This window comes from Marivirga aurantiaca (assembly GCF_016679925.1).
Lineage (GTDB): Bacteria > Bacteroidota > Bacteroidia > Cytophagales > Cyclobacteriaceae > Marivirga > Marivirga aurantiaca.
In genome coordinates this window covers 1-47263 of sequence record NZ_JAEQBW010000018.1, presented here as the reverse complement: position 1 = coordinate 47263, position 47263 = coordinate 1, and the positions used below count along the sequence as shown (strand labels likewise).

22 protein-coding genes and 1 tRNA gene are annotated in these 47263 nt (G+C 38.0%); 17 read left to right on the top strand and 6 right to left on the bottom strand.

Annotated elements, in window-relative coordinates; genetic code table 11:
* The 17 genes from JKA74_RS21025 to JKA74_RS20240 form a co-directional block, all read left to right on the top strand.
* Window positions 1-220: hypothetical protein (locus JKA74_RS21025; RefSeq protein ID WP_456085622.1), on the top strand; the 220-nt coding region annotated here is incomplete at its 5' end.
* A gap of 596 nt (window positions 221-816) precedes the next feature.
* Entirely contained in the window at window positions 817-2097 is a 1281-nt protein-coding gene (locus tag JKA74_RS20315; RefSeq protein ID WP_201433085.1) for a hypothetical protein, read from the top strand.
* A gap of 21 nt (window positions 2098-2118) precedes the next feature.
* A complete protein-coding gene (locus JKA74_RS20310) occupies window positions 2119-5490 on the top strand; it encodes an RHS repeat domain-containing protein (protein WP_201433084.1) in 3372 nt (1123 codons plus the stop codon).
* Between the two features lie 35 nt (window positions 5491-5525).
* The gene (locus tag JKA74_RS20305; protein ID WP_201433083.1) at window positions 5526-13760 is read left to right on the top strand and encodes a DUF6443 domain-containing protein; all 8235 of its coding nucleotides are present in this window, start codon (window positions 5526-5528) and stop codon (window positions 13758-13760) included.
* Window positions 13738-14508 (top strand): hypothetical protein, encoded by a 771-nt coding sequence (locus JKA74_RS20300; protein ID WP_201433082.1) that lies wholly within the window; start codon window positions 13738-13740, stop codon window positions 14506-14508. Before JKA74_RS20305 ends, JKA74_RS20300 begins: the two co-directional genes overlap by 23 nt.
* A 616-nt stretch (window positions 14509-15124) precedes the next feature.
* Window positions 15125-16186 carry a class II fructose-bisphosphate aldolase gene (fbaA, locus tag JKA74_RS20295; protein WP_201433081.1) on the top strand — a complete coding sequence of 354 codons (1062 nt, stop codon included), beginning with the start codon at window positions 15125-15127 and terminating at the stop codon, window positions 16184-16186.
* A gap of 619 nt (window positions 16187-16805) precedes the next feature.
* Entirely contained in the window at window positions 16806-18332 is a 1527-nt protein-coding gene (locus JKA74_RS20290) for an alpha-amylase family glycosyl hydrolase (protein ID WP_236587983.1), read from the top strand.
* 320 nt (window positions 18333-18652) lie between these two features.
* Window positions 18653-21028, top strand: coding sequence for an ABC transporter permease (locus JKA74_RS20285; protein ID WP_201433079.1), 2376 nt, complete (start codon window positions 18653-18655; stop codon window positions 21026-21028).
* Window positions 21029-21328: 300 nt separating this feature from the next.
* Window positions 21329-22468: a fatty acid desaturase family protein gene (locus JKA74_RS20280; protein ID WP_201433078.1), complete on the top strand. Its 1140-nt coding sequence runs from the start codon at window positions 21329-21331 to the stop codon at window positions 22466-22468.
* A gap of 806 nt (window positions 22469-23274) precedes the next feature.
* On the top strand, window positions 23275-23964 hold the full coding sequence (locus tag JKA74_RS20275) for an ABC transporter ATP-binding protein (RefSeq protein ID WP_201433077.1): 690 nt from the start codon (window positions 23275-23277) through the stop codon (window positions 23962-23964).
* Window positions 23957-25297, top strand: a complete 1341-nt coding sequence (locus tag JKA74_RS20270) for a TolC family protein (RefSeq protein WP_201433076.1) — start codon at window positions 23957-23959, stop codon at window positions 25295-25297. Before JKA74_RS20275 ends, JKA74_RS20270 begins: the two co-directional genes overlap by 8 nt.
* Before the next feature lie 225 nt (window positions 25298-25522).
* Window positions 25523-27523: a 30S ribosomal protein S1 gene (gene rpsA / locus JKA74_RS20265; protein WP_201433075.1), complete on the top strand. Its 2001-nt coding sequence runs from the start codon at window positions 25523-25525 to the stop codon at window positions 27521-27523.
* A gap of 249 nt (window positions 27524-27772) precedes the next feature.
* Window positions 27773-27843: transfer RNA gene (locus JKA74_RS20260), tRNA-Cys, on the top strand.
* A gap of 882 nt (window positions 27844-28725) precedes the next feature.
* A complete protein-coding gene (locus tag JKA74_RS20255; RefSeq protein WP_201433074.1) occupies window positions 28726-29130 on the top strand; it encodes a hypothetical protein in 405 nt (134 codons plus the stop codon).
* 42 nt (window positions 29131-29172) lie between these two features.
* The gene (locus JKA74_RS20250; protein ID WP_201433073.1) at window positions 29173-33492 is read left to right on the top strand and encodes a CusA/CzcA family heavy metal efflux RND transporter; all 4320 of its coding nucleotides are present in this window, start codon (window positions 29173-29175) and stop codon (window positions 33490-33492) included.
* A gap of 1 nt (window position 33493) precedes the next feature.
* Entirely contained in the window at window positions 33494-34603 is a 1110-nt protein-coding gene (locus tag JKA74_RS20245) for an efflux RND transporter periplasmic adaptor subunit (protein WP_201433072.1), read from the top strand.
* 169 nt (window positions 34604-34772) lie between these two features.
* A complete protein-coding gene (locus JKA74_RS20240) occupies window positions 34773-35990 on the top strand; it encodes a cation:proton antiporter domain-containing protein (RefSeq protein WP_201433071.1) in 1218 nt (405 codons plus the stop codon).
* 27 nt (window positions 35991-36017) lie between these two features.
* Here JKA74_RS20240 and JKA74_RS20235 read toward each other — a convergent pair whose 3' ends face one another.
* The 6 genes from JKA74_RS20235 to JKA74_RS20210 all read right to left on the bottom strand — a co-directional run.
* On the bottom strand, window positions 36018-36599 hold the full coding sequence (locus JKA74_RS20235; RefSeq protein WP_201433070.1) for a TlpA family protein disulfide reductase: 582 nt from the start codon (window positions 36597-36599) through the stop codon (window positions 36018-36020).
* Window positions 36596-37273, bottom strand: a complete 678-nt coding sequence (locus tag JKA74_RS20230) for a hypothetical protein (RefSeq protein WP_201433069.1) — start codon at window positions 37271-37273, stop codon at window positions 36596-36598. Before JKA74_RS20230 ends, JKA74_RS20235 begins: the two co-directional genes overlap by 4 nt.
* Window positions 37270-38469: an aspartate aminotransferase family protein gene (locus JKA74_RS20225; RefSeq protein WP_201433068.1), complete on the bottom strand. Its 1200-nt coding sequence runs from the start codon at window positions 38467-38469 to the stop codon at window positions 37270-37272. The genes JKA74_RS20230 and JKA74_RS20225 overlap by 4 nt, the downstream gene beginning before the upstream one ends.
* 16 nt (window positions 38470-38485) lie before the next feature.
* On the bottom strand, window positions 38486-38746 hold the full coding sequence (locus JKA74_RS20220; protein ID WP_201433067.1) for an acyl-CoA-binding protein: 261 nt from the start codon (window positions 38744-38746) through the stop codon (window positions 38486-38488).
* A 101-nt stretch (window positions 38747-38847) separates the two neighbouring features.
* Window positions 38848-40134 carry a citrate synthase gene (locus tag JKA74_RS20215; RefSeq protein ID WP_201433066.1) on the bottom strand — a complete coding sequence of 429 codons (1287 nt, stop codon included), beginning with the start codon at window positions 40132-40134 and terminating at the stop codon, window positions 38848-38850.
* Between the two features lie 285 nt (window positions 40135-40419).
* The coding region (locus JKA74_RS20210) for a PKD-like domain-containing protein (protein WP_201433065.1) at window positions 40420-47263 on the bottom strand (6844 nt) is incomplete at its 5' end.

The window sequence follows — 47263 nt, the reverse complement described above, 5'->3', positions numbered from 1 at the left end:
GCAGCCGAATCATTTAATGCAAAGATCAAAGCATTCCGCTCTCAGTTTAGGGGTGTTAAAAATGTATCCTTCTTCCTTTACAGACTATCTAAAATCTATGCATAAAAACAATACTCCCCAGATTTTCAGATTGATCCATAATATAACCCTTAGCCATCATATTTCCCCTGTTGCTGATGAGCCCAAGCAAAGTCCGGTGCCGACCTGCGGTCTGACCTAAGGCTTAGTAGCTGACAAAAGAAAAACACACTCAAATAGAATGGTTATTGCGAATCCGCTTTCAATAAATCCTATAACCAGTATAAACAATAAAGCGGTGAAGCAATCTTTTGAAAGGTAATGAGGATTTAGTTGACAATTGACAAAAACGAACAATTGACAAAGGCTTAGCTTCCAATATTTGTAATTACAAAGTAGGCTTGAGTTGTAATTGATGTTCAATACCTAAACCAAATTATTTTTCTTGAACGTAGCCCCTTCAACAGCCGTGGAGTGTGTCTCACGCGCCACTACCATATTTAAAGAAGCTAACACGCTAAATTTCAGTCAATTAAAATTAGAAGCAATCTGTTGCTTCTCATGAATTCCATGAATTCAATTGTCACGGAATAGCATGCTCGCAATAACTAGTGGGGGCAAAGCCGGTGCTGACCTATGGTCTGACCTAAGAATTAGAAGCTGATTTCTTTTTCATAAAACCCCTATAATTTGCATATTATCGCCTTTTTTATAAATAATTGAGTAAAATATTGTATTTATGTTTTGATATTTTGGATTAAGCCCTAAATTTGAACCTTTATTTTAAAGTAAAATCTCTTGCAGGTCAAATCCTCTTTCAAATCTCCCCAATTTTCTATAATATTATTGCTGGGCTTTCTCTTGCATTCCGGTTTGTATGCACAGGATTCTATAAAGTTCGAAAAAGCCCCTACCTATGAAATCAGTGCTTTAGCGGACACTTTAAACAGCTTCTCAGATTCAGTCAATCAATTCCCGGACTTTTCGCTAACAAAATTAAATCCAATATCAGATTCTCTCCCCACTTTAAATAATTTTCCTGAATTACCATCAAACCTGAATGATTCCCTTCATACAATGACTGGAGTGAACGACATATATCCCGTTCAAAAACTTCAGAAGTTAAACAATTCAGACTTAGGAATAAATGCAGGGAAAAGAGAGATTCCCGCTGTATCAGTTCCCGCTTTACCGGAGATGCCTCAGCTTAAAACCAAAGCAGAGGAAGAAGCCGGGAAAGAAATGAGCCATCAGCTCAAAAAAAACAAAATTGATGTCCCTCAATTGGAAGAAGCCAAACAAATCAAACAGGATTTGGATTCAGGCAATTGGGGAAATCTGGACCGAAAAGCAGAAGAGGCCTTAGCCAACCAATTTGAAGACCTAGGGGAGTTACAAAGCCTGGAAGGTACGTCTTCTCTTGAGGAATTGACTTCCATTCAGGAAATAAGCTGGGATGAATCCAAGGTGGCAGCCTCGCAACAGGTAGCCCAAAAGCTAGGGAAACATTCCGAGAAAATACAAACAGCTTTGAAAGAAATGGAGGGGCTAAAGAAGAAATACAGCAAAGTCAATTTAATGAACCCCAACGGTCCGGTGCTACAGGAAATGGATAAAACACCTGTTGACCGCTGGAGTTTTGGCCTGGGTATGGAAGCCAAATGGCTTAACGGTCTTATGCTAAAAACCGCTCCCTTAGTAGCTTTTAAACTTTATAATAAATGGAGTATTGGCTTAAGTGGAAGCGCTGACATGCTCATCTACCATAAAGACAACTTAACGGCAAAATTCCAGCAGCAAGTTTCTTACAGGGTATTCAGTCAGTATAAATTTTACAGGAATATTTTTGCCCATGCGGAATTTGAGCAGCCCTATACTCCCAAAAGTCCTGAGATCAGGGAAAACTGGTATGATCTAAAAAGAAACAAACAAAAAGGCTGGCTGGGTTTGGGAGTAGAATACAAGATCTACAGAAAGCTGAAAGGGCAAACACAGGTACTGTACAATATTGTCCCCCCGGATTATAGTGCCAAGGAATTTGATAACAGGTGGGGGATAAGGGTAAGTATAAATATATAGGAATCAAATAATTATAAGTTAATGAAGCATTTTTATCAAACAGTTTTGCTATTATTTTTTGCTACAAGTTTATTTGCGCAGGAAGAGGTGAACTTTTCAGAAGTAATTCCACCATCGCCCAATGTAATGGCCATTAACAAATTTGTGGATGTCCCCGTAAGTTTATACACGGGATCTGCCAATGTCAATGTTCCTCTTCATACACTAAAGTTGAACAACTTTACACTCCCCGTTTCCCTTTCTTATCATTCCGCAGGTTTAAAAGTGGATGAGATAGCCTCTTTTGTAGGGGCAGGTTGGACATTAAATGCTACTGGTGTAATAAGTAGGACTGTCAATGGCCTGCCGGATGAATATTCAGGTGCTTTAGGGCAAGGCTACTTCAGTGAAATCTCCAAAAGAGCCTATCAAAACGATCGCGTCAATTTTACTGAAATAGAGGATTGCACCATTTCCAATCCTTCCATCAACCCTATTGTCACCACTGGGGACCCTGTAAATTTTCTTGATTCCCTTTCATCAGGGATAATTGATGTACAATCAGATTTGTATCATTTTAGCATGCCCGGAAGGTCGGGTAAATTCATATTTGACCATGATAGAAATATTAAGAAATTAAGTATAGACGACATGGAAGTTGTCCAACAACCTTTCCAGGATGGAATTCCCTCCATTTCATCTGATTATGAATGGGAAATAATGGACGATAAAGGGGTAAAGTATTATTATCATAAACCAGAGGTTACAGAAGCCTATTCAGTTTGTGGTTCAGGAAGCTCTTCAATAGATGTAGGAGATGTTAAAACTTATCAAAGTTCATGGTATTTAACCAAAATAATTGCCTTTTCCGACACTATACACTTTCAATATGAGAATGAACTCATCACCTATGAGCAAACACTTAGCGAATCGGCCAGAGTCAAAGGGAGGTTACTAATTTCAGGACTAGGCCACACAGGTCCTTCAATCACCAATTCCCATTGCAAAAATAATAGCACAACCCAGGCTAAGAGGCTAAGTGGAATAACCACTTCCAGTGGAGATTCCATAGCATTCATAAGCAATACAGCCCGTCAGGATTTGTCAGGTGCTTACCAATTGGATAGAATGGAGGTATACAAATACAACCATTTTATTTTGGCACATCAATTTTATTATGGTCATTTCAGTAATAATAAGCTCAAGTTAACTAAAGTAATCCAGGTTGATGAAAATCAAGAAGAACTAAACCCCTACTCATTTGACTATTTTGAGGGGAGCTTGCCTGCACTCAATTCAAAATCGCAGGATTACTGGGGGTATTATAATGGGGCAGGCAATGTCTCCCTGTTGGGCCAATATAAAGATGAAGTTTATAATGTGAATAAAAACAACACCAATCGGGAACCAGTACTGGAATTCTGCCGGAGAGGTACATTAAGGAGAATCAACTATCCAACAGGAGGCCATAGCGAGTTTGATTATGAATTACATGACTTTTATGACCATGAAAACCTTGAAACTTATTTTGAAACACTGTCTTTGTCCGGGGGGACAATTGACGCACCCATAGATGAATTCAAACAAATCACTGTAGCGCAGGACTGCTACGTTAGCATTGATAAAAGTAGCTCGGACAATATTGAAAACTATGCTGAAATAAGAAGTCCGGCAACCACAAAAATCAATTTAACGCTTAATGGCCAACGATATTTTTTGCCTGCCGGAACTTATTGGTTGTATGTTAAAAGTGGTGACGCAACGGAGAAGTTTATTACAATTGAGTATGAACAACTTGAACCGAAAAATGTGAAGGTTGGAGGGTTAAGGCTCAAAAAAGTAACCTTCACCGATCCCGTTAAAAATACAAGCCCCCTGATTAAAGAATATACCTATGTGGAAAGCAATGGAAATTCGAGTGGTCTAACTTTTCGTAAACCAGTATTGGCCTACACCTCCACCCATCAATTTGGCGAATTGGTTTACAATAATGTGGATGTATTGGTGGGTTGTCATGATCGTTCGCTGGTAGAATATGTAAACCTTTCATCCCAAAGCCAATTGCCTTTGGCGTATGTGCAGGGAAGCCATATCGGCTATAGTAAAGTAAGGGTCAACAAAATCAATCAAATGGGTGCAAGGAGTGGGTATACAGAATACAAATATGTAAATGAAAACAGGGTATATGATGCCTATCCTTTTTCCCCTGAACTAAAGTTGAATTATACCAATGGGAACATACTGGAGGAGCATGTTTTTGCCGAGGCTAAAACCAACCCCATACAATCTGTTGTTTATTCATATGATGATATCGAATCATCTGATTATATCGAAAATTTAAATTTTAAGATGGTAAATTCTACCTTTTGTTACTCCTGTGACCAGGAGAAGTTTGCCTACACTGTGTATAGGTACCAACCGGTTTGGAGCAGGCTCTCAAGTGTAGAAAAAAGGATTCCCAATAATGATGGGACATCAGTTAAAAGAGAAATTACAGAATACTCCTACCAAGATAGCGTACACCATAATATAGTTTCAAAAACAGCATATAACCTTTCCGATAATGACAAAAAGGAAAATACTTTTTACACCTACGATAACACCAACACAGGCTTGAATACAGGTATATCTACCTATGCCGGAGATCAGCAGAAAGAAGGTGTCAGTATCGAATTCCTTGATACCCGTCCTATGGCTGTGGAAAGGTGGAACAACATAAAGCACACCTATTATTTGTCAGATCAGTTCTTGTTTAATAATAGAGGAGAAATCACCTCGCAAATAAAATATGGTGATGAGGGCTTAATGAAACATCAACAAGTTTTTTTAAGAGACAAGAGAGAAAATGTAATAGCACATATAGAAAATGCCAAAGCAGGGGAGGTAGTATTTACCTCTTTTGAAGACAATTCCCAGACGAATATAAGCTTTGAAGAGAGTGCTGTTATTCCGTTGAGCCCTTTTGTCAGAACAGGTAAGTCGGTATACCAATTATCCCAGGGCGACATTTCAATAACTATTGATCCGGGCCACTATCATTTGAGTTTTTTTGGCAGGAACAAAAGTAGTTTAGTTGTCACCAAGGATGGAGGAACTCAAATAAGTTTGAATGAATCCGGAATAGCTAATTCTGATTGGGCTATTTATACAGCCACTTTTGAATTAGAGGAAAACCAAACCATCAATATATCTGGTGATATGATGATGGATGAATTAAGAATGATTCCCTCTCACAGCCAGATAACTACTTTTTCCTATAACAGGGAAAATAAAGTAAGTGATATAACGGATCATAATAATCAGACGCTTTATTACAATTACGATAGTTTCAACAGGTTAATTTCAATAGTAGATCCGGATAAAAATGTACTAAAGAAATTCACTTATAGTCAATATAAAAAAGAGAGTAATTAAATATTAGCAATATCAATCTATAAAAAGTGCTTGGTTTGAAAAGATATATACACTTCCTGGTTTTACTAGCCATAAGCCTATATGGCAAGAACAGTTTTTCCCAATGTAAATCATTTGTCCTGCAAAACGATAATTTTGAGATTTGTAACAATACACAATTAACGTTCAAGGTATTAGAAAGTGGTGGAAATGCACCAATTGGCCCTATTTCCTTTCAGTGGAGTGAAGGGGTAGATCAAAATGGCAAAGTACTATATACGCCAATATTGGGAGCAACTTCCTCTACCTTAACCATCAATGTAAGCCAATCTACCTCTTTCAGGGTAAATGTTACTGAATCCAATTGCCCCACCCAATATTTAGTGGTAAATGTTGAGTTTGAAAACCCACCTGCAAGCCCCCCTGCAATATCCAATAGTTATAGATGCGAAGCAGATAACAATGCAACGTTCACTGTGGGTAATAACGATAGCAATGTGAATTATGAATGGTGGTATAAAGTAAACGGTACTTATTCCCTCATCTCGAATAGTGGACAAATACCTGTGAATGGGGAATTGGGTTTTACATTGTCAGGAGGAAACAATTCGCAGCTGTCAGTATGGAATGTTACTCAAAGTTTAATGGAGTTCAGGGTTCGCTCTGTTAATAATTGCACGGCTTCCTCATTTTCATATGCCCAATTAATAGAAGTACCTCCTGTATCGATTAATATCTATACTAGCATCAACAGCCTATGCTATAACTCAGGCAACTACAATTTGGATAATTATGTAGAGCCTTCCGGGGGTACATGGAAAATAAATGGGACTTCAAATAGTGTCCTTAGTTCAACAACAGCCGGAAATCATACCTTGCTTTATACCTATACGGATCCTGCTTCAGGTTGTGTGAGTTATTCTTCCAGGGTAGTGAATGTCAAACCGCCATTGAACCCAGGCAGCATCAACGGCACAAAAACCATTTGTTATAATGCTTCAGCAGGCACTTTGGGCAATGTTTCATCTGCCTCAGGAGGAAATAGTAGCTACAGTTACCAATGGCAGGTCAGGAGCCCTGGAGGAACCTGGGGCAATATCAGCGGTGCCACATCAGAGGATTACACACTCTCAACTACTCCATCTTCAGAAAAGGAGTTTCAAAGAAGGGTAATATCCTGTGGCCAGACAGCATATTCAAATATTGTGAAAGTAACAGTAATAGAACCAGCTTTACCTGTTGCTCCAAGTGTAAGCCAGCAATGTAATCAAACCGTTTTAACAAAAGGATCAGCACCTTCCGGCTATACCTATTACTGGCAGGGAACCAATTCCAATGGCACAAGCACCGCTACTGTAAACGCCTCCAGCACTTATACAGTCACCAGTAATGGCACCTACTATATCAGGGCAAAGAGCAATACTGTAGCCAATTGTTGGGGTCCATCCCGCTCGGTATCCGTAACAGTGGTGAAACCTTCGTTACCTGTTGCTCCAAGTGTAAGCCAGCAATGTAATCAAACCGTTTTAACAAAAGGATCAGCACCTTCAGGGTACACTTATTATTGGCAGGGAACCAATTCCAATGGGACAAGTACTGCTACTGTAAATGCTGCCAGTACCTATACGGCAACAAACAGCGGCACCTACTATATCAGAGCCAAGAGCAATACTGTAGCGAATTGCTGGGGTCCATCCCGGTCCATAAGCGTGACCGTGGCAAAACCATTAATGCCTACTGTTCCCACAGAAAACAAACAATGTGACCAAAGTATTTTAACAAAAGCATCAGCCCCTTTTGGATACACTTATTACTGGCAGGGCACCAACTCTAATGGCACCAGCACCGCTACTGTAAACGCTTCCAGCACTTATACAGTAACGAGCAATGGCACTTACTATATCAGGGCAAAGAGCAATACTGTAGCCAATTGCTGGGGGCCCGCCCGTTCCATTTCAGTTACTTTGAACACTTCTCCGGAAGTTGCCTCAGGTTCAACCATATCACTATTTTCTTTTGAAGGAAATAGGCTATTAAGCGGAACAGGCGAATCCCCTGCGGGAGGCACTTTTTCCGGCCTCTATGTCAGCAACAATACTTTCAATGCCTCACAAAGCGGAGCAGGAAACCATACGGTTACCTATACCTACACCAATGCCCATGGATGTTCGGCATCCTCAACCAAAACCATCACTGTGCAAGCAAACCCTGTTATGGCAATGGATGGAAGTGAGGATATTGTTTGGGGAGAGGAGCGGGAGCTTACAGTACCAACAGGCTTTGCGGCTTACCAATGGTACAAGGATGGGGCAGCGATTAACGGGGCAACCAATAATGCCTATACCGTAAAGTCAGTAGGTGAATATTATGTGAAAATTACTGCTGCCTCAGGGGCATCATTGAGCCTTTCCCCGGCCAGCTTTATTAACCTGTCCTCACAGCAAAATGAGAATTTTGTGCAGACTATCAGTTATAAGACAGCCCGGAAAGAAGGAGAAACTGTGCAGGCAATAGGGGAAGTCATGGAGCAATTCACCTACTATGATGGCTTGGGCAGGCCCATGCAAACGGTGCAAACACAGGCTTCACCTACTCACAAGGATATGATTAAACCCGTAGCCTACGATGAATTTGGTCGGGTAAGCAAGGACTATTTGCCCTATGCCGCCAATAAAAAAGACGGTGTACTGGATCCGCTGGCTTTAAAAGATGCAACAGGGAGTTATGAAGCATCCAACCAATATACTTTTTATGCAAATGGCAGTGGGCACAACAGGGCATCAACTAATTACCCTTATGCTGAAATAGACTATGAGCCTTCCCCGCTTAACCGAGCTGTAGCCCAATATGCTCCGGGAGAAGAATGGAGCAAAGAAGGCGTCAATGGGGGCAAAGCTGTTACTACAGATTACCTGATTAATTCCGAGGAAGATGCCGTAAAGGAATTCAAAATAATCAATGGTCAGCTTCAAATAGATGGCAATTTTGCAGCAGCTGTTTTTGAAAAAATATTGACCACCGATGAAAATGGCAACCAGTCGGCTACTTTTACCAATGCCTTTGGTAAAACGCTTCTAAAGAGGAATTATGGTGGTAATGGAGAGCAATTTGATACCTATTATGTGTATGATGTTTATGATAACCTGAGGTTTGTTATTCCTCCTGAGGCTGTTAATCAGTTGACCATAACCACAGGGGCATTTCCAACAACCTTGCTCAATCAATTTGTTTTCCAATACAAATATGATGGCCGTAACCGGATGATTGAGAAAAAAGTACCGGGTGCCGAGCCTGTCATGATGGTTTATGATGACAGGGATCGATTGGTACTAACGCAGGATGGCGAGCAAAGGAAAAGTGATCAATGGTTGTTCACCAAATACGATGCACTGAACAGGCCAATAGCTACGGGTTTTTATTCAAATGCTGATAACAGGGCAACTACCCAAAGCTATTTGAATGATTTTTATAAATGTGATCTGGAATGGATAGGATCAGCAGGCATTACAAACGAAAACAATATAATTACCAAAAACATCTCTAACGGCTGGAATGCAGGTATTCATTCGGGAACATATATTGGAGCAGGAAAAGATGGGATCTTCCGGTTCAAATCATTAGATAATACCAAATCCATAAGAATTGGTTTTTCTGAAAGCCATATAGACTTCAATGCAAGTAATATTGATTATTCAATTTATCTCCAAAGTAATAAGCATGTGACAGCGTATAAAAATGGATCCCAGGTAAGTGGTGGAAGTTTAGGGACCTACAATGGGTCAGATATTTTTTCTATTGAGCGTATTGCTGATACTGTGTTTATAAAGAAAAATGATCACATAATCTTTAAATTTGAAGAGCTAAGCTCATCTAAATTAATAATGGATATTTCATTGTACACTACAGGTGGGGCAATTGAAATTTTGCCCATTAGTTTTTATGAGACGAAAGGAAATGAGTTCTTTGGCTATTCCAATAACTCTTTTCCATTGAGTATAGAATCCAAGGATTTTTTAAGCCTGACTTATTATGATGATTATAACTTTTTTCATGCACAGCAAGCCGGATTTGAGTATGAACCCAATCAATGGAATACAGATTATAATCAACAAGTAAAAGGTTTGGTAACCGGCAATATGGTCAGGGTACTGGGGAGTTCCCAATTTTTAAGATCTATTAATTATTATGATGATAAATACCGTTTGATCCAGTCGAAAACAGATAACCATAAAGGAGGAGTCGATGAGGTAAGCAACGAGTACGACTTTATTGGTAAAACCTTACAAACCTCTACTAAGCAAGTAAAGCCTGCTTCAATTTTATTTAGGAACCAGAGCAATGTTATCCCCTATAATGGCGGATTTAAATCTACAAAGGCCGGATGGGCAGGACAATTCTCTTCTGTTAACAGGCTAAAAGAAAATGAAGATGGCTGGATTGAAACCAGGGTAGATGAAGTAGGCAGCTTTAGGTTTTTTGGCTTTAGCGAAAAAGATATATCCCCCCATGCAGACATGTTATATAAGATATACTTATATGGCAGGAGTTTAAGAGCCTATCATTCCGGTGGCAATACAGTTATTGCATCTCTAACAGAAGGGGATATTATCAGGCTGGATAGAACTTCAGGTATTGTCTCGGTATTATTAAATGGAGAAAAAATTTATGAGTTTTCTAATCCGAGTACTCAATCCATGGTGATGGATGCTTCCTTGCATACCAATGGTACATTGACCGGCTTGAAATGTTCCTTTGAAGTGCCCATAGAGGAAGAATCGCCTTACAATATTCATTGGACTAATCTCAGGTATATTAATGAGGTAGATGGCACTTTAACTAAAACAGTAAATGGCTGGAATGGCAATGGTGCTTCCATCAATAAACTCCAGGCCGGGAAAAGCGGTTGGGTAGAATTTGAAGCCATCACCAATGACAAAGCATTGATGGTAGGTTTATCAGATAAAGACGAAAGTACAGGCTACAACACCCTGGATTATGCTCTTTATTTAAGGACTGATGGTGTTCTATATATTATGGAAAATGGTAGTTCAAGGGGTGCTTTTGGGAATTATATTTCGGGTGATAAATTCAGGGTTGGCAGGTCTGGACAAACTATTTATTATGAAAAGAATGGTGTTGTGCTCTATACCTCCGAAACTGAATCAAAAACTGACCTGATTCTGGACCTTGCTTTCAATACAGTTGATGCTGCTGTAAAGAATTTCAGCAGCTCGTTTTATTTTGCTAGTTCGGAGGCCACGGAAATAAATATCAATGAAAGCTTTACTTACGACCATGCCGACCGCTTAATGAAGGTTCATCATGAAGTGGCTGAACCTTTAGTTTGGGAAAGCCTGACAGGCCTGGAAGTAGACGAAAATAATGACCTGACTCATACAGGAGCAGAAGGCTATAGTAATTCAAATGCTTATAGTAAGCAGAAGATTACTTTGGAAAGCAATGGGTATTTTAGTATTCAGGCAGAGGATATCGATCGTTTGCTCTTTGGATTAAATGATGACCCGACTAATACTAGCTATACCGATATGGATTATGCTATTTATATGGCAGGAAATAGTAAGTTGCATATTTATGAAAATGGAGGGAAAGTAGTTGCAGCTGATAATTTAGCTGACTATGCCGTTGGAGATATTATGCGGGTGGTCAAAATTCAGGATCAAATCCATTATCAAAAAAATGGTGAAACATTCTTTACTTCTACCAAAGCTGTAGTTACAGATTTATACCCTGATGTAACTACTTTTTACGTGGGAGATAGGATCACCAATGCCATGGTTTCCACCACAGGCCGACAGCTGATGGTCTCCAATGAGTACAATGAATTGGGAGAACTGGTGACCAAAAACCTGCATGAGGACGGGGACCAATTTGCCCAGTCGGTAGATTACCGCTACAACACCCGTGGCTGGTTGGAGCGCATTAACCATGCCGACTTAAGTGCAGACAATGCCAATGAAGCAGCAGATCTTTTCGGAATGGAATTGGGCTATACGGATAACTTCGATATGGGGTCGACTCCACAATTTAACGGCAATATTGCAGCCATAAAGTGGGGAGGCAAGCGGAATGATATTAGCCAGACAGAGGCCATTCAGCAAAATGCTTATGGTTATGCCTACGATCCACTCAACAGAATTAAGGAAGCCAATTATTTTGAAGGAGTAGCTCAATCAACGAGCCAAAAGTACCAGCTACGTATCAATGAGTATGATAGGAATGGAAATATCATGCTGCTGCAAAGAAGAGATGCCACAGGAGCTTTGATGGATGACTTAACTTATAACTATGCCAATAATGGCAACAGGTTGAATCATGTAACTGATGCCGGAAATGTAGAAGAAGGCTTTAAAGATGGTAATACGACTGGTAATGATTACACTTATGATGACAACGGTAATTTGAAGACCGATGCGAATAAAGAAATTACTTCCATTACTTATAATTATTTGAACTTACCAGAGGAAGTAAATTTTGTAAATGGCAACCAGATCAGGTATATTTATGACGCTTCCGGCATTAAACAAAGACAGGAAGTTTATGAAGATAATAACTTGATAAAAGCTACGGATTATATCGGTTCTCTCATTTTAGAAAATGATACTTTGCAGTTTATCCAAACTGCGGAAGGAAGAATTGTGCCTCAAACGGTAGACGGAACAGACAAAAATGAATACCAGTACCATTTAAAAGACCATTTGGGCAATGTGCGGACTACCTTTGCCGTAAGGGACGAGGATTACAGCACTGATTTTGAGACAGCTGACAACCCATACTTTGATAATTACGACCAGATTACCAGGCTCCCTAATCTCATGAAAAAGAGTGGTAGCTACAGCCACAAATTGGCAGGCGGCAGCAATGAAACAGTCGGCTTGATGAAATCACTTGCAGTAAGCAAGGGCGATAAAGTAAGTGCAGAAGTGTATGGCAAATACCTTGCAGTGGCTAACCAGGACGATGCCATCAACACAGGCGCATTGATCACAGCTTTGGTGAATATGCTTTCAGGCGGGGCGGTTACAGGCGAAGGTAATTTAGTGTCCGATAATTTAACTTCCGGCTTTACCTCGGCAGCCATAGCTGATGACTCCAACGAACAAAGCCCCCGTGCCTACCTCAACTACATCATGCTGGATGCCAACTTCAACTATGTAAACAGCGGTTTTGACAGGCTAAGCGCAAGTGCAGCGGATCCCGGGGATGGAAGCGGTACGCATCAAAAACTTTCTTTTGAAGAAATATTGATTGACCAGGATGGATATTTACTAGTGTTTCTCTCAAATGAGAGCCAGCAAACGGTTGAGGTTTTCTGGGATGATTTTAGGGTAGACCATCATTATAATGCGGTATTGCAGGCGGATGATTACTATCCCTTCGGTCTGACCTTTAACTCCTATCAGAGAAGCTATTCAAAGGCTAATAACTTTAAGTATAATGGAAAGGAACTACAGGAAGATCTAAATACATATGGCTATGAATTTAGAATGTTTGATCCAATAATCGGAAGATGGTGGCAGCAAGACCCTGTTATGAAAGATCATGAGTCTCCATACGCTTCAGTAACTAACAATCCGATCAGATTCTTTGATGCTGTAGGATTGGATACTGTTGACATTAATAAAAATAATGATGGAGTATGGGAAATAACAAATACACAAATAGTTGAGGGAGATGATATTTTTAGAGTTACAAGTGATGGGGAAACATCGTCTTACACATTTTCTGAGGGAGAGTATGGTGAAAGGATTAATATGTTAAATTTAGAGACTAATGATGATTACACTTTAGGAGTATTTCACATTTCAGGGGAAAAAATGGAATTAGGTAGAGCTGGTTACTATGTTACACCTGGTGGTGACGCTAGTACAGAAGTGGGCTCTAATTCAAGATTACCAGCCGATACATATAATTTACAATCTTCACCAAGCACAGCTAGTTGGAGACAGATTTGGGTTACAAAAGGAAGATGTGTTGGAGATGTTAGTCCACGTGGTATTAAATTTCACTTTGGTGGTTCGAACCCTGCAGATTGGACACAAGGATGTTTTATTCTATCTAGTAGTTACACGAAAAACGGAAGTGCTGTCCGATATAACTTCGATGAATCTCGCACATCAACAATGTTGATGGATTTTCATATGGGAGCGACAAGTATTTTTATTTATGATAAGAAGAGATACAATGGACGTGGAAGAATTGGAGCTAGTTTTAGAAATACAAATTTAAATTATAAACTTATTTTAAAAGATGGATTTCAGGAAAGTAATTAAATGTATATTCTTTTTAGTTGTAATATTTAGTTTTACAGCCTGTTCTGGAAAATCAACTAAAACTTCAATAATTAACCAACAGGATAGTATAATAGACAATGATACTATCGTGTTTAAGAATAGTAATAAGAAATACAAATACATATCGACTTTAGTTTATCAATTTGATAAAAAAAATGGTGGAGATAGCATTAATAAAGAGTTGATATCTTTAGAAAAAGCTGGTGATTCAATTTTTGCATTTATGGATGGTCCATCATTGTATAATCAGAATAACCAAAATCTACCTTATTATAATGATACAATTATTAACACTTATGCAAAAAACTTTGATATTGAGATAGATGATGATATTCCTTACATAGTATATTTAAGGAATGATCAAGATTTTATTCAATTTATAAGGAAGAATAGTGGGGTTTATTATCTTGAAACAGCTACTATCAGAAGTTCATACATAGAGATTTTTAAAGGCATCAAAAATGGAATGTCGAAAACCGAGGTTTTTAATTTACTTAAATTCCCAAATCAGTCCGTTGATATGGAGAACTTTAATTTGATTTTATGTCATGTATCAGTTCCAAGCAAAACTGCATTCAAAAATGAAAGTTTTTCTTCAGTAGATACTAAGCCTGCTTATCCAACAATTCAATTAAACCTACATTTTATGAATAATAAGCTAAAATATATTTACATGGATTCTTGGATTGGCTATGGTGATATGGGGGATGATTCTTTTGTAGAATAGTGAAGCTTATGAAATGATTCTTAGCTGGTGTCTATCTATTCACGTTTCAACCCCAATCTTTAAGAGAGGCCTGCACCTGCACAAAAATGGTGCTTTGGCGTTCCAATATTGAGATTGGTAGTGTGAATAATTGATTTATTGTGACAGTTTAGATTGGGGTGAAAAATACCCTCGTTCTCGCCATGTTTTACATGGTGTAATTAATAAATACATTAAGAAATAACCAGACCCCCAAGCTTTTATATAGGCTTGGGGATGTTGCATCAGCTGCAAGCTGTGCAGGCTTGTTAGTTTGCGGTCTTTTTCATCTGTTAATATTTATTTTTATATGTCAGATGGAACCTTTGGCGATCATATACGGAATGCCCAATCACTTTAAGGGCTTGGGATAAGATATAGAAGAGTTTGAGGGTTTTGCTCCGTGTTTTTTTGTTATGGAGTTACCTGATTATTGCAAATTAGAAAATATAATAAATTCAGTTCTAATACCGGATTACCTTATCCTGACAATAATTTAACCCGCTATACCAATTACTTGACTTCTTACTTTTTTATTTCTGCCTTTATTGGCATTTTTGGGTCACAAATCAAAACTCAATAAACTAAACTTAAAAATATGGCCAATCCCGGAATACTTTCAGGAAAAGAAATGATGGATTTGTTGCATCATGCTAAGGATAATAAATATGCTTTACCGGCTGTCAATGTAATTGGCAGCAATACAATTAATGCTGTATTGGAAACTGCAAGAGATGTGAATTCTCCTGTGATCATTCAATTCTCTAACGGAGGAGCAGCGTTCAATGCGGGTAAAGGTTTATCTAATGACGGACAAAAAGCTGCTATTGCCGGTGGCATAGCCGGTGCACATCATGTACGTTTAATGGCCGAGCAATATGGCGTTCCGGTTATTTTGCATACCGACCATGCTGCAAAGAAATTGCTTCCCTGGATTGACGGATTGTTGGAAGCCGGTAAGGAATATTATAAAAAACATGGCAAGCCATTGTATAGCTCTCATATGTTGGATTTATCCGAAGAGCCTTTGGAAGAAAATATTGCCATTTGCAAAGAGTACCTTAAACCAATGAGTGATATGGGTATGTTGCTTGAAATAGAACTGGGTATTACTGGTGGGGAAGAAGACGGAGTGGATAATACAGGTGTTGACAGTAGCAGGCTATATACGCAACCAGAAGAAGTAGCTTATGCCTATGAGCAACTGAAAGAAGTGAGTGATAACTTTACGGTGGCAGCTTCTTTTGGAAATGTACATGGTGTGTATAAACCGGGCAATGTGGAATTACGTCCCGATATCTTAAGTAAATCACAGGATTTCATACAGAAAAAACATAATACAGGAGATAAGCCCGTATTGTTTGTATTCCATGGTGGTTCAGGTTCTGAGCCGGAAAAAATCACTGAAGCCATTGGTTATGGTGCCATCAAAATGAATATTGATACTGATATGCAGTGGGCTTTTTGGGATGGAGTGAGGAATTATGCTAAAACCAACGAAGACAGATTACAAATGCAGATTGGTACTTCAACTGATCCTGATGCACCTAACAAAAAATATTATGACCCTCGTGTTTGGCTAAGAAAAGGAGAAGAGAGCATGGTGACAAGATTAAAACAAGCTTTTAAAGATCTGAATTGCCATAACAAATTGGCTTAATGTAGATGTTAAATGCCAGACAGCAGATTTTAAAGAATTAATTTGCTTAAACATACTATTAACCTGAGTTGTTATTGAATACCGTCATGCCGGAAAATTAAGACTTACCTTTTCAAAAAGTCTTAATTTATCCGGTATCTCATGCTAAATATTAATGAGATCACGGATAATTTTCTTTTTTTTGAAAAATGTAATCCCGATCCATCGGGACCGAGATAGCCAGTCCCGCAACAGCGGGAACGTCCTAATATAGTTTTACGTCAATTTTAAAATCGAACTCAGGTTATTATATAGTTAATTATTCTTAACCGGAATTAACTTCTTAAGAAGAAAGCCTGCTATAAAGCGGGCTTTTTTGTATATTTAAATAGAGCCTATTAGGCAATTACACGAGAATCATTTGTAACTACCTGAAAATAAGAATCAAATGGCGAATATTTGTGTAATTTATTTTTAGAATCCATATAATAGCTGAAATTTTGAGCCAAGTTTCGAGTCTTACAAACCTTCCAGCCGAGCCGGGGTTTGCATCTCACCATCTTCATTTATCATTAACATGAGTTTTAAAACAATTTTATTCATTCTTGCTTGTATAATTTTCACCTCATGCCAGTCAAACATGAAAAAACAGACTGAATCACCAATAGAATTTCCCAATGCAGTCGCTTATGAAATTTTCATTCAATCCTTTGCCGATAGCAATGGAGATGGAATTGGAGATATTGCCGGAGCTACTCAAAAGTTGGATTACCTGCAGGATTTGGGGATTAATGCAATTTGGCTGATGCCTGTTATGCCTTCGCCAAGTTATCATAAATATGATGTGACAGATTATAAAGCCATTCACCCCGATTATGGTACTATAGATGATTTTAAACAATTTGTTGAAGAGGCTCATAAAAGGAATATCAAAGTCATTATTGATATGATCATCAATCATACATCTTCAGAACATCCATGGTTTCAACAAGCTGCTGCTGACACTAACAGTCCTTATCGAGAATATTACGTTTGGGCTGATAAAGACAGCATTGCAGATGAAATTGCCAAAAAAGAGATTACCCAGGATTCAGATAATATAAGGCAATGGCATGCAGTTGACGAAGATGAAGACGCAGAACATTATTATGGTTTTTTTTATGGCGGAATGCCTGATCTTAATTTCGATTCTGAAAAAGTAAGAAATGAGATAGTAGAAATTGGCCGGTTTTGGCTGGACGAACTTAAGGTGGATGGGTTCAGATTAGATGCAGCCAAACATATTTTCCCGGATGAACGTATTAAGGACTCCTACGAATGGTGGCAGTATTATCGTGATGAAATGCGAAAAATTAAACCGGATGTTTACCTCGTAGGAGAGGTGTGGGCTCCTGCATCCGTAGTAAAAGAATTTGCCAAAGGATTTCCTGCTTTATTCAATTTCGATCTGGCAGGGAGTATCCAACAGTCAGTGATGCAAGGAAAGCATGTTGCTGCAACTATTGATGGGCCTACATGGGTCAATTTGGAAAACGAAAATTTAGTCGATCGACTGATCGAGCAAAGAAAGATGTTATTGACTGTTTCTCCGGATTATCATGATGCTATTTTTCTGAGCAATCATGATCAGAACAGAGTATTGAGCAATTTTAAAGGGAATAGTGACAAAGCCAAACTGGCTGCCTCTATCTTGCTGACTTTACCGGGTTCACCTTATATTTATTATGGTGAGGAAATCGGTATGTTGGGTAAAAAGCCGGATGAGCATATTAGAGAACCTTTTTTATGGGAAAGCAATAAGCAGGATAGCTTAAGGACTGAATGGATCAAAGCTAAATTTTCAACTCATGCTAAAGTAAAGCCATTGAGTATTCAAAAAAGTGATAATCATTCCATTTACCATCATTATAAAAGAATGATTGCTTTAAGAAACTCACAACCCGCGCTTGTTAAAGGAGAGATAGACAGGCTTGAAATAGAGAATGCCTATCTTCTGGCATTCACCAGGAGTTTTGAAGGAGATACTTTAAAGGTAATTCATAATTTATCAACAGGAAAGCAAAAAGTGACTCTTGATTATGTTGAAGTGGTTTTTGGAGAACAAAACCTGAAAGCTGATGGGAAGTCTGTGGAAATAATGGCAGGAAAGACTATAGTTCTAAGATAAACCTATCCTATTTCATAAAGACAGGGTAATTTCATGCCTTTTTCCTTTCCTCATCATCTGAAGTCGGTAGAATACTCTATAACAACTGCCCGCAATCGGACAAAGTACTCGCATTTATGAACAATGCTATAAAGTAAAAGTGTGATTAAAGTCCGTGTGTATATTTTTCACCGTATGGCACTCCAATTGAATAGATGATTCTAACTCGATCTTGTATAGCCAGGCTTCTATCTCATTTCAGCTGAATTGTGAATATCATAAGAAGGCTTGCCTACACAAGTTGGGTTATATATAAAATTTGTCATTCAACTATTGATAGCATGTTTAAGCACAACCTTTTAATTATCTACCGGAATTTCAAGAGATTCAAAAGCACTTTCTTTATTAATTTACTGGGCCTTTCAACAGGCATGGCTTGTGCACTGTTGATTTATTTATGGATTACTGACGAACTCTCCATGGATAAATTTCATGATAAGGATGAGCAACTGTATCAGGTATACCTGCATCATGAGGAGAATGGAGAAATTCGTTCGGCACCTCCTGTGCCGGCTTTAATAGCGGATGCTCTGGAGCAGGAAGTCCCTGAAGTACTCATGGCTGTGGAAGATACAGATACCAATGAATTTGGAGAAGGGTTTTCTTTATCAACAGGAGCTGACAAAATGAAAGCCAAAGGGAAATTCTCAGGGAAAGAATATTTTGAATTATTTTCTTTTGATTTTCTCTATGGAAACTCCACTTCAGCATTACCGGATAAGAATTCTATTGTTTTAACGGCTTCCTTAGCCAAAAGTCTCTTTGGCACCACGGATGTGATTGGGAAAACGCTTGAATGGCAAATCCTCAAATTTAAAGGACAAGTACAGGTTTCCGGAGTCATTGCAGATTTGCCCCAACATACCTCAGAAGTGTTTGATTTTGTACTGCCTTTCTCAATCTATATTGAAGATTTGATGGGAGAAGAACGTAATCATTGGGGAAATTATATAGCTCTTACTTATGTAGAACTGGCTGAAGGGACAAATGTTGATCAATTAAATGAAAAAATAGCCTCTTTTGTAAAGGATAAAGCAGAATGGAGTAATGTAACTCCATTTTTCAAGCAATACTCAAGCAATTATTTGTATGGATCATTTGAGAATGGGAAACAGAGCGGTGGTAGAATTACCTATGTAAAATTGTTTGCTTTAATAGCTGTTTTTGTATTGGCTATTGCCTGCATCAACTTCATGAATTTAAGTACAGCAAGGGCATCCAGGCGCTTTAAGGAAATAGGTGTAAAGAAAACTTTAGGAGCCAACAGAAAGCAACTGATATTTCAGCATCTGGGAGAATCAATTACAATGACCATTTTATCATTGATATTAGCCTATTTGTTGGTTTTGCTACTGCTACCGGAATTTAACAATATTACTGGAAAACAATTATCGCTGAGCTTACGCCCTGAATTATTAATTGCTATAAGCGGGATTACTCTCTTTACCGGATTTTTGGCTGGTAGCTACCCGGCCTTGTATCTGTCCGGCTTTAAACCTGTGAGTATACTCAAAGGCAAGCTGGCAACTTCTTCCGGTGAAATATGGACAAGAAAAGGCCTGGTTGTTTTTCAGTTTGTATTGTCTATTATTCTTTTGGTGTCAGTGTGGGTGGTGTATAAACAGATTGAATTTGTACAAAACAAAAATCTGGGGTACGACAGGCAACACATTATTAAAATTCCAATTGAAGGTGCTGTGGTAGAGAAAATGGGGCCTTTTCTGGCTGAACTCAAAAAATCACCCAATGTAATCAATGCCTCAGCTACCACTCATTCCATCGTTGAAAGTGGTGCTTCCACCACAGGAGTACGCTGGGAAGGCAAGGATCCTGATTCCAATATTTTATTTGAACAGGCAAGGGCTTATTACGGATTAATTGAAACCCTGGGCATCGAAATGAAAGAGGGTAGGAGCTTTTCTGAAAAATATAGCTCTGAGAATGATAAGATCATCTTCAATGAGGCTGCTATCAAAGTAATGGGACTGAAAGATCCTGTTGGGAAAATTGTCAATATGTGGGGAAATGATAAGGAGATCATAGGGGTGGTCAAGGACTTTCATTTTTCATCCCTGCATAATAAAGTGGAGCCTATGTTATTTCATTTTGATGAAAGCTTTATGCTAAATATTTTAATAAAAATAAAGCCCGATAATCCTAAAGAAGCCATTCAGGATATTGAATTAGTTTATAAAGATTTCAACCCAGGCTTTGTTTTAGATTACCAGTTCCTGGATCAGAATTACCAGGCACAATATGTAGCTGAACAGCGGGTGTCCATCCTTTCTCGTTATTTTGCAGGTATTGCTATTATTATATCCTGTCTCGGTTTATTTGGTTTGGCTGCCTTTACTGCCGAACGCAGGCAAAAGGAGATCGGCATCAGGAAAATATTAGGAGCGGGAAGCTTTCATATCATGGCTTTGCTCTCAGGAGATTTTACCAAAATGGTATTGATAGCGATTTGCATCGCTTTGCCATTGAGCTTTTTTGCAGTTAAAAGCTGGCTGGCTGGATTTGCCTATAGCATTGAGCCACAATGGTGGTACTTTGCCGGTGCCGGTGCAATTGCTTTACTGATTGCATGGATGACTATCAGCGTTCAAACGATAAAATCAATTCATGTTAATCCGGCAGACACTCTAAAGGATGAGTAGTGAATTTTTTCACACAAATTTATAGGTTTACAATTAAGCCACTCCTCATAAATCTCTAATTTACTAATATTGCATAATTCCTATCAGAATAAAGAGAGCGTACATCAGCGCTCTCTTTTTATTTATTCAAAAATGATTTTGAGTCTCCAATAGTATAAATTATATTTTAATATACCATTAATGAACTTTATCATGGAAATATAACTTTTTAAATAAAATAAACTGTCATCTATCTAAAAACATAGCGTGCTCCTTTAATTCTTTGTTAATAACGAGTACCTTGCATTATAACTTTTTTTTATGCCTGCAAAAACCATTAAATTTAACGCTAACGATAATCCAGAATTTGTATCAGAATTAAGGGAAAACGTTAATCAATATTTTAAAACCAATAAAATATCAAAGCATGCCAATTTGAGCATGAAAATAAAAACTATTGTAATGATTTCGCTCTATTTCATTCCTCTGGGAATATTGTTGAGTGGAGTTGTCAGCACTCTCTTACCAACTATTGTGCTTTTTATTTTTATGGGTTTCGGAATGGCAGGTATTGGCCTTTGCATCATGCACGATGCCAACCATAGTTCTTACTCTAAAAACAAGCTAGTAAATAAATCATTGGGCTTTTTAGCCAATTTTTTAGGGGCTTATCATATTAACTGGAAAATCCAGCATAATGTACTGCACCATTCCTTTACCAATATTGAAGATTTTGATGAAGATATTGATAAAAAAGGTATTATTCGCTTTTCCCCTCTTCAGAAAAGAAAGAAAATTTTCGCGGCTCAGGCTTATTATGCACCCTTATTATATGGATTCATGACTTTTTATTGGTTGGTGGCAAAAGATATAGACCAACTAATAAGATATAACAAAAAGGACTTATTGTCTGCCCAGGGAATTACTTTTAAGAGTGGTATTTTATCTGTCTTATTTAACAAATTCTGGTATATAGGACTTACATTAGTGTTGCCTATTTTAGCTACAGGTATTATATGGTGGCAGGTTTTATTGGGGTTTTTGTTAATGCAATTTATCTCAGGTTTAATTTTGGCCTTAGTCTTTCAGCCGGCACATGTAATAGAGGCTACCAATTTTTACAAAGCAGATGAAAATGGAAGTATGGAAAATAACTGGGCAATTCACCAGTTTCAAACTACCTCAAATTTCGCCAACAGCTCTGCATGGTTTTCATGGATAGTAGGGGGGCTTAATCATCAAATAGAACACCATGTGTTTCCTAATATTTGCCATATCCATTATAGGGATATTGCCCCCATAGTGAAAAAAACAGCGGAGAAGTATAATGTACCATATCATCATCATAAATCATTTGGCAGCGCACTTAAGAGCCATTTCACGCTGCTCAATAAACTGGGGACAGGTACATTTGACAAGGAATTGGTTGAATTTGAGAGAAGACAAGCTGTCATGGCTTAATAGAATTTGGAGAAATATAAAAGTTGATTTTCTTAACCTTGCTATTGTTGGTGTTTTTCCACCCATAATATTCCTTTATTTTTCAAACCTTTTTAATGGACAATGTGGAACTGTGCTGATCGGTGATTGCAACGAGCGGTTAGCTCAGACCAGAGGTCGGTACCGGGCTTTGCTTCCATTAGTTATTGCGAGCATGCTATTCCGTATCAACGGAATTCATTTAAAGCAATCTGTTGGCTTTCGTTTCCGGGTTTTGCTTGGGAGCCAATCTGACGGTTTGGAATCGTCCTGACCACGGATAGCCAACACCCTCTGATTGCCCTAGTATTGTCCCATAAACGAGCGAGATACAGCTTGTATATTATACACCTACTTTTTAAGAGATTATTCCAAAGCATTTGTTGTGAGATACGAACGCAGGGGTGGAATTCTTTATTAAAGCATTTGTGAGGACACAAATGGGGGCGAACAGGGAGCAATCAAGTCTGCAGCTCGAACATCGCCTCTCCAGAATGTTATTAAGGCGATTATCAAGCGAATTGAAATAGTGAGAATTTTGAATTCACTAAATAGTATTAAAACTGATCCTCCCAATTTCCTTTTGACATTATTAATAAGGTTTGTTAAATTCTTTCTGATGCTTTAAAATTGCAAGGGTAATACGACCGATATCGGACACTTTCTTTCGATTTTGGACAACAATCTATCTTTTACAGGCTGTTTCTGGCTTTATGGAAGGGTTTAGGTTAATGGCACATTAATTGGCAATTAAAATCCATATATAATCAAACTCAAACCCAGATTTCATGATAACCATTACAGATCTTGATAAATTTATTTCAAGTAAATTCCGAAGACAGTTTATTTTAAAGGGAATTAACCTTACGATTGAGGCAGGTGAATTTGTAACTATTATGGGCCCTAGTGGGGCAGGCAAATCTACTTTACTGAACATCATCGGATTGTTGGATGAATTGTCAGCCGGTTTTTACCACTTGAATGAAGAGAAAATTCAATCTCTTAGTGAAAAAAAGAAAGCAGCTATTCATAAAGAGTCTTTTGGTTTTGTATTCCAGGCTTATCATTTGATTGATGAATTGACGGTGTATGAAAATATTGAAACACCTTTATTGTACAGGGGAATCAAGTCTTCCGAACGGAAGAGCCTTGTAGCCGAAGTTCTGGATCGCTTTAATATGGTTGCTAAAAAGGATTTATTCCCTGCGCAGCTATCAGGAGGACAGCAACAGCTTGTTGGGGTGGCCAGGGCCATTATTGGAAAGCCAAGTATTTTATTAGCAGATGAACCAACAGGTAATTTGCATTCCACACAATCAAAGGAAATAATGGAATTGTTTCAAGAGCTTAACCGACAAGGAACTACTATCATACAAGTAACACACTCAGAAGAAAATGCGCAATATGGTTCAAGGATTATTGAACTGGAAGATGGTGCTATTGTAAAGGATTATAAAACTACAGCTAGTTATGTTTAAATTTTTATGGGTTGCCATAAGCCTCTTATTGGCGGTATCTGGTTTAAAGGCACAGGAAGTAAGAAAAATCAGTTTCCGGGAAGCTGTAAAAATTGCTTCTGAAAGTAATATTCAACTCAAGCGGGAAAGGAATCAACTTGTATCCCTTGAGGCCGAAAAACTACAATCCAAAATGGCTTTTTTGCCTTCTGCTTCACTGAATATGAGAACTGCCAGGCAGGACGGGCAGCAATTTCAATTGGTTGAAGATGGGTTCGAAATCAAAAATGTGCAATCCACCCGGCTTTCCGGAGGATTAAATGCCAGCTTAAACCTTTTTGATGGCTTTAGCAGGGTTCATAACAGGAAAGTAATTGAACACAATTATGCTGCCCAGGTAAAGGGTGTGGAGAGAACAAAGCAAGAAATAATTTTTCAAACAGCTCAACAATATTTGCAGATACTATTGGACCAGGAATTGTTGAAAATTAATGAAAGAGCAATAGAGAATCAGGAACAACTATTGCAACAAATTGAAGGATTTGTGAAAGAAGGGATCAGGGCAAAGGCTGATTTGTTTACCCAGCAAGCAGAACTGAGAAGGTTTGAGTTAGCAGCCATTGAAAGTGAAAACCAACTGGAAATTGATAAAGCCACTTTTGCTCAAATCCTGCAATTGGATCCTTTTGAAAAATTCGAAGTAATAGCTGTCGAGAATATTTCTTCTATCCAATTTAATAAAAATGATGGACTGGCTTCCCTTTTTGAAATTGCGGTTGCCAACAGGTCTGATCTTCAGCAGATGGAACTTCGTTTGTCCTCATCAAGAAGAAATATTGCAAGTTCTAAATCAAGTTATTATCCTTCGCTTTCGGCCTTTTATGAATATGGAACTCAATACAGCACTTTAAACTCGTTAAGCTTTCAGGAGCAGTTTTTTGAATTATACCCCAGCAATACCATTGGCCTTAATTTGTCAATTCCACTTTTTAATAATTACACCAATAAAACAAGGGTAGAGGTTGCTAAAGTCCAATTGTCTAACAGTGCTTTAGATTTGGAAGATATAAAAAGAAATATCTTTCTGGAGATTCAGAATGCCTATTTAAATTATGAAGCATCCTTGAAAAGAATAGAAGTAACCAAGGCTGGTTTGCATGCCTCACAAGAAGCCTATGAAGTGCAAAATCAGCGATATCAAATGGGGGCTTCCAGTTTAATTGAACTTTCGCAGGCCAACCAAATACTTGTTCAAGCTGAATCTGACTATGCACAGGCACGTTTTACCCTGGCCTTTCAAAAGCTAATAGTAGAGTATAATATAGGCACTTTGAAGTTGGATGATATAAATTAAACAAGTTGTCATCCTATATATTAAACAGAGTCCTACTTTTCTGGTTTTGAGTAGCATAATTTTCTAGCCGAACTCTTATTTTTCCTATTGCACTGTATAAAATAAATTGTACCTTTGCGTTCCGTTCGAGTGAGCGGCTTATCTTTTCAGATAAGTATTTGTAAACCAAAACGATGGCAAATTAGGTCCGGTTTGACTATCGAAAAATAAAGGGCCCTGACAATTATGGCAGAAAATCAAGAAAGCGTAAAGAACGAAGAGTTCGATTGGGAAGCATTTGAAACCAAAGGTTTTGGTGAAGGTTACTCACAAGCTAAAAAGGAAGAATTAGCTAGCATGTACGACAATGTATCGACTGATCTTGCTGAGCAGGAAGTTGTGAAAGCGATAGTGGTTGCTATCAATGAGCGTGATGTTGTGTTAAATGTTGGATACAAATCTGATGGTTTAGTACCCACCAACGAATTCCGCGATGTGCCTGATCTTAAAGTAGGAGATGAGGTAGAAGTTTATGTGGAAGAAAAGGAAGATAGAAACGGGGAACTCGTTTTATCAAGAAGAAAAGCCAAAATAGTTGGTGCCTGGGATAAAATTCAAAATGCTTTAGATGGTGATGAAATCATTGAAGGTATTGTTAAAAGAAGAACTAAAGGTGGATTGATCGTTGATGTCCACGGAGTAGAAGCTTTCTTACCGGGTTCTCAGATTGACGTGAAACCTATTCGTGACTTCGATGTATTCGTTGGCAAGAAAATGGAAGTGAAAGTTGTGAAAATTAACTACAGCAATGATAACGTAGTAGTTTCTCACAAAGTATTGATAGAGAAAGATCTCGAAAAACAAAAAGCTGAAATCCTTAACAACCTTGAAAAAGGTCAGGTATTAGAAGGTGTGATCAAAAACATGACTAACTTCGGTGTATTCATCGATTTAGGTGGTGTTGATGGTTTATTGCACATTACTGATATTTCATGGGGTAGAATTAATCATCCTGAAGAAGTGCTTAAACTTGACGAAAAAGTTAAGATTGTAGTATTAGACTTTGATGAGAACAAGAAAAGAATTTCGTTAGGTATGAAGCAATTGACTTCTCACCCTTGGGATTCTTTGGCCGCTGATTTGGAAATCGGATCTAAAGTGAAAGGTAAAATAGTGAACGTAGCTGATTATGGTGCATTCTTAGAAATTGCTCCTGGTGTTGAAGGCTTAATTCACGTTTCTGAAATGAGCTGGTCACAGCACTTAAGAAATCCTCAGGATTTCATCAATGTTGGTGATGAGTTAGAGGCAGTAGTACTTACTTTGGATAAGGACGAAAGAAAAATGTCATTAGGCATCAAGCAATTGACAGAAGATCCTTGGAACAAGAAAGAAGTATTGACCAAATATGCAGTAGGAACACAGCATAAAGGTGTGGTTCGCAACATGACTAATTTCGGTTTATTCATTGAATTGGAAGAAGGCATTGACGGATTGGTTCACGTTTCTGATTTAAGCTGGACTAAGAAAATCAAGCATCCATCTGAGTTTGTGAAAGTAAACGAAGAATTAGATGTTGTTGTATTAGAACTTGATGTTGAAAACAGAAGATTAGCATTAGGACATAAGCAATTGGAAGAAAATCCTTGGGATACTTTTGAAACTGTATTTACTGTTGGATCAAACCACAAGTGTACTGTTTTAAATAAGAGTGAAAAAGGTGCGGTAATTGAATTGCCATACGGAATTGAAGGTTTCGTTGCTACTAAACACTTGAAAAAGGCTGATGAGTCAATGGCTGAAGTAGGTGAATCTTTGGAATTCAAAGTATTGGAATTCTCTAAAGATGATAAGCGTATTGTTTTATCTCACCTGCACACTCATTCTGACGTGGAAGAAGCTCCAAAGAAGAAAGTTGCTCCTGCAGCTGCAAAAGGCAAGAAGAAATCTTCTGCGCCTAAGCAACAACAGCAAGGTTCTTCATCTACTTTAGGTGATTTGGATGCTTTATCAGCATTGAAAGAGCAAATGGAAGGTGATGCTAAGAAATCAGCTCCTAAAAAAGCTCCTGCTAAAAAAGCAGAAGAGCCTAAGGCTGAGAAATCTGAAGCAGAAGTAGAAACTCCTGCTCCTGATGTAGCTAAAGCAGAAGCCAAGAAAGAAGAAGCTAAGGCTAAGAAAGAAGAGCCAAAAGCTGAAAAGGAAGAGCCTAAGGCTGAAGATGATAAAAAAGAAGATAAAGAGTAATATTATTCTTTATCAAACTACTCATCAACTCGTTTGCATTGGCAGGTCGATTTGATGGAATAAATTTGAAGCCATTCTGTGATATCAGGATGGCTTTTTTATTTATGGCTAGCTTAGTCTGATTTAATTTCATGCGAGGGATAAGCGGGATGAAGCTCTATCTGTCACTCAAATTTTTCCTATATTATTTTGGTATAACCTTTGTATAGCGGCAGAATATCTCTATTTTTGCAATCGCAAATACAACAAGGTCACGTGGCCGAGTGGCTAGGCAGTGGTCTGCAAAACCATTTACAGCGGTTCGAATCCGCTCGTGACCTCACATTTTTTTTAACCTCCTATAGTGTAAAAACCTTAGGGGGTTTTTTTATGCACCAAAGTCTGAGAGTGGATGAGAACCGCTCGGTTCGACACCAATCTTTATATTCGATTTGTCTTTTGCATCAAAAGTTGGCTTGATTGGTTCGCGAGGGCTTTGTGCGGCATGCCTAGCGGGTATGAGCAATCCGCTCGTGACCTCACATTTTTTTTAACCTCCTATAGTGTAAAAACCTTAGGGGGTTTTTTTATGCACCAAAGTCTGAGAGCGGATGAGAACCGCTCGGTTCGACACCAATCTTATATTCGATTTGTCTTTTGCATCAAAAGTTGGCTTGATTGGTTCGCGAGGGCTTTGTGCGGCATGCCTAGCGGGTATGAGCAATCCGCTCGTGACCTCACATTTTTTTTAACCTCCTATAGTGTAAAAACCTTAGGGGTTTTTTTTATGCACCAAAGTCTGAGAGCAGATGAGAATGAAGCGACAAATGAAAAACCTGACACAAATAGAATGGTTATTGCGAATCCGCTTTCATTAAATTCTATAGCCAAGTATAAACGATAAGGAGGTGAAGCAATCTTATGAAAGGTAATCATATTATGTTTAGAAAGAGATTAACTTCCAATCAAGGAGATCTCGACCGGCTACTAAATTTTACAATTCCAACTGACCGAAGCTAAGAGCGTGGTTTATAGCTAACGGATTGCTTTACATGAATTCCGTTGACACGAAATAGCAGGCTTGCAATAACCAGTGGAATCAAAGCTTTTTAAAACCCTCTATTAGCTTTGAACGTATCATTATTTGTTTGGAAAGAATTCAAATTAAGTATTTTGTTTCTACGAGTTTGATTTCTCTAAAAAATAAAGATTAATTTTGTTTTGTGAAAAGGGTACTCACCATATTTCTATTAAGTCTATCTATCAGCATTCTGCTGTTACATAGCTTTGTGCCTCATCATCACGATCAACATGCAGGGAATTATTTTGATTTACAAGCTACCCTGCAAGAAGAACCTGTCAACTCGCCAATAGATCTTTTAAAAGTAGGTTTCCATATTAATTTGGGTGCAGGTCATTTGGAAAATTACAAACAATCAAAAAGTCAATTTCCCATTGGTTATAATGATACTATAGTAGTAGATAAAGTGTTGAGTGCTCAAGCATTTTTCTTTGATTTACTACCATTAAATATTATTGTTGAATTTCCCTCTACACAAACACCTTCTTTCAATAACCTTTTCCTGTTACGGGCTTTTAGTTATAGAGGCCCGCCTATGTTTATTTAAGAAACCATTTTCTCAGTTTTTCTTAAATAATTATAAATCTACATGTTTCAAAAAATCATTTCGTTCTCCATCAAGAACAAATTAATCGTGTTTTTTGGTGTGTTGGCATTAATAGGTGGGGGAATTTACTCCATGAGCCAACTGTCCATCAATGCGGTGCCCGACATCACCAATAACCAGGTACAGGTCGTTACCGTTAGTCCTTCACTTTCTGCTCAGGAAGTAGAGCAATTCATTACTTATCCTGTGGAAGTAGCCATGGCTAATATCCCCATGGTAGATGAAATCAGGTCTATTTCCAAATATGGATTGTCCGTTGTAACCATCGTTTTTGAAGATCATGTACCGGTTCTTGATACCCGGCAATATGTGCAGGAACAAATTAATACAGTGAACGATGAAATTCCCAAGCAGTTGGGAATACCGGAGTTGATGCCCATTACCACAGGTTTAGGAGAAATCTACCAGTATACATTAGGAATTGATGATGCTTTTAAAGATCATTATTCTGCCATGGAGCTGAGAACTATTCAGGATTGGATAGTGAAGCGACAATTGTCTGGCATTAAGGGCATTGTTGAAGTCAGTTCCTTTGGTGGTTTTTTAAAGCAATATGAGGTGGCTATCAATCCTATTTTGATGGCACAACACCAGCTAAGTTTTGATGATGTACTTCAGGCTTTGGAGAATAATAATCAGAACTCCGGTGGAAGCTATATAGAAAAAAATCAGACTGCCTACTATGTTCGAACAGAAGGTATGATGGTCAATTTAAATGATATCCGTAATACTTTAGTCAGCTCCAATGGCCATTCTCCTGTTTTAATTAAAGATATTGGGACGGTGCAATTTGGTAGTGCCAAGCGTTTTGGCGCCATGACAAAGGATGGGGAAGGTGAAGCGGTAGGAGGGATCACCCTCATGTTGAAAGGGGCCAATTCATCCGAGACCTTACAATTAGTGAACGACCGGGTAGCTGAGATTCAAAAATCATTGCCTGAAGGTGTTTATATTGAACCGTATCTTGATCGATCTGATTTAGTGGGCAGAGCTATAAATACAGTTAAAACCAACCTTTTAGAAGGAGGTGTCATTGTGATCCTGGTTTTAATCTTACTGTTGGGCAACTTTAGAGCAGGTTTAATTGTAGCTTCAATTATTCCACTCTCCATGATGTTCGCTTTCATCATGATGAATATTTTTGATGTTTCTGCCAACTTAATGTCATTAGGCGCTATTGATTTTGGTATTGTAGTAGATGGCGCGGTCATCATTGTTGAGAGCATATTACACGTTCTTTTTGTTGGCTATGTGGGTAAAAAGCTAAGTCAGCAAGAAATGGATGATGTGGTGTTGGAATCCTCTAAAAAGATTTACAAGTCTGCCGCCTTCGGGGTTTTGATCATACTTGTGGTGTTTTTGCCTATTTTATCTTTAACTGGAATTGAGGGGAAAACCTTTAGGCCTATGGCTCAAACAGTCAGCTTTGCTATTTTAGGTGCCATGATTTTGTCTATGACCTATGTGCCTATGATGGCAGCTTTATTTCTTAATAAAAACATTAAAGACAGAGTTACTTTTGCAGATAAGATTATGAACTTTCTGAAAAGGTTATATCTACCTCTTTTAAACAGTTCACTTAACAGGCCTAAATTTACCATTGGCATTGCAGTAGCATTTTTAGCCATATCATTGTTTATTTTTAGTCGGATGGGTTCCGAATTTATTCCACAGTTGGAAGAAGGTGATTTGGCTATGCAGATGACCTTGCCTCCTGGAACTTCACTGGATCAAAGTATCCAAACAAGTACAAAAGCAGAACGTATTCTATTGGATAATTTCCCGGAAGTGAAATCCGTAGTTTCCAAAATAGGAACAGCGGAAGTTCCTACCGACCCCATGTCCATAGAACTGGCTGATATTATGATCATTCTCAAGCCTAAAGAGGAGTGGGTTACTGCAAGTGATAGGTTTGGCCTGATCGAAAGAATGGAGGAAAAATTATCCGTCATTCCAGCAGCCGATTTTGAATTCACTCAACCTATTCAATTACGTTTTAATGAATTGATAACAGGGGCAAAATCTGATATAGCAGTTAAAATTTATGGTGAAGATTTAGAAAAATTAGCTGATTATGGACATCAGGCTGCGGGTTTTATGCAGCAAATTTCCGGAGCGGCTGATGTTAAGGTAGAACAAACGGAGGGGCTTGCGCAATGGGTTATACAGTATAATCGTAGTAAAATGGCCCAATATGGTGTTTCTGTAGATGAATTAAATCGTATCATCAGAGCGGCTTATGCCGGGGAAAATGCCGGGGTGATTTTTGAGGGAGAGAGAAAGTTTGAATTGGTGATCAGGCTACAGGAGGCATTTCGGAATAATATTATATTAGACCAATTGACAATTCCTACCAACAAAGGCGAATTGATTCCTATGAGCGAAGTAGCCAAATGGGATTATCGTGAAGGGCCACTACAAATTTCAAGAGACGATACTCGCAGACGTGTAGTAATAGGTGCAAATGTAAGAGACAGGGATATTGCCGGATTAGTTGAGGATATCCAGACAAGTTTGAATCAGAACCTTAAACTTGATCCTGGTTATTCCATTAGCTATGGTGGTCAGTTTGAAACATTACAAAAAGCGCGGGATAGACTATCTATAGCGGTGCCAATTGCCCTACTATTAATTTTTATTCTTTTATATTTTGCCTTCGGAAAGGTGAAATATGCTTTGTTGATTTATTCAGCAGTACCGCTTTCAGCCATAGGTGGTGTACTGGCACTTTGGCTGAGGGATATGCCTTTTAGTATTTCTGCGGGTGTGGGTTTCATTGCCTTATTTGGTGTGGCCGTATTAAATGGGATTGTACTGATCAGCCATTTAAACGATCTAAAGGCAGAAGGTGAATTTTCTTTAAGGGAAGTGATTACTAAAGGAAGTATGGATAGGCTAAGACCTGTAATTATGACTGCCATGGTTGCTTCATTGGGTTTTTTACCAATGGCCTTATCCACTTCCAGTGGGGCAGAGGTGCAAAAGCCATTGGCCACAGTGGTGATTGGAGGTTTGGTAACTGCCACATTCCTTACTTTGGTGGTTCTACCTGCATTATTCTTATTAATCAATTCCCGTAAAGCTCCAAAAGCTGGTAAGTTAATGCTTATCACAGTGTTGTTTTTGGCTGGAGTTTTTGGAACTCAAAATCGCGCATCAGCACAAAATGTTCTAAATGAGCCGAAAGAACTTACTGAGCTATTTGATTTGGTTCTCAAAAATCATCCTGAAGTACTAACAGCACAAATGGAGATTGAAAAGGCCAGAGCAATAAAGACTCAGGCATTTGTTATTCCGTCCACAGGTATAGCTTATCAACGAGGGCAACTTGATGGTCCTGAAATTGATTATAGTTGGAATATTCAGCAACCTTTGGGTAATATACCTGCCAACTTCAGGAGAGCAAATGCTGCGGAAGAAGCTGTAAAACTGGCTGAAAAAGATTTCTTAATTATAAAGAAAAAAGTAAAGGCGGATGTTAGAAAAGCCTGGAATAACTGGGTGTATAATCAGAAACAAGTTGAATTTTTAACACAGCAGGAAGAGTTATTGCAGGATAACAGGCAGAGAGCCGATGAAATGGTTGAAGCTGGAGAAGCTGGGAAACTGGAGACTTTAAGTCTGTCAGCTCAGCTTTTAGCTGTTGAAAATGAATTGCTTCAAAATAGGAAGAGCTTGAATGAAGCCAGTAAAGTAATAGAACAGCTATGCTTTTGTGGTGGCAATATGCCTGAACAGGCGGAAGATTATAGTGTTTTTAGTATCACAGGTTCTTTGGATTCACTGTTCCTGGATCAAGTATTTCAAATTCGAAATCAACAACAACTGCGGATGGCCGCTGGTAAGGTGGCAGTAAGCAAAGCACAATATTTTCCGGATGCCTATGTAGCTTATGTTAATCAAAGTTTACAAAATGTGCAGGGTTTCCAAAGCTTTCAAATAGGAATAAGCATCCCGATTTTTTACAATGGAGTAAAAGGAAAAGTCAATGAACTGAAAATAGAACAACAAATTCAGCAAACGGAATTGGATTGGCAAAATCTGCGCTTGCAACAACAATTGATGGTAGCCAAAAAGGATTATTCAAACTATAGACAACAACTGGAAAAGAGTAAAAATATGTTTTCAGAACTGGAAGAATTAAAAGAAGCTATTCAGCAAGCCTTAAGTATAGGTGAGTTAAGCTTTTATGAGTATGTCCAGAACCTAAATGGTTTATATAATATCGAAAAAACAGCCCTTGAGCTCAAGAAGGAATTGGCTAACCTGTCTATTAACATTCATTATTTAACACAAGAATAAAATGAGAAATTTAAATATATTATCTGCCTTATTGCTCATCTTTTTGGTGCTTAGTACAAGTTGTAATGAACAAAAAGTGGAAGAAACTGAGGCAACTACTCAAGGAGGAACTGATTCCCTGATTGAGTTGAACCAGGCAGAATTGGAGAATACTACTATCGAAATCGGCACACTTGTCAAACGACCTTTGAGCAAGACGCTGAATGTTTTTGGAGAATTGGCTGTAGCACCAAAAGATATTGCTGAAATTCATTTGGCACACCAGGCATTTATAGAATATAGCCAGATTTTACCAGGGGAGAGCGTGGTTAAAGGCCAGGTTTTGGCCTATTTTTCACATCCTGAAATTAGTGCCTTGCAGAGTGAATTTTTGGCAGCAATAAATACAGAAAAACAATTACAAGAAGATTATGAGCGTAAAAAAGAGTTGGGGAAAAATCAATCTATTTCAAAAAGAAGCATCCAGGAGTCTGAGGCCAACTACTTTAGCCAAAAGGTAAAGAGGGAAAGTACACAACAAATGCTTCAACAATTAGGAGTGAATATTTCAGCTTTACAAAAGGGTGATTTACAAGAAAGGCTGGCTGTTAGAGCTCCATTTGATGGGGTGGTTACAGAAGTTAATATCAACAGAGGAATGTTAGTTACTCCCGATAAAAGTCTGTTCGAACTCATTAATTTGGATGAGATGCACCTGGAATTTGAAGTGTTTCCCAAAGATGCAGCACTATTAAAAGAAGGGCAATTAGTTACTTTTAAGTTGCCTGAAGGTCAACATATTTACCAGAGTGAGTTACATTTTATCAATAAGAAAGTGCAGGGCAATAGCATCATAGCCCATGCTGATCTGGCAGAACCTGTTGATATTCCATTAGGAGCTAATTTAAATGTAAGCATACAGCTTACATCAGATAGCTTGTTGCTGATCCCTAAAACCGCAACAGTTCAGTCGGGAAAGCGGTATTTTGCCTTTGAAAAGCTATCAAAAGGTAAATTTCAAAAAATAGAAATAAAGAAACTAGATGAGGATGAAACCCATTTAGCCATTGAAGAATTGAAAGATTGGGAAAGCAGAAAGTTTGTTGTAGATGGGGCTTACTATTTAAGGTAGTGAAGAATATTTTATCTGTGACACTTTAAAAGGAACATTGCTTGTAGATATAAGTGAACAGAAGATATAGCCTTCCTTTTTTTAAATGGATAAGCTTCTACAGAATAAAAATCTACTTTCGTAACCAATCTACTCCTGCTGCGTCCTTATAGTAAACGGAAAGAAGGAAATGGATTTAATGCTAGTTCTCTTTTTTATTAGTTTATTCACTGTTACGGCAGGAGCTATTGTTAAACCCATCCAAAATATTTTTCTTACCCAGCCACTTTTAGCTATGGTGGCTGGTATTCTTTTGGGGCCTGAGGTGCTGGATATAATACATGCTACTTCAGGTAAAGAAAGAGATCATATATTAGAATTAGCTTGCAAGTTCACTATAGCTATGGCTCTCATGTCTACAGCATTGAGAATTCCCGGCAATTTTTTTAGGAAGAATTATATCAGCCAATCGGTTATTGTATTGATTGGTATGATATTGATGTGGTTTTCAGCAAGTGGTTTGCTTTACTGGGTCTTTACTGGCTTTTCATTTGCTGAATGTTTACTGTTTGGAGCTATTATTACACCTACCGATCCTGTGGTAGCTTCTACTATCGTTAGTGGAGATAATGCGAAAAAATTCCTTCCTGCATCTGTTCGGCATACCATTTCCTTTGAATCCGGCTCTAATGATGGTTTGGCTTATCCTATAGTTTTTTACGCCATTTTTTTAGTACAAGGAAGTGAATTCCCTTTGCAAAAGTGGGTTAGTCACACGGTCCTATATGAAACTGTACTTTCTGCTGTAATTGCACTTGTAGTTGGCCATTTAGCAGGGGTTGTGATGCATAGAGCTCATAAAGCAGGGTATATGACTGAGAAAGCTTTATTATCATTCTCTTTAGGTTTAGCATTTTTACTGTTGGCCGGACTCGAAACTTTACACATGAATGGAATAATTGGGGTGTTTATAGGAGGCCTTGGTTTTTCAAGGCATCTTGAGAAAAATGAAGATCTTAAAGAAGAAAAGGTTCAGGAATCAATGGAGCGGATTTTTACTATTCCTGTTTTCTTCCTGTTTGGTGTATTTATACCCTGGCAAGAATGGAGTGCTCTTGGCTGGTCGGCTGTTTGGATAGTATTACTCATTCTTTTTCTGAGAAGAATTCCTGCTTTTCTAATTTTAAAGCCATTCCTGCCTCAATTCAGAGGCAAATGGAAGGAAATGCTTATCGTTGGTTGGTTTGGGCCTATCGGAGTAGCAGCTTTATTTTATGCTATTTTGGCAAAGGAAAAAACAGGATTGGAAGCAGCATGGGCTATTCCTGCTTTATTGGTCTTTGCTTCTACTATTGTTCATGGATTTACCAGCTTACCTTTGGAAAAGCTTTACTATAAGAAGAAATGATAATGGTTATACAGTTAGATGTAGATGTTATTGCCCCCTCAAAAAATCCTTAAAATCATCTGTATTAAAGTTTCCCATGCCTTCCTTTTCAAATATTATTTTTCCATCGGGACTTATCACAAAAGTAGTGGGTAAAACCTGCCTCCGAAGTTGAGGGTTTACTTCCGATTCAGTAAAAATTGGTATGTCATACCCTTTCTTTTCCATAAAGCTGATTGCTTTACTAAAATCTTCATCCCTTGAAATCAATAAAAACTGAATGTTCTGTTCATCCTTTAATGATTCATAGAGTTTATTAATATGTGGCATTTCGGCTAAACATGGAGGACACCATGTAGCCCAGTAGTTAATAAATAGGGTTTGATTGTGTAATTCATCAAATGCTATTTTATTTCCCTTGTCGTTGACTAATTCTCCTTCATATCGGAAAGGAATATTACCTGTATCTTCCGTAGCAGGATTCCAAAGTTGAGTATATAGTAATAACGATTGTAATGCGCCAATTATAGGTGTATGAAGCCCGCTGAAATATAATCCGGCAAAAACAGCTAAAGTAATCAACCAACCTCTGAGTTCCTTTTTCCAGTTGAATTTCTTTGACTTGCTCATATTTTTATTGCTTTGTTGATCAACTCTTTATGCTCTTCAGAATATATCAGTTCAGCTTTCAGCAAATAGGAATGTATCTTGATTAAATTTTCAAAGGAAGGTTCTTCAATGTGCTTGGGTATTTTGAAAATCCTTTCGTCTTTCTTATCAAGTATGTCATTATCCTTATTGAAAAAATAGGGATATAGTGTTTTATTCAGACTTAATGCAATTCTCTCTACTTCATAATAATTAAGCCAATCTCCCATTTTCTCCACAATTTCTTCGAAGAAATGTGCCGTATTGCTTAGCCTCACCCTTGAACCTGCCTTGGATTTTCCTTTCGTCTTCAAATATTTTATTTGGCTTTTGCCCTGCTTTTTTCTCACCATGTAGGCTTTGAATACTTTGTGTTCTATTATTTGCAACCCTTCGCAATAAGCTAATGCTGCACTGCCTGATTGAATGATGGTGATAATATAAGGGTTCGACCAATCTTCCGGATTTGTGTCCTGATTGAGATAATCCAATTGGAAAGGGAGGGGTAAACGGAAATAAAACTCCAGCTCATTATTGATTTGGAATATAAATCTGTGTTTGCTGAAGTCGTAGGTAGAAGGAAAGGCTTTTTGGAACCCTTGAACAATCTCTTTTGTCTGCTCGATATCAAACGATTGTACAACAGGATTTATCATTTCTTGGCCTGAACTTTTGCAATAGCTTCATTGATGATAGTGCAGGCTTTTTTAATTTCTCCTTCGCTAATAGTAAGGGGCGGGGCAATCCTGAAACTATTAGGGCATGAAAGAAACCAAAAGCAAATTACTCCTTGCTCCATACATTCTTCTACTATTCCGAAAACTTCTTCTTCCGTTTCAAACTCGAAAGCAAATAACAACCCTTTTCTTCTTATCTCTTTTATGGAATCATGCCGGATGAGTTTTTCAAACAATGCTCCTTTTGATTCCACTGTTTCTAATAAATGGTCCTCTGTCAGTACTTGCAAAGTAGCCACGGCAGCTGCACAGGCAACAGGGTTACCTCCAAAGGTTGTGATATGTCCTAGCATAGGATTGAATGTCAGATGTCTCATCATCTCCTTATCTGCTATAAAAGCGCCTAAGGGCAAACCACCACCCAAAGCTTTCGCACTGCAAAGGATATCCGGACTTATTCCAAAATGCTCAAAGGCAAAAAGTTTTCCAGTTCTGCCAATACCCGTTTGAATCTCGTCAAAAATGAGCATGGCGCCTGTCTCATTGCATTTCTGCCTTACAGCTTCCATATAAGATTGATTGGGAATTCTTACTCCAGCATCACCCTGTATGGTTTCCATTAATACACAGGCTGTTTTAGTGGTGATTTGATCAAGGTCTTCGGCTTTATTAAATCTCAGGAACCTAACATCCGGTAAGAGTGGCCTGAATGCGTATTTTTTCTTTTCATTACCGGAAACACTTAAGGCACCATGTGTACTTCCATGGTATGCTCCACGGAAAGCAATCATTTCTGTTCTTCCTGTATATCTTTTGGCCAACTTAAGTGCACCTTCAATGGCTTCGGCTCCGCTATTGGTAAAATAGACACAGTTTAATGAACCAGGTAAATGCTTTACAAGTATTTCCGCCAGATCATTTGAAGCAGACTGCACATATTCACCGTACACCATAACATGCAGGTGTTTCTCTACCTGCTTTTGTATGGCAGCAATTACTTTTGGGTGCTGGTGTCCCAGGTTACTGACACCCACACCTGAAATCAAATCCATATAAGCTTTTCCGGATTTTTCATAGAGGTAAATCCCCTCTGCTTTTTCAATCTCCAATAGAAAGGGAAAAGGCGTAGTTTGCGCTATATGGTCAAGAAAGATTTGTTTTGCTGATGATGGCACGGTCACTTTATTGAAATTACTTGCTGGCTAGTTTATTAACTAAATCAATATATTCCTGCATGGCTTCCTCTTTAGGTTTGCCTTTTAATTCTTCCCATGCATTATATTTGGCAATGGCTTTAAAATCGAAGCCTCCTGGTCTCTCACCCGTAATATCACCTTCATCTGCTTGTTTATATAAAGCATATAGTTTTAACAAATCTTCATTGGAAGGACGTTCTGCAATATCAGTTTTAGAACGTTCTGCAGCATTTTTAAAATCTTCTTGTAAACTCATTTTTTATTATTATTGATGTATGAATGTTATTGGGTTTAATGTAAAAAAGTCAACCTATTACAATAGATTGACTTTTTGGCTATTAATTATATTTGAGAACGTTATCTTTTATTGGATTCCACATAAGGTCTGTGGTTATAGCCTGTGTAAACTTGTCTTGGACGACCAATAGGTTCATTGTTTTCCCTCATCTCTTTCCATTGGGCTATCCAACCTGGTAAACGGCCAATGGCAAACATTACCGTAAACATTTCTGTTGGTATGCCCATTGCACGGTAAATGATACCTGAATAGAAATCCACATTAGGGTAAAGCTTTTTCTCCACAAAATAAGGATCACTTAAAGCAATTTCTTCCAGCTGCTTGGCAATGTCCAATAATGGATCATCTACTCCTAATTGCTCTAAAACGTCATCAGCTGCTTTTTTAATGATTTTAGCTCGTGGATCAAAGTTTTTGTAAACCCTGTGCCCAAATCCCATCAAACGGAAAGGATCGTTTTTATCTTTGGCTTTGTCAATAAATTTCGCAGTATCTCCACCAGCTTCCTGGATTTCTTCCAGCATTTCTAAAACTGCCTGATTAGCACCACCATGTAATGGTCCCCAAAGAGCATTGATTCCCGCAGATATGGAGGCATATAAGCTGGCTTGAGAGCTTCCCACAATCCTCACAGTTGATGTTGAACAGTTTTGCTCATGATCAGCATGAAGGATCAACAATTGATCCAAAGCCCTTGCTACTACAGGATTGGCTTTATACCTCTCTGCGGGTAAGGCAAACATCATTTTTAAGAAATTAGAACAATAGTCCAATTCATTGTCAGGGTAATTAACAGGATGACCTACCTGGTTTTTATAGGCCCAGGCAGCAAATGTTGGCATTTTAGCTAAAATTCTAATAATACTTAAATCAACCGCTTCCGCAGATCTGTTAGGGTCAAGTGCTCCCGGGTAAAATGCTGTAAGTGAACAAACCAAAGAAGATAAAACACCCATCGGGTGTGCATTAGAGGGGAAACCATCCAATATGGTTTTAATATCTTCATGAACTAAGGTATGGGTAGTTATTTTTTTCTGAAATATCTCTAATTCATCAGAGGTAGGCAATTCACCATAAATCAATAAATAGGAAACTTCTAGAAAAGTAGATTTTTCGGCCAAGTCTTCAATGGAGTAACCTCTGTATCTTAAAATACCTTCTTCACCATCTAAAAAAGTGATCGCACTTTTGGTGGAGCCTGTATTTTTAAAACCGGGGTCTATAGTAATAAGCCCACTATCAGCTCTCAATTTGCTGATATCAACTGCTTTTTCATTTTCAGTTCCCTCAACAACAGCTAAAGTGTAGTCTTTTCCTCCGTATGATAATTTTGCTTGATCTGACATGTAGATTTAAGTTATATAATTGATAGTAAAAACTTGAATTAACGATTAATTACCCGAAATTAAACAAAAAATCAGTCTTTTAAAACAGACTGATAAGATGATTTTTAAAGTACATTTTATTAATATTTTAACTTCAAATCAGGCTACTTTGTTTTTGGGTAATGATAGATATATCACTTAAAAGAATAAACTATTATATATAAATAAGGTTTATTCTTTTTGGAGATACGAATGGAAAGTAGATATTACAGTTACAATAAATGAATTCATTACGCCAAGTTAAGATCAATCAATTAACACAATTTTCTTTTTGGAGATACTACCATTACTATCTTTAAACAGCACATGGTATACTCCTGAACTTACACCTCTTAAAGAAACTTCATGCCTTTTTTCCCCTCTTGGGATCGTACTGCTTTTAATTATTTTACCTGTATTGTCCAGGATCAGGTATTTCATTTCCTCTAAGGTGATTTGAGGTAGCTCAAAATACACTTTGTCCTTGGACGGATTCGGGTAGATAATGATGTCTGATAGATTTATTTGTGAGATAGCTGCGAGTATATCATCTTGATGTATTGATTTTTCAGAATTTATATCAGTAATAGTGGATTGTAAAACTTCATTAGTATTTAAATCCTGTAGGACTGATACAATAGCCAAATCATTGTCTGAATAGTTGGACTTGACTCTCCATTCATAAATGAATTTCTTATCCTCATTTTGACCTATCAATATCTCACCATTAATGTCCGGAAGTATTCTCCTCACAATGTTCACCAATGAATCACTACTGTTATCATTTTTAATTCTCTTTTCTATAATAAAGAAATAGACTGCCAATTCCCGATTCTTGATTTTACTGGTATCATAAGTAAATTGAGCCTCAAATTTAACCAAATGATTTTCCGCAGTTGTATCAATTTTTACTTTGATAATATCAACAGGCTCTTGTAAAGATCTTTCCCTAATGGTTTTTTTGGTTGTTTCTGCCAGTATACTTTCTTCTTCCAGGATAGGTGCGCCATCTAAAACCATTCTTGTAGAAGTATTGATACCATAAAGAGAAGCTCTGCTATCCAGTTGCAGCTTATTTCTGCTATTGAGTGTATCTGATAGAGGGTAGGAGGTATGGAACTGTAGCTTTATAATATCCAATCCAAAGTCACTATTCATTAAGGAATAAATATTCTCCTTCTTTTGAACATAATCAACTGCATTTAAATTGGTGAAATTTTCCAGCAATACATTCTTATTCCTTTCGCCCACGTAGAAATTGTCAATGGCCATCCCTGTAGAATTTTCATTTTCGTTACCTTTAAAATTAATCCTGAAAAGCACATTACTTCCTAAGGATTTAAGATTATCTAAAGGATAAGCCACCCTTTTCCAGTGCCATTCTTCATTTTTGAAGTATGACCATGCCACCTGGTCTTTATTTGAAGAAGTATCACCAATAGCATTAAGTGTAGTGGTATTATACCAGTTGAGTGGGTCGTCAATTCCGCCAAGTACTTTCCAGTCGTTTCCATTTAAAGAGTATTCAATAATGGCACCGGCCCTATTCTGATCTTCCACATCTAACCACATATCAAAAGCTAACATAGGTCTTTCCAGGCTGCTCAAATCAAAATTAGGGGCATTTAGATACGAATTTTCATTCCTTCTAAAACCTGCTTCTCCTTTATAAATGGTCTTCCAGAACATGGAAGTATTCTTTCCATTTTCTTTAAAAATTTCACTTTCAAAAAGGTAGTTCCATGAACTTGTGAGCGTATCTGATGATTCTGTACTCCAACCTGCCTGATCATTTTCGAAATCCTCCAAATAAGGATAATTGGATATAAATGGTAATATACTTAAAGCCTTGCTCAAGGTATCGGAACAACCTAGCGTAGTTTCAATAATAAGGGTAACATTATAAGTGCCACTTAATTCGAAATTATGTTCCGGGTTTTGATCTGTAGAGGTATTGTTTGCTCCTGAAGAAGGGTCTCCAAAATCCCAGTACCAGTTTGTAATCGGATTATTATTATCTACTGAAGATTCATCAAAGAACCTGGTGCCTTGTGTGCCTTCCAGACTTGTACTCACATTCTCAAAATTGAAATCAACTTCCTGAATATTTCCAACTTCAATTGGTATGAGTTTACTAAATCTGCAACCTAAGCTAGTTGTAATTGTTAAGGTAATGTTCTTGGTGCCGGGAGTAGCGAAAATAATGGTGTCTCCTGAATTAAAAGTAGTGTTGTTTGCTGAAATGCTGAATACTGCATTATCTATTGAATCTTCTTCAGTAGAATATGACGATAAATCAGTAATGACTACTCCATTGGCTATTTCACATAAATTATCGGCTCTCAATAGAGGCTCCGGACTTGGTAGTACGAAGATTGTATCTGTATAAGAGGATGTGCAATTTGCAACAGGGTCTGTAATGGTATAAGTGATAAGGTTCATTTCTTCCACATCATTGGCTGTTGGATCAAATACCGGTTTATTACTTGTATTAAATCTCACCCCATTACCTGAAAATGTACCCCCGAGGGTTTTAGGAGATAGCTCCACATTCCCATTCGGGCATACAAATTTGTTAGGACTGGCGTTAAAGCTAAATTCTGCATCAGGACCATTTGATACTTCTACTTTAACAGATGTGGAGTTTTTACAGTCATTACTATTGATGACTTCATGAATAATATTGTAAGGGCCACCTACTCCTGCAAGTACCGGATCAAAGAAATATTTGCTGGCAATACTATCATAATAAACACCATCTCCTGAAAAAGTCCCGCTTGGATCAAACCCTGTTAATTCTTTAGGTTCATTCTTAATACAATATACTTCATCCGGAAATGGATTGTTAAGAATTAAAGCAACAGGCAAATTGTCGATGGTAATGTTAACTTCATCAGATCCTGCGCTACAAGGTCCTGCCGGATCATCACTCGTAAATGTAAATGTAATCACACTACCCGTCTCACTTTCGGCAGGCTGATAGAATGTGTTACGTGAGTTTCTATTGGAAAATGTGCCTTCTCCGCCTGTCCAGGAACCTATACTGGCACTTCCGCTTATCTCAGCAGTTAAAGTTATTTCTTCTCCTTCACAAACAGTTCTGTCTTCGCCTGCATTTACAATAGCTTCCTGATTGATAATTACTTCCACTAATTCTGTCGGGCCTACGCATAGCCCGTTGTTTAATGTAGGAGTAATACTATATAAGACGGTATCATTTTCAAAATCTTCTGTTTTAGTATTATAGATTGTGCCCGATACTGTAGAACCTGAACCGGAAGTAGCCCCCGCATCATTGCTACTAACCTGCCATTCGTATACAATCCCACTTATGTTCTGATCAATAGAAATATCAAGAGTAAATGGTTGACCACTACATACAAAATACCTTTCAGAAATATTTTCAAAATTAATTTCAGGAAATACATTTATCTGAAGTTCTTCAGCAACACCTTCACAATTACTGTTTACTGGTGTAATTTGATACTTTACTGTTTGTACGGATGAAGAAGTATTGGTTAGCGTTAAATTAATTTCACCTGAACCATTGTTCACTGCCCCACTAACAGATGTTGGTGAAGAAATTAGCTCCCATTCAAATAGTGTAGTAGAAATGTTTGATTCCGGAGTGAAAATAAAATTATCACCAGAACAACTTTCCTGAATGAAATCATTGTCAGCACTAAAAATTGGGATAGGTTTCACTCTTACTTCTATTGTTTTTACAGGGCCAATACATCCATTTACATCTCCATATACTGTAATATTAGCTACATTATCAGTAGTAGTGGAATTGTTAATAGCTGTAAAGCCATTCGGGGTAATAGGCCCGGAAGTTGTTCCGGAAGCATTGTTTATTCCAATAGAGGTGTTGTCATTTGTCCAGAAGAAAGTACCTCCTGATGCTGTATTGACATCAAAAATGATATTTACCAAATCCCCGGCACAAAACACTGTATCGGAAGTTAGAATAACAGGAGATGGTTTTAAAGTAACTTTAAATGAGTCTTCCTCGCTTCGACAGCTATTGCTTTCGCTAAAATATTTTACATAAGCTGTTATGTCTTCACCAGTCAGGTTTTCTGCTAGCTCAAATCCAGGGAAGTTTCCAGACCCGGTTGGAGGTGTTGCATCTCCTATTAGGTCAGTATTTGTTATTTCCCATGAAAATGTACCGGATCCACTATCATGGTTAAATGTACGGCTACTCACTATATCACTTGCACATAAGGCAGGTTCATCACTTTCTGCACTTACTACAGGCTTGTTTTTAAGGGTTACCTCAAAGCTTTCAGATTCTTCGCATCCCTCTTTTTCCGCTGTTAATACAAAAGTTCCTGTTAAATCAGAGCCTGAAGTATTATTGGCAGTTGTAAACTCAATATTATTACCATTAATTACCGGAGAACTCATCACTATTGCAGAATTGGAATTGGTAATGCTTAAAGATGCTCCTGTTATGTCTATGTTGAATGGTATTGAAATAACTTCTTCTGAACAAAAAGATTGATTTGCAATAGAAGAAATTACAGGGGTAGGATTAATGATTATTTTAAAAGTTTCTTCAGGGCTTTCACAACCATTATTAGAAGCTATTACGGATATAGTAGCTTCAATAGGGAGTCCGGTAGTGTTAGTAGCGGCTGAAAAATTTAAATCTTCAGAGCCACTTGCAGGCAATCCTATTGCTGTATTACTATTGCTCCAGTTATAGGTAGTTCCTGCTGTTCCCAGGCTATTGCTAAAGCTTGTAGTAATTACCTCTCCACCACAAACAACTTTATCACTTACACTATTCATGATAGGAGTAGGTTTCAATTTAATACGGAAGCTTACCAAAGTACTGATACAACCATCCCAGTTGCTGGTAACTGTTATATTGGAATTGATAATTGAAGTTGTGTTGTTAGGTTTAGCAATGAAAGAAGGAATATTTCCCGTTCCTGAACTTGCAGGTAAACCTATATTGGAAGCATTAGTGGCAGTCCATGTGATTGTACTGTTAGCAGAAGAATTATCAGTGAAAATTATAGAAGGTATAGTGTCTCCCGGACAAATCTCCAGATCCGTTTGTGAACCTAAGATTGGTTTTGGTTTTACGGTTACTGTAAAACTTTCCACTACACTTATACAACCATTTTTTGTAGCAGTTACTTCGATATTACTTATTTCATCTACTCCGCTCAGATTTTCTGCAGCATTTACATCTATATTTCCGGAGCCTGATGCTGGTATCCCAGTACTGGTATTGTCATTGGTCCATGTGAAATTAGCATCGCTTACATTACTTGTATAGTTTGTGGTTATCGATTCAAATGAACATACTTCAATGTCTGTTATTGGATCAATTACAGGTTTAGGCTGCAAAGTTATTGTAAAGGTTTTTGTTACGCTGTTACAATCATTAAGCAATGCAGAATAGTTAAAGATGCTTGTAATAGGATTTCCTGTATTATTTTCATTTGCTGTAAAGCTCAAATCCCCTGTACCCGTACTATTTAAGCTTATACCAATAGAATTATTATTATTGGTCCATGAAAAGATTTCTCCTGTCGTATTAGCCTCAAATATAACATCAACATCATCCCCTGGGCAAATGGAGAAATTAGAAATATCCTCAATAATAGGAGTGGGCTTTATTGAAATATTAAAAGATTCACTTATGCTATTACAATTATTTAATTCGTAATCTACCGTAACCACTGAAACAATTGTAGCACCAGTTGCATTTGGTTGTGCTGTGAATGCAGGGAAGTTTCCACTACCACTACCACTTCCTAAGCCTAATTGAGAGAAATTAGTGGCAGACCATGAAAAATTACCTCCGGATAAATTTGCACTAAAAGGAATGCTGGCTTGGTTATCATTGGGGCATAGAGTAATATCTGAAACTGGATTAATTACCGCTACTGGTTTAATGGTTAGCACCATTTGGTCTATCACGGTAGGACATGCTCCACTTGAAGTACCTGTTAATTCGAGAGTAATTGGACTATTGGCCAAATCGTTTGAGCCTGGGGTATACTTTGGTCTTAACGTAGTCTCATCATCAAACTCCCCATCACCACTTGAAGTCCATAATAATGAAGATGCATTACTTTGGCTAGGTAAAGTTGTTGAATTAGCCAAATCAAGAACTTCACCGTCACAAATTTCTTCATTTGAACCCGCGGTTAATACAACTTGCGGATCTATTTGAAAACTTACTTCTGCTTTATCAAAGCAATTAGTAGCTGAAAGCGTTACTTTGGCATAATAAGTGGTATTATCTGATACATTCTCTGATGTAGGATCTGATACAGCATTGGATAAACTGCTGTTGGAAAACCATTCTATGGTAATATTTGATGGGTTTTCTGAAGTAACTAATGTATTATAGCTGGTTAAATCAACATTCGTTGTTCCTATTCCTGCTACATCTTCACACAAATCATAAGATAAATCAGTTACACTAGGCAACAATCTTATATTAAGAGTATGCTCTTCCACATGGTCGGAACAGGAGTTTGGAGCTGAAGCAACAAACTCAAAAATAACATCTCCGAAGTAGGAACCATTCGGTGTGAATACAGCCTCCCAGCTTCCGCTGTTGTTGTTGGTAGCTGTCAGGGAACCGGAAGCATCAACTGAAGCCCCTTGCCCTGCCTTGATTTGCCATTCTCCGTTATTGGCCCCACCTGAAACAGTACCCTGCAAAGTAAAAGGATCAGCCTCACAGACTTCAGTGGCCGTTGTGGTGATAGCAGAAATTGGTGCTTCATCGATGACAAACTGTACTGTTTCAGCTATCTGGTCACATGTATTGGCAGGATTGTCAGTGGTCAGTGTAAATATAATTGTATTTCCGGCATCAGCAGGTACAGGAATATAATCTGCTGTTACCGTATTTCCTGAAACACTGATATTGGACAAACTACCATTTCCATCTTCTGACCATGTAGCAGAAGAGGCACTTCCTGAGAAATCTCCTGATAAAGAAATAACCTGGTTTTGGCAGATATTGGCCCCGGCCGTTGTTATGTTGACAGTGGCAGGTTCGTCAATGGTTACATCCACGGTATAATAAGAGCTTCCACATGCAGCTGTTGCCGGATCAAAAGCCTCGAACTGG

Excerpts from the sequence above, each read along its gene's own strand:
- JKA74_RS20215 (WP_201433066.1), bottom strand. The coding sequence starts at position 40,134 with ATGTCAGATCAAGCAAAATTATCATACGGAGGAAAAGACTACACTTTA.
- JKA74_RS20275 (WP_201433077.1), top strand. The coding sequence starts at position 23,275 with ATGATAACCATTACAGATCTTGATAAATTTATTTCAAGTAAATTCCGA.
- JKA74_RS20270 (WP_201433076.1), top strand. The coding sequence starts at position 23,957 with ATGTTTAAATTTTTATGGGTTGCCATAAGCCTCTTATTGGCGGTATCT.
- JKA74_RS20230 (WP_201433069.1), bottom strand. The coding sequence starts at position 37,273 with ATGATAAATCCTGTTGTACAATCGTTTGATATCGAGCAGACAAAAGAG.
- JKA74_RS20240 (WP_201433071.1), top strand. The coding sequence starts at position 34,773 with ATGGATTTAATGCTAGTTCTCTTTTTTATTAGTTTATTCACTGTTACG.
- rpsA (WP_201433075.1), top strand. The coding sequence starts at position 25,523 with ATGGCAGAAAATCAAGAAAGCGTAAAGAACGAAGAGTTCGATTGGGAA.
- fbaA (WP_201433081.1), top strand. The coding sequence starts at position 15,125 with ATGGCCAATCCCGGAATACTTTCAGGAAAAGAAATGATGGATTTGTTG.
- JKA74_RS20220 (WP_201433067.1), bottom strand. The coding sequence starts at position 38,746 with ATGAGTTTACAAGAAGATTTTAAAAATGCTGCAGAACGTTCTAAAACT.
- JKA74_RS20290 (WP_236587983.1), top strand. The coding sequence starts at position 16,806 with ATGAAAAAACAGACTGAATCACCAATAGAATTTCCCAATGCAGTCGCT.
- JKA74_RS20235 (WP_201433070.1), bottom strand. The coding sequence starts at position 36,599 with ATGAGCAAGTCAAAGAAATTCAACTGGAAAAAGGAACTCAGAGGTTGG.
- JKA74_RS20280 (WP_201433078.1), top strand. The coding sequence starts at position 21,329 with ATGCCTGCAAAAACCATTAAATTTAACGCTAACGATAATCCAGAATTT.
- JKA74_RS20285 (WP_201433079.1), top strand. The coding sequence starts at position 18,653 with ATGTTTAAGCACAACCTTTTAATTATCTACCGGAATTTCAAGAGATTC.
- JKA74_RS20310 (WP_201433084.1), top strand. The coding sequence starts at position 2,119 with ATGAAGCATTTTTATCAAACAGTTTTGCTATTATTTTTTGCTACAAGT.
- JKA74_RS20300 (WP_201433082.1), top strand. The coding sequence starts at position 13,738 with ATGGATTTCAGGAAAGTAATTAAATGTATATTCTTTTTAGTTGTAATA.
- JKA74_RS20250 (WP_201433073.1), top strand. The coding sequence starts at position 29,173 with ATGTTTCAAAAAATCATTTCGTTCTCCATCAAGAACAAATTAATCGTG.
- JKA74_RS20245 (WP_201433072.1), top strand. The coding sequence starts at position 33,494 with ATGAGAAATTTAAATATATTATCTGCCTTATTGCTCATCTTTTTGGTG.